Here is a 57,671-nt window from a genome sequence, read left to right as displayed (position 1 = left end):
TAAAGCTGTAGCTCGCTTTTCTCTTCCAGCAAACCCTTTAATCTTTGTTCGTCAATCGAAAGAATCTCTGGAACAATGTAAGCGAGTGCACTTCCTGCTTGAGAAGATAGATTACTTATTCGATCGTTTAACCCCTGATAGAAAGAATTTGCCGTGTCTTGGTCATATCTCATATGGGCATATGTATATAGCTTACCTAGACGCTCAAGCAGTCGGTCTTGAAATTGAAGGGCTTCATACAGTTGCTCACCACTGTCCCCTAGCTTACCTTGATACTGTTGAACACCTGGCAGTAGTTCCTTTACTTCCTGAAACTCTTGTTCCCAAGCCTCATCACTTGAAAATATATCTTCAAGTCGCCACGTTTCCTCAACTGGAACCTCGCTTCTTGCAGGAAGCTTTTTCACCTGCGTTTCGTTACTCATATAACTCAATCCTCCAATCTGTATTCATTTCAGATAGAAACCTATCCTACTTAAGTTCTCCCTCCGTAACTAAAATCCTGCCTATAACCAAGGGTATTCATAACTACAAAGCCATTTGAACTATTTAAATCTCTTTTATTCTACGCAGCTTTTATTGATTTCATTAGGCTCTTTTCTCAAACTTTGTTGGTTTGAGCTTCGTTTCAGTGTGCTATCTTGAGATATGAATATGAGAAAAGAGCTTGAAAACATATTGAAATATAAAAATTGAGATTGTCTTACGTTAAAATCAGCTTTAGGATATTAAAAAACAAACGCCTTTAAATATAAAATTATTACTAAAATTGCTTCGTGATGACATCTTGATGCTTATTATAAAACATGTTTTCACTCTGAATCTGTTGATCAACGGTAGTGGATACCGTTAGTGGTCGATTCATAGCAAAGGTATTACTTGAAATTTTAATTAGATTCGAAGTCTTTACAAGTAAATCGAGATACTCTTCCACAGCATCAAGATAATGCCCTGTAAAACCTAATGGAAATTCGCGAATAGTGTTTTGTTGACTTCTAAGCCTGAGGGTAAAAGCGGTGGATATATTAGAAGTAGAAAAAGTGTTCCCTTTTTTCAAATGTCGGAAGATATCCAGAAAAAGATAAGTCTGCCAAATCAATGGTGGTGTTTCAATAAAAGGAGCAGATGGAACAGGTAGACCAAGCTCAGGTGGTAAAGTTTGCAGGTTGAACCTTTTGGTATACAATTCGGTTAAAAAGGCTCTTTGCGGCGGCCCAGGATGGATGAAGTAACCCCTTTTAAACTTTTGTAACTCATGTATCCATATGGGAATAAATTGAAATTTAGATGCAGGTGGTTTTAACAATTCATGAAGTTGGACTTGATTACGAGGAATTAGCGACAACGCAGCCGCTACCTTTCGAGTTGAAATCGGAATGGCATGGTTTATGAAAATAAAGTTGCGAGAATCAGGACAATAGGCGGATATTCCCCACCCTGTATTCCCCTGTTGGAGGAAGAGATATTGAAAGTGATTTAATGAAAGTACGTTCGACCCTATACGGTTAATTTGATTCCCTCCAAGTAGCCAAATTGGGGAGACACCATTTTTTTTATAACCTTCTGTTCGTTTTTTAAACAGCTCTTGATTGATTGGTGAACACTGAAACTCAATGGCAAATCTTTTATGATCCCATTCAAAGCTTATATCTGCCCTCTGACCACATTCAGGTATAAACTTTTCAAGTTCAGCGTCTACCCCCAATCCTTTCAGCCATTGATAAACTTGAAGTTTGCCTAAAAGATGATAATCTGATTCCCTCTCATAACCTTGGAGACAACTTGCTTCTTTCTGATGAGCAAAATGCCAAATTCGCTTGCTTCCAAGCTTTAAAGTGACAGCTCCATCACAAATCGGGCAAAAAAAAGCTTCCTTTCGCCGGTATTCATCTAATACCTTTTTATCCCAGCGTTCGGCAAGTGAAATCTTCTCTCCATTTTTTCTTTGTGCAATGAACATTCATATAGCCTCCTTTCTTTTTATTTGATATTCTTCAGAAATAAACGATTTCCTCCCAAGAAAATAAATAAAAAAAACAGCTCCTATTTTAATTAGGAACTGGTTAAGTCTTTAATTATGAAAAGTATTTATTTATCGTTGCAAAGACATCTTCTTCGATTATCTTATTGCCATATTCCTCTAAGCGATGGATGGTAACACCTGATTCGACGCCATATTCTAGAAGAATACTTAGGTAATTGTCAATCACATCTTCATCCTCAAAATCAACCTCAGTGAAATCGACATAAAGGTAGTATCTACCCTCATTACTAAACAAGCTGGTACTTACACCTAAAGAATCTAGGTCATTCCTTTTAGATAATGATATGAGGTCCTCAAAATCATTAAACAAAAGCACATACTCTAGTTCCTCTCCAAAAACTGAATCTGAATCTTCTGTGTCTTGCTGAGATCTCGGGTTAAAATGATGATCAAGCATCTCCTCGATTCGCTCATCCACCGGTAAATCCTTTAATTTCTCATCGGAAACAGGAAGATCAAACTTTTGACCATCTTTGGTCACTTGGGTCTTCGTAACAAGAATCTCCAGGCCCTTATCAAGTGCTTGAACTTGAATCCAGAGTGGTCCTTCAATCGTGAACTCTGCTTCATGATGAACTTCATCCATCATTTCCCAGAAGAGTTCCTCGCTACGTTCGCGGTTGTACCAGATTTCTTCTCGGTCAAAACCTCTTTCTTCTATATCAATATACGAAATATAAAACTTGACCGTATTCTCATTGATGCGTTCAATTTCCATTCATTATCTCTCCCTTCCAGGCAAAGAATTGAAGGGACTAATACCCCCGCAAGACTAATCAAGTCAGATATTCAACTCAATTGGTACTTTTAAATCAGTTAATCGTTCTATGAAGTGAAGAATATAATCTTGTACTACTAGTTTATGACAAAATCTTTGGTTTGGGAAATAAAAAACTTACCCATTTTCAAAAACAGCAAACACCTAGTTTTACTCCTGAAACAACCTAGCTCAAATAAGAAAAACCAAGAGTCTGGAGCAAGATATATTCCTTTTATTCTAACAGGTTCACAGTGTAAATTCAAATAGAAAGAAAGCCTCCGGTTCCAAATGGTCGGAGGCTAAAATTTAATTAACAAGCCGCTGAGCTTCCCTCAGTTGATAAGTGCGGACTTTTCTAGGTAAGAATCTGCGAATTTCATCTTCATTGTATCCCACTTGAAGTCGTTTCTCATCAATGATGATTGGTCGGCGTAGTAATCCAGGGTTTTCCTTGATAAGACCGTACAAATCTTGAAGCGGTAAGGATTCAAGATTAACATCAAGCTTTTGAAAAGTCTTGGACCGAGTGGAGATAATTTCATCAGTCCCATCTTCTGTCATACGCAATATTTCTTTGATCTCATCAATTGATAAAGGTTCTGAGAAAATATTGCGCTCCTGATATGGGATTTCATGTTCTTCAAGCCATGCTTTTGCTTTTCTACATGAAGTACAACTTGGTGAAGTGTATAAAGTTACCACAGCGAATCACACTCCTTAATTTTATAACAACTATCTATTGTCAGGCTTTAGCTCTTCTTTAAAATTAATATAAAATTATAATCTCTACAGTTAAATTATACACCAATCCTCGGACAATGGGTATCCTTTTTTTCAAAAGTTTTATGTAGCCTAACTTCATACTTTTAATACGGATAGGTTGGCTAAAAGTTTCATTCGTTTGCTAATTAAATCTTTAAGAGCTATTACTGACACCTTTGCTGGATAACCTTGTATGATAAAAGGTTTTACCTTATGAGTATTTCCCTAGCACAAGTTACTTTACCCACTTTTCTTTTCACTCAAACCTAAATTATCAACCTTTTTCAATTCTCAATTAAACAAAGAAAATGAAAACACAATCATCTACTAAGATGATTGTGCCTATAAATCATATATCCTCTAACAAATCATCATGATTATCCCTTTTGGTCAATACCTCTTCTACTGGTTGATAGGAGCGACCGTAAAACTCCTTATCCTTATAAGTATGAATCATCATGTACGTTTTCTTCATTGCCTCGAATATCTTTTGTTCTGATTCATTTGTAGGAGACCAATAAAGGATCTCGAGCGCATTCAATTCATTTGTCGCTAATGAGCGGCGGCTATAACCAATAGAAGTTGCATGCTCGAAACCTTCCCGCTTATAGAACTTCAAACGTTTCTCCGAATCACTGTCTTCATAATCAATTGGTTCCACTTCAAGGATGATAGGCTTCCCTTTCCGTTTTAACTTATCGATGAGCTTATGGCCAAGCCCTTCACCCCTGGAGGCTTTTGAAACAAATAAATAATCGATGAAAACAAAGTCCTCAAGTTCCACATACATTAAGACATGTTTAGGTCCTTCATCCTTATGATAAATTTCTGGGTGTTCTCTCAGAAGACTTTCCATATGTTCCTTTGATTTCATCTCTTCAACTGGAAAATACTGATTCAACTTTTCATACCAGTGCATTTTTCTTACTCCTTTTTGTTTATTTTTCAACCTTGGACAACCATATTAACAAGGCTCTTTCAGTAAGCTTTGTTGCTATTGACAAGGAATGTTGATTTCCGCTCCAGGCGCTTAGCGAACAGCGGGGCGTGCGGTGAGCCTCCTCGGCGCTTTGGCACCTGTGGGGTCTCACCTGCCCCGCTGCTCCCGCAGGAGTCAAGCGCCTTCCGCTCCAATCAACCGGTTTCATACAAAGTCATTATTCACAAAAACAATGAATAAACAATCATTTAGAAAATAGCTTATTTTAATAGCTGTTTGCTGTTAATTACTCCTTTTATTACTTGTCATTTTCTTTTACAATGAAAATAGAATAAAAATGGTTACCTGTTTTACCAAAGTTGTACCTATCACGAGACTGAACAGGAGATGGAGGTTTATCATGGGTGGATACATAGTGGATTTTATGATTGTTGCTCTTCTTGTTATTGGCATTACTGCTACAAACGGTGTGTTAACTAGTGCTATCGGTTTAAAGTTTTTTGGTGGTAAAGATAAAAGTGAAATTGTTGACAAATCTGTGAGTTTGCAATCAGGGTGGAAAAGCGTCGGTGGGAAGAAGAAATAATCCGACACTTTAGAATACCCCATTTTTGTGGTTACGAAACATTGGTCTGAAATGAAGGGATTCATTTCAGACCTTTTTTTCGGCTAGTCTTGAATTAATCCCTGCTGCTCTCCCAATAATGGGTAAGCGATGTCATATTAAAGTAAAAATCATGGCAAACCTTGATTCTAGCGGAGTTGTGATTTATAATTTTCTCAATACAAGATGATAGTAGGCGTTGAAAAAGAGTAGTACACCTGCTGTAGGTTTTCAGAGAGTTTGTGGATGGTGCGAACAAACAACCAGGTAAGTGGAATGGGCTTTTGAGCCTCTGCTGTGAATTTTAGTAGCAGCAGACGTTACCAGCGTTAATGGGTCATGCGTTTTTACGCATGAGTAAGAGGCTCTTTCTAGAGTAATTAGGGTGGCACCGCGGACCATTCGTCCCTATTTTTTTTGGGGATGTATGGTCTTTTTCTATTTTCTAAATTTTTTGGAGGTTTTTTAAATGAAAACAATCTTCTCAGGTATCCAGCCGAGTGGCACGATCACTCTCGGCAACTATATCGGAGCAATGAAACAATTCGTCGATCTACAAGAGGAATATAATTGTTATTTCTGTATTGTCGACCAACATGCCATAACGGTTCCACAGGACAGGCTGACATTACGTCAAAACACTCGTAGCCTTGCTGCTTTATACATCGCTTCAGGTATTGATCCGGATAAAGCAACACTTTTCATACAGTCTGAAGTTCCTGCACACGCCCAAGCAGGTTGGATGCTCCAATGTGTTGCCTATATAGGTGAGCTTGAAAGGATGACTCAATTCAAAGATAAATCTGCCGGTAAAGAAGCTGTGTCAGCAGGATTACTAACCTACCCACCTCTTATGGCCGCAGATATTCTTTTATATAATGCAGACCTTGTACCTGTTGGTGATGATCAAAAGCAACATATTGAGCTAACAAGAGATTTAGCTGAACGATTCAATAAGAAATATAATGATATCTTTACAATTCCGGAAGCAAGAATTGCTAAAGTTGGGGCAAGAATCATGTCTTTGCAAGATCCGCTAAAGAAAATGAGTAAATCGGATGTAAACCAAAAGGGGTTCATTTCCATGCTGGATACCCCAAAACAGATTGAGAAAAAAATCAAAAGTGCTGTGACTGATTCCGAAGGCATCGTTAAATATGATAAAGAGAACAAGCCTGGGATTTCGAACCTATTATCGATTTATTCTATCCTTACAAATCGTCCTATTAATGAAATTGAACAATCATATGAGGGTAAAGGTTATGGCGATTTTAAGGCTGATGTCGCCCAAGTGGTTATTGAGGCTGTTGAACCTATCCAGGCTAGATATAATCAATTAATGGAATCCTCAGAGCTTGATGCTATTCTTGACCATGGTGCCGAAAAAGCGAATAGGGCTGCAAGTAAAATGGTTAAAAAGATGGAAAATGCAATGGGACTAGGAAGAAAACGAAAATAAGACAAATAAAAAGGAGCCATTCGGCTCCTTTTAATTTACCTTTGATCCATGTTCCATTTCCCATAACTTCTCAAAGAAAGTTTGACCCTTAATTAAATTTTCACAGAAGGCATAATGCCGTTTTGACCATCCATACTTCGTGTCATGGTATAGCTCTTCCCAAACTTCTTCGAAAGATAGCTGTTGAATTTCCTGGTATTTCTCTGGGTTCCATTCAGTTAACCAATATCTAACTTCCGCGACATTCTGTGAAGAATGCAGTTGGTCCATTGCCATAAACAAGAGCTGTTTCAACTGCCGTTCTTTTCTTGTTAGTCCCTTCATTAAGTCAGGAGATGGAGAAAGAATATGATAATCTTTCAAAGAAGAATGATCATTAAAGTTATAGCTTCGTGTATCTTGATTTTCAAGCATTTCAAATACTAATTGTTCCTGCCTTGGGATTAGCCTACTTTTTCTAATTGGAATATTGTATCCGATTGTATCTACTGCCAAAATTCCTACACCATCTGATACGACGAAACAGTAATCCAACTGCACTCGTTCATGGTTTTTCCTAAGGTATGCTTTTTGATAGATATCTTCCATCAGCTGCTGTGGCAATTCAGATAAATCATTTTCTATGTAATTAAATAGAAGAGAATCAATTTTTAGAAGTGGCACTTGGTCCAATAGCTCCACGCCATCATCTTTTCTCCATTCATGAAAATGACAAACATTGTATCCATTTTCTTCGCCTTCAAACCAATTCACCCAAACATCGTGAAGATACAACATGATCTCAACCCCTCTCATCAAGTTACTCTTAGCACTCAGTATGGGCAGACATAAGTAAAATTATTCCTTATTTGATACAGATAGAAAGGATTAATCCTTTAAACAATTTAATAATAGTAGAATTGCTCTTTTCTTACGAAAGGGGTCTTTTAATAATGCTCTTTTCTCAAACTTTGTTGCGTTTGGATATGAGATAGGATAGGTTTATGCTTGTTTCACTGCTAAATTAGCTATTTAATTTTGAGAAAAGTGCCTGCAAACCTCCTGAAATGTATAAAATTTCCTTCCCTTACGTTAAAATCGGATTTGTGATTTTAACAACAATCTTAACGAGAACAGCCTTTAAAAAGGAGGAATTCACCATACCATCCGAGAAAAATAAAAAGCACTGCATTTAATGCAGTGGCTAATTTAATCGATTTCCTTTATAAAGGTTTCTGAAGGAAGGCGAAACGAATCTTTCATAGTTAATTGTTTATTATTATGTTTATATCTTTCAACTAGCTCGTAACCGAAGGCATAACCCATTAAAGGGGCGGAAGATTTATAACCAAAGAGGATTTCATCATGTATACTGGTATTTTTACGTGCGTCTAAATTATTCTTGATATGCTGTTCCCAAATTCGGGAAAGCTGTTTACTAGAGTAATAAGTACACCACTTAGCACGATAGCTCTCCCCACACGTCTCAAAAACAGCATTTTCCGCCAAGCCTTCTAATATGATTGAATCCAAGAGTGTATACTGATCCGCCCTTTTTTTTTGCTGTTTCATCCGACAGACATGGTGATATTCATGAACAAACAAGGCCTCTTGCTCGCCCTCATCATCTAATGGAGAAAGAAAGAGAAAGATCTTATCTCTAAACGACACGCCTGACTTACGTTCACCCCTATTTGAAAATATCCCTCCAGAATTCATTGGAAATAAATAAACAGGAACATCTGGACCCTTCCACTCTTTTCTATAGTTTTCAACTACCTTAGCCAGCCTATCCCAAGTTTCACTCTTTTGCATCCATTTAAAGGTGCCAAGAGTTCGACGATTCGGTTTGTACATGCCGAAATTGACCAGATATTGATAAATATTCTCCGGAGAATCTCCATTAAATGAATCCCGCAGGTGTTGTTCACAAATTTTGACCGGACGATGAAAGTCTTGTTCTAGCCATTCATCCGTTCGAACGATTCCCAAGCCACCACTTCCTTTTAATTCTAATGGAACAGATGATCCTTCATTATTAGAGTATGAATGGAAATAGAGTTTTGTTCTGCCCTGTTACACCTATTAAATCTAGAAGGTAACAATTGTATACCTACTCACTTTCTAGGCACAAAAAAGACCTAAATCATAAGCGATTTAGATCTTTTTGTACCCATTATTCAGAGAATTTTTTAAGCGCAATTGTAGCATTATGGCCACCAAAGCCTAGCGAGTTACTAATAGCAGCTTGAATGTCCTGTCTACGCGCCTCATTTGGTACATAATCGAGGTCACATTCAGGGTCAGGTGTTTCATAATTAATTGTCGGAGGCAAAACTCCATCCTTGATAGCTAAAGCAGTAAAGATTGCTTCAATACCTCCTGCTGCCCCAAGCAAATGTCCCGTCATAGACTTGGTAGAGCTTACGGCTAGCTTGTACGCATGCTCTCCAAACACATTTTTAATCGCCATGGTTTCAAACTTATCATTATAATCGGTACTAGTACCATGAGCATTAATATATCCGATATCCTCTGGGTTTAGGCCAGCATCTTCAAGAGCCATCCTCATTGCTCGTGCGCCGCCTTCTCCTTCTGGAGCAGGGGCCGTTATATGATATGCATCTCCTGTGGCACCATAGCCGACAATTTCAGCGTAAATCTTTGCCCCTCTTGCAAGAGCATGTTCTAAGTCTTCTAGAACAACAATCCCCGCTCCCTCACCCATGACAAAGCCATCGCGGTTTTTATCGAATGGCCTACTCGCAGACGCAGGGTCAAGGTTTGTTGATAACGCAGTATTTGCACAAAAGCCAGCAAAGCTCATTTTCGTAATTGGTGCTTCAGCTCCACCGCTTACCATTACATCTGCATCGCCTCGTTGAATGACCTTGAATGCATCGCCTATTGAGTTCGTTCCTGTTGCACAGGCTGTAACTGTACAGGAATTAAACCCACGAGCACCTAAAGTAATTGAAACCTGACCGGTAGCCATATCCGGAATCATCATTGGAACGAAGAAAGGGCTCACACGACGGTAGCCACGATTTAAGAAGGTCTCATGTTGTTGTTCAAATGTTTCCATTCCACCGATTCCAGAGCCAATCCAAACACCGACCCGATCTGCATTTTGATCATTAATCTCTAAACCAGCATCCTTTACAGCCATCATTGAAGCAGCAACAGCGTAATGGGTAAAACGATCCATTTTCCTCGCTTCTTTTTTCTGGATGAAATTTTCAATATTAAATTCCTTTAACTCAGCCGCAACCTTAGCTGGAAAGTCATCAGGATTTAACCGTGTAACGGGTCCGACACCCGAAACCCCATCAATGATATTTTTCCAGCTTGTCTCAGCATCATTTCCAACAGGAGTAACTGCTCCAATACCTGTCAAGACTACTCTACGTTTATTCATTTTTTGTCATCCCCTTATCTAAAGAGTTTTTAACGGCCCCAACGCATGGCGATGGCTCCCCAAGTTAAGCCGCCCCCAAAGCCGACCATTACAATGAGATCTCCATCTTTAATTTTTCCTGCTTCTACTTCCTCAACGATTGAGATTGGAATCGATGCGGCTGAAGTATTTCCATATTTATGGACGGTCTTGGACATTTTTTCTATAGGTAGCTCAAGACGTTGCCTAGCGGCCTCCATAATTCGAATATTCGCCTGGTGGGGAATAAGGAAATCAACATCCTCTTTTCCAAGGCCTGCTTTTTCTAGTACGTTGATACTACTCTCACCCATTTGCCTCACAGCGAATTTATAGACCTCTCTACCATTCATTCTAATATGAGTGTCTTGATAAAGATACTTTCCTCCGGACCCGTCAGAACCAAGTTCAAAGGAAAGGACACCTTTGCCCTCACTAACTGGCCCCATGACTACAGCTCCGGCCCCATCACCAAACAGCACTGCCGTATTCCGGTCTTCCCAGTCCGTAACTTTTGATAACTTTTCAACACCTACGATAAGGACATTTTTATACGCCCCTGTTTCAATAAACTGTTTAGCCGTTACCATCCCATACATAAAGCCAGCGCAAGCTGCACTAAGATCCATTGCTGCTACTTTTCTTAGACCAAGCCTTTCCTGAAGCATGCAAGCTACACTTGGAAACTGCTGATCTGGTGTTACAGTAGCAACTAAAACCATGTCTATTTCCTCAGGTTGTACATTGGCATTTTCCATTGCTTTCAAGGCTGCTTGAAAACCCAACTCTGATGTATCCATGTTATCTTCAGCTATTCTTCTTTCTTCAATTCCTGTTCTCGTCCGAATCCACTCATCAGAAGTATCCATACGCTTTTCAAGGTCAAGATTTGTCACAATTTTCTCTGGAACAAATCTCCCAATCCCAATTATCCCTGCATTCATGGAGTCATCTCCTTTAATTTCTTATCTATTCAATATTTTTATCATCAAATATTATTAGCTGGTACTAATTTTATCAGAAGAAGGGGGAAGCCTGCAACAAAGAATTCACTCGTTCCGCTAATGACTATTCAGGTTAATGCCCACAATCATAGACTAAATCAGACGACAAAATAAAGGAGGGAATAAAAATGGGCTTCGATTATCAAGAAGAAGAGAGTAACGATTCAATAACAACGAATACGGAAGAAAAACATTCCTTTGGAAACAGGAAGGAGGAACATCCTTTTGACCGGATGATGTTCGGTCCTAGTAGGAGCAAACATTCGCATCCGACAGAGCCTGAACCTAGGACAGAAGATAAAAAAGATATTTTAAATCAAATCAATTTAGAAGAAATCATGGGGCATGTTGATGCACTAATGGGATCAGCTAAGGAACTTAAACCTATGTTTAACAAGATTCGTCCCCTGATTGATCAATTCTTAAAGAAGTAACTAAAATTGCTGTGTTAAAGTGCAATGTCCGATTCTTGCAAGGTTGTTTCGAGCGGAGATTTTCGGACAATAGTAAAATAAAAAACAACCCAAAAAGAAGCTACGTTACCAGCCGTAGCTTCTTTTCTTTGGCTCTATTCTTGAACTTTGTTGCCTTTGGATCGGTAAAACGACTATTCAACGTGACTAAGCGAAAATGGAAATTTACATATGAGCATGAACTTGCATACCAAACGTACAAAATTAGCTTATCTTACTTTTAAATCGATTTTAGGGGTTTTTACAATAACCCTTGCGAAAACAGTCTTGTTCCTTCACTCATTAGGCAATTTACCTGTCTCTTTATAGTTCATAATGTATTGATGAATAGTCTCCCTGAATGACTCATCTACATTTGGGCTAAATGTACCAAGGGAGATTACCCCGTCTTGCATGTCGAAGTACAAATTCCCTGATTTCAACTGATCCTCATTATACTTTGATGCAGCTAACTCATAAAGCACATCAACATGCTGAACCGTGCTTGTCAGGACAGTTGATTCTCCCAGGTCCGATTGATCTGAAACATATCCCACAACAAACAAACCTTCCTCTTTTACCCTTTCAATTACTGGTATATTATAGCCGTCCCCAGCCGGATATATTACATCCGCACCATTAGCGAATACTTTTTCAAGCATTTGCATCGCCTTTTCATCATCATCCCAATGGCCAACATAATAGATTTCTACATCTATTTCATTATTATAATGGATAGCCCCTTCATAAAAACCTTCCACTTCTGGCTGCCATTCAAACGCTGCAATCACCCCTAGCTTTTTTGATTCTGTCATGTGAGCTGCAACCATTCCACCAAAAAAGCCCATAGCATAGGCATCAAAGTTCAAGCTTGTTGTATTATCATTTTTGGCATCTCCGTTAAAGGAGATAAAATGAATATCTGGATAACTCTCTGAGAGCGTATTAAAATACACCGCATACTCATTCCCATGGCCGAAAATTAGATTAACACCTTTATCAGCAAATTCCTGGACGGCTTCTTCCACCAAATCCTTTGAATTCATTCCTTCTTTATAAAACACATCGGCGTTGAAGCGTGATTGAATTTTCAGCAGTCCCCGATACCCTTCTGTCCCCCAAACCTGGTCACTAATAGTTTCAGGGACAAGTAGTCCAACTTTTTCAATTTTCCCTGATGAGAGGGGTTGTCCGCAGCCTCCTAGTAATAGCAGGCTAATCAAAATAAGCCCAATGCGTTTCAACATTTGCTGCAGCTCCTTTATTACATTAGTGCGAAAAATTTAGTATTATTTATAATTTTACTTTTTAAGCCTTGATTTGAAAAGAGTTTTCTCCTTATATTAACATCTACTTTGCCCTAAGAAATCATAATGGTCACGTTGCTTCTTAATGCCCTTATCATTTTCCAATGGTTTTGTTATAAAAACTAGTTTATATTCAGTTTCCTCATTTACTAATTTTTCTATATATGTCTCAACTCTTTTTCTTTTGTCGATTTGTTTTTTCCAATGATCATCACTATCACATATATCTAATATAGCACTATGATTACACAGTCTTTCTAGACAGTTAGCCCAATTGTTGACTTTTGAACTTCTTACAACATACTTTCCTGGTCGTTGACTGATTAACTCGCTAATCACCAAGGTTGCATCATCAATAAAAATGGCATCACTAAGTGATTCTCTAGAGTTAAGCATTAGGGTGGAACCCTCCCCTTTACCTAGTGACATTAGCTGCTGAAAAAAATACTCAGCCGGTTGCCAAGGCCCAAAAAGCGTTGGGAGAAATATTTCTTGATAGCTAAAACCATTTTCATTCAGTAGTTGCTTTAATTCCACAACTAGACCACTAGAAGCATCTTCCTCATAAATAAATTGTTCAGGGAGCAACAACGCAACCGTAAAATTTTCTGGTGATAAGGATGACAACATGTTAAAAAGGTCTAGTTCTTCAAACAAGACCCTCTCCGCTTTTTGAATATACAAATCATAGACTGGAATAATCACAGGTATCTTCTTTTGATTGTTTCTTTTTTCATGGACCCAACTCTCATCCTCAGTTTCAATAAAATTGGCATTCCGACCAATCTCTAATCGTTTCTCTTCGATAAAAGGATCAACATCCAACCATTGTGCTGTAACCTCTACGCCTTCATCAAGTAAAGCTTTAGATAAACTATAGCCCAAAAATCCAAATGCCCCCAAAACAACTGCTTTGTCCATTTGCAATCCCCCTGACACAAATCCTCACTGTATACTATGTTTTGAATAAGTGAATATTGCATAAGGTCAAAGGATTTCTTCATGTTGATTAAAAAATTGTATCGCCATCATCGCTATTTGCCCCTTCTTTTCAGGGACCATATAACAGATGGAAACTTGCACTTGATCTTCCCTCCACTTCTGGTAATACTCTTTCAGCACTGTAGACTGTTTATATGCACGGTTTCCTGACAAAACATGAACTACTTTAACTGGAACTTGGTTAGCGAGCTGCGGAAAATCATCATCAAGATTTTCGATATAATTTAGCACTTCTTCTTGCTCCAACTGGTAGGATACACACAATTCTTTCAGCAATTTTTTATAAAAAAATTTATGTTCCTTCTCCTGTTCTAAATGCTTACTCAAAGATAGGATTGGATTCACTAGTACTAATGAACGTATACTCTTATTCCTCTTTAATAACTGTATTGCTATTAGTGCCCCCATCCCCTCGGCAAGCACATGGATCTTTTCATTCAGGATTTCACTACGACGAATATGAGCACATAAACGGTCTGCTAAATCCACCGCCTTTTGGCTGCCCCAATTCATTCCATAAAGATTTGAATAAAAGACCGTATACCCGGCTTGTTTAAAATTCTCAATAAGTCTCTGCTTTCCCTCATTCTGTGTCCAAAAGCTGTTCTTCTCATCAACAAAATGTCTTTCATCTCCAAGAATTAGGATACCGAAACCGTTTGGCCTGTGAGGGTAGTGAATCATATTCCATTCGGTATCCAGTCTGAAGTTCCGGCTCTCCATTTTCAAAACTCCTTTATACAGTTTGTTCATAATAATGTATGAGGTTTTACTCAAAATGAATGGGGAATAGCCTACAAGTATCAACGGTTCCAACAATAGCCTGGTACTTTTTTAATTTAACTCTTTTCTCAAACTTTGTTATTTTCCGGTTTCAAATAGCACTTTTAGCTATATTTTCAAAAACAATAGTATTGTTCTTTTGTGAAAGGCTTTGTTAAACAAGTGTGTTGATTTCCGCTCCAGACGCTTGCTTTCCGCGGGGCGTGCGGTGAGCCTCCTCGTCGCTTTCGCTCCTGTGGGGTCTCACCTGTCCCGCTGCTCCCGCAGGAGTCAAGCGTCCTCCGCTCCAATCAACGGTTAGAAAAATCAACATTGTTCTTTAACAGAGCTTTTTTGAAAAGAGCTTGCACAAACTAAATTTAATCGCACCAAGTAGCTTTTTCTGGGTTAAAATCGGCTTTAGAATTTTAACAACAATCTTTATGAATACTGCCGTTATTTTTATTTATTAATTTTTTCCCTTATGGTAAGATAAATGAAGAACTTATGCAGGGTAGAGGTGAAAATCATGCGTTATTTCTGGACTTTGTTCTGGACTTTCCTACTAATTCAAATGCTGACTTATGTAACCGGCTCCATGCTTGGCGTGGGCTATGATTTACAAACAGGAATTATTCTAACAGTGGTCACGACAATTTTGGTATACATCGTTCCACTTGTACTACCTGAGGGACCTGCTGACGAACATGGATCTCATTAATTAAGAAGAAAAGTCATCCTAACGAAGGATGACTTTTTATTTCGCTCTTTTCTTAACCTTGTTGCTTTTTTATATAAGATACAAAATAGCTTACGAGAACAGCCTTTTATTTTATCTCCAGTTGTAGACCTTCCCCATTAATCGTAATTTCTACAACGCTCTTGTCGTGAATCCTCCCTGCGATAATCTCCTTCGCTAGTTTGGTTTCGACATTCCTTTGAATATACCTTTTTAATGGCCTCGCTCCATAGACAGGATCAAAACCATTTATCGCGATAAACTCTTTTGCGTCTTCACTGATGGTAACTTGAATATGCTGATTACTTAATCGTTTCTGTAATTCACCTAGCATTTTAACAACGATTGATTTAATTTCATTAAGATGCAGTGGTTTGAATAGAATAATTTCATCCACCCGATTTAAAAACTCTGGGCGGAAATGATTCCGAAGTTGGCCCATAACATTTTTCCTAGCCCCTTCGGATATACCTTCTTCATTTCCTGGTTGTTCAAGGAGAAAGTGGGAACCAATATTCGATGTCATAATAATCACAGTGTTTTTAAAATCGACCAATCGCCCCTGGGAATCTGTAATTCGGCCGTCATCTAACATTTGCAATAAAATATTAAACACTTCTGGATGGGCCTTTTCAATTTCATCAAACAGAATGACAGAATAAGGTTTTCTCCTGACAGCTTCCGTCAATTGCCCTCCCTCTTCATAGCCCACATAACCTGGAGGCGCTCCGACTAATCTTGATACAGAATGTTTCTCCATATACTCCGACATATCTAGTCGAATCATTTGATCTTCACTGTCAAATAGGGCTTGTGCTAATGTTTTGACAAGCTCTGTCTTACCAACCCCTGTTGGTCCTAAAAAGATAAAAGAGCCAATCGGTCGATTCGGATCTTTTATCCCTGCTCTTGCTCTAAGTACAGCATCAGAAACAAGAGACACCGCCTCCTCTTGACCTACAACCCGTTTTTGCAGAATGCTCTCAAGTCGCAAAAGCTTTTCCCGTTCTCCTTCTACTAGCCTAGTCACCGGAATACCTGTCCACCTGGCGACAATAGAAGCAATTTCTTCCTCGGTTACCTCTTCACGAAGGAGCCTCTCTTCTCCTCCATCAATCATTAGCTGCTCGATTTCTTTTAGTTCATTCTCAAGTGCTGGAATTTTCCCATGGCGGAGTTCAGCCGCTTTGTTCAAGTCATAATCATTTTCTGCTTTTTCAAGTTCATGTCGTAATTTTTCAAGCATCTCTCGCTTTTTCCGTACACTTTGGATATCGCCCTTTTCTTTTTCCCATCTTCCCTTCATCACATTGGCATTCTCTCTTAAATTGGCTAGGTCCTTTTGCAGAGCATATAGCCGTTCCCGGCTAGCATCATCTTTCTCCTTCTGTAAGGCCGCTTCTTCAATTTCCAATTGCATAATTTTTCTAGTAACCTCATCAAGTTCAATCGGCATTGAGTCAATTTCCGTACGGATCATGGCACAAGCTTCATCGACAAGGTCGATTGCTTTATCTGGGAGAAAGCGCTCAGTTATATATCTGTCGGAAAGAGTGGCAGCAGCGACGATTGAGCGATCATGGATATTTACCCCATGATGAATTTCGAACCTTTCCTTCAATCCCCTAAGAATAGAGATAGTATCTTCCACTGTAGGCTCCTCAACTAAAACCTGCTGAAATCTACGTTCTAAGGCTGGGTCTTTTTCGATATATTTTCGGTGCTCATCAAGTGTAGTTGCTCCAATACAATGAAGCTCTCCTCTTGCAAGCATGGGCTTTAACATATTTCCCGCATCCATCGCTCCCTCAGTCTTTCCTGCACCAACAATCGTATGAAGTTCATCGATAAAAAGTAGGATTTTCCCCTCACTTTTCTTAACCTCACTTAAAACTGCCTTTAGTCTTTCTTCAAACTCCCCCCTAAACTTTGCTCCTGCAATAAGAGAACCAATATCCAGGGAGAAAATCGTCTTATCCTTTAAGCCTTCTGGAACATCACGTCTAACAATTCTTTGGGCCAAACCCTCCACAATCGCAGTTTTCCCAACTCCCGGCTCACCAATTAGGACCGGATTATTCTTTGTCTTACGTGATAAAATCCTAATTACGTTTCTGATTTCACTGTCTCGCCCAATGACCGGATCCATTTTTCCAAATCTCGCCTCTTCGACTAAATCTCGACCATATTTTTTCAAGGCATCATAGCCTGCTTCCGGATTTTGTGAGGTCACTCTTTGACTCCCCCTTAAATCTTTAATCACTGTAAGTAATTGCTCTCGAGTGATGTTGTTTTTTTTCATAAGTCTATTTGCATCCGATACATCGGATATTTGTAAAGCTAGCATAATATGTTCAGCCGAAAGAAATTCATCTTGGAATTGTTTCATTTCTTTTTCTGCATTGACAAGAAGCCTTTGCAGAGTAGAGGTGATGTACAGTTTTCCAGCTTCTGCTCCACTACCCGTTACCTGCGGTTTTTTCTGTACTGCAACTTGTAAGTCGGTTTTGTACAGATCAACGTCTTCCCCAAGCCTAGCAAGAATCGTAGATGCTAGACCATCATCTTGAGTTAGCATTGATAGAAATAAATGGACATCATCTACCTCCTGCTGGCTTTGTTCAGCAGCTAATGATTGTGCCTGAAGAACTGCTTGTTGCATCTTTTCAGTCATCGAGTTAATATCCATTGGAATTCCCCCTATTTGACCATTTTTGACCTTTACTTCATTATATCCTCGTATGAACGAAAAATAAAGCCATCCTCTTCCGGATGGCCTTATTACTTATATCTAGCTTCAACGCCCTCAAGTAGGATAGTCAAACAACAAACTGCCTCGGCCGTATATCATTTACCTTAGTTTGAGAGATCCACATAGCGCTAACAATTTTTAAGTACCTCTATGGATTTTATGATACGTCCAAAGCCGGTTATGATTAGAGTTTTCTGGAAAATGGTCCCCAGCATTTAATTTAATCTTTTGTGGATTGTTGACATTGCTTCCTGTTTCGCCGATTTCAATATACACACCATTATTTGGCGCCTTTTGTCCCGCACGAAATTGTCGGTTTTGGCCCATATACCTGCCTCCTCCCTCTCAATGTCTTTGCTATATTATTATGGCCTATATGGTTACTTCTAATGAAGGGAAATTTGCCCAAAGGCTGACTCTTTAAAGGACATCCCCGAATAAAAAAAGACGTGAATCGCTTAAACAATTCACGTAAATAATAAATATTAGGTCTTTCCTGATTCATCGCACGTACATTAGTTTTTTTCTACTTTAGGAGTTCAACTAATAATGCCTTTTGTGCATGAAGTCGATTACCAGCTTGCTGGAATACGACTGAGTTTGGTCCATCAATAACTCCCGATGATACTTCTTCCTCTCGGTGGGCTGGTAGACAGTGCATGAAAAGATAATCCGCCTTCGCATGGCTAACAAGAGCTTCATTTATTTGATATCCGTTAAAGTCTTTCAAACGTTGCTCATTTTCCTCCTCTTGGCCCATACTAGTCCAGACATCAGCGTATACTGCATCTGCATCCTTTACTGCTTGAACTGGATCTTCTGTTATCAAAATTTCACAACCGGTTTGGTCGGCAATTTGCTCGCATTTTTTAATTATTTTCTCATCAGGAAAATAGTTCTTAGGAGCAGCAATTGCAAAATTGATTCCTAATTTAGCACAAATAACCATTAAGGAGTTGGCCACATTATTTCCATCGCCAACATAAGCCATTTTCAGCCCTTTAACTTTACCCTTTTTCTCCTTTAAAGTTAAAATATCTGCTAAGGCTTGGCAAGGATGGGCTAAATCAGTTAGGCCATTTACTACAGGGACATCAGAATGCCTTGAAAGTTCCTCAATTCTGTCATGGGAATGGGTTCGAATCATAATCGCATTGACATATTGAGAGAGTACTTGAGCGGTATCAGCAATTGTCTCTCCTCGGCCCAATTGGGAATCTTGAGTATTCATAAAAATTGCGTGACCGCCAAGTTGAAGCATGCCCGCCTCAAACGACATCCGTGTCCTTGTTGAGTTTTTTTCAAAAATCATCGCAAGGATTTTCCCTGACAATGGTTTATACTCTGTTCCTTTTGATTTTAATTCTACTGCTTTATCAATTAACAGCTCAATCTCCTCATTGGAAAATTCGGAGATGGTCAGAAAATGCTTTCCCTTTAAGGAAACCTTACTTATCGTTGATTGCTGAGACTCACTCATTTCATTGCCACGCCCTTTTCTATATGTTTTAACCATTCTCCCATGGGCTTAACACTCCACTCTTTTGCTGTACTCGCTTGAAAGTATGCTTTTAAGGTTTCTTCTTGTGAGAAAACGAGTCTACGTTGTCGGATGGCCCACTGACGAAGGAAAACATCTACATCGCTATTGCCCAGGCAAAGAACTCCAACAATACCTTCAACCTTATCTAAGTCGCCCGCATATCGTTCAAGTTTTATTCCACTTTCTGCGGCTTCTACAAGAATTTCAGGATCACAACTGGTATAAAGAATTCGGTTCCCCTTCATCTTCCCGGAAAGGGAAATAAAGTATTTATTTAATGATTCTTCGATTGTTGCTCCAATACTTATCCCCTCACCGGTAGACATCATTTGAGGACCAGTTTTAAGATCGAGACCCCTCAAAGCAAAGTTAGAAAAGACCGGATATTTTACACATACATATGGACTTGGTCCATTAGAAAATACGGGCAATTCATTTTTCGACAAATCATATTTCCCGAGCAATATTTTTGTCGCTTTATTGACTAATGGCACACCTGTTACCTTGCTCACAATCGGCATCGTTCGACTTGAACGTGGATTTACTTCAAGGATGTAAACTTTTTCACCGGAAATAATATATTGGATATTCATCAAACCTACATACCCAGTCTCATTTACAATCCTAGATGCATAATCAATAATTTTCTCTTCGACCGTACTCGACAGTCCCTGAGCAGGAATCATCGATAAGCTATCTCCAGAATGTACCCCAGTTCTTTCAATATGTTCCATGATGGCTGGGACAATCATATGCTTTCCATTAGCAGCAAGATCGATTTCCGCCTCTCTGGCTGGCAAAAACTGGTCGATTAATACTGGGTATTGAATGATATTAGCCTCTAAATGAGCATGCATTTCCATTTTATTCTCAATGACGATCATATCCTGACCACCAATGACGTACGACGGACGGATTAACACTGGATAACCAATCGTCTGAACTGCGTCGATTAACTCCTGTTGATTCTCCGCTGTCATTCCCCTTACCCTTGGGATGCTTAGTTTATCAAGGAGTCTGTAAAATTTATCTCGGTCCTCAAATAAGTCAATCAGTTCAGAGCTTGTGCCAAGCAACTTAATCCCATGCTCTTCTAATCCTTTTGCTAAATTAAGTGCTGTTTGACCACCTAGTTGCACAATCACCTCTTGAATCCCCTCGACTTCAATAACATCCAAAATCTCTTCTAAGCAAAGCGGTTCAAAATAAAGACGATCTGAAAGAGCAAAATCGGTACTAACCGTTTCAGGGTTATTATTAATCATAATTGTCTCGATATTTTCCTCTTTTAATGCAAGTACACCATGGACAGAACAGTAGTCAAACTCAACCCCTTGACCGATTCGAATAGGCCCACTACCCACGATTAACACTTTTCGTTTATCTGTCTTAGGCGACTCATTTTCACCAAAATAACAGGAGTAAAAATAATTTGAAGTGGAAGCAAACTCAGCCGCACATGTATCCACCATTTTATAGCTTGGCTTGATTCCTAACTCATTTCTAAGGCTTCTTATTTCTTTTTCTGACATATTCCATGACTTAGCAAGATAATCATCACTGAAACCTTTTTCCTTATAGTGTCCTAGTTGTTTTTTAGTGACACTACTAGCGTTCACTGCAGCGATATCTGCCTCAATCTGGACAATCGATTCTAGTCTTGTTAGGAAAAACAGGTCTATTCGGGTAGTATCATGTATCATTTGTTTGCTTACTCCACGTCGTAGTAGCTCCATCACGATAAATAATCGCTCATCCGACTGCTGAGAAAGCATTGAGTTTAACTCTTCTATTGTTTTCTTTTCAAACAGCTTCTGAGATAAATCAGATATTTTCATATCTAAAGAACGTACGGTTTTCATTAAGGCTCGTTCAAAATTCCGATCAATCCCCATTGCCTCACCGGTTGCCTTCATTTGCGTCCCGAGGCGCCTTTCGATATTTGGGAATTTATCAAATGGCCATTTAGGGATCTTCACCACAACATAATCTAGTGCAGGCTCATAGCTTGCAAACGTATTTCCTGTTACTGGATTTTTTATTTCCGATAACAAATGACCCACCGCAAGTTTAGCTGCCATTCTTGCAATTGGGTAACCAGTCGCTTTTGATGCCAAGGCTGAGGATCGGCTAACCCGGGGATTCACTTCAATTAAATAGTAATTTTTACTCTCAGGGTCAAGGGCAAACTGGATATTACACCCACCAACGATTCCTAGAGCTGAGATAATTTTGACTGCTGAAGTCCGTAACATTTGGTATTCACGATCTGTCAACGTTTGTGAAGGGGCAACAACGATTGAATCTCCTGTATGGATTCCCACAGGATCGAAGTTTTCCATATTGCAAATCGCAATGCAAGTTCCATTAGCATCTCGCATCATTTCATATTCGACTTCCTTGAATCCGGCAATACTTTTCTCGATTAAACATTGATGAATTGGACTTTCGTTCAGACCGCCACTTACTAAACTAAGTAACTCTTCCTCAGTTGGAGCAATCCCTCCACCTGTACCACCGAGGGTGTATGCCGGCCTAACGATGACAGGGTATCCTGTTGTTTTTGCGAAATTTAAGGCCTCATCCACACTATGAACCACTTCACTCTCAGGCACAGGTTCGTTTAGCTCATACATTAGATTTCTAAAGGCATCACGATCTTCCCCTTGTTTAATTGATTCAATGGAAGTTCCTAATACCTTAAGTCCGTATTTTTCGATGATTCCATGTTCACTTAACTGAAAGGCCATATTTAATCCAGCTTGACCTCCTAATGTTGCAAGGAGCCCATCAGGTTTCTCTTTTTCAATGATTTTTACTACGCTTTCTACTGTCATCGGTTCAAAATATATCGCATCAGCAAATTCAGGATCCGTCATGACTGTTGCTGGATTATTATTAAGCAGGATGACTCGATATCCTTCTTCTTTTAAGGCAATACACGCCTGGGTTCCTGCGTAATCAAATTCAGCCGCCTGGCCAATGATTATCGGGCCCGAGCCAATAACTAAGATGGATTTAATACTATTGTCTTTAGGCATAATTCACTACTCTCCGCTTCGTTGTTTCAACAAGATTAATAAATTCGGCAAAAATAAATTCACTATCTGCTGGTCCTGGATGTGCCTCTGGATGAAATTGGACGGTTACAAGTGGCAAAGTTTGATGAGACAGACCTTCCACAGAGTTATCATTAGAATTAATAAAACGTGCTGACAGGCCCGCTTTCGTCAGGGTTTGTTCATCAACTACATAGCTGTGGTTCTGTGACGACATGAATACTTTTCCTGAAACATGATCGCATACAGGTTGGTTTGCCCCACGATGACCAAACAACATCTTTTTTGTATCCGCACCTAAAGCGAGTGCTGCAAGTTGATGTCCAAGACAAATACCTAGCGTTGGAAACTGTTCGATTACCTTCTTAATTTGTGGAAGGTTTCTCTTCAAGTCTTTTGGATCACCCGGTCCATTTGATAAGAGGATGCCATCGGGACAAAGGGATTGAATATAATCAAAGGTGCTATCATAAGGGACAACTGTCACCTTGCAATCTCTTTCTAGTAAACTATCTAGAATGGATTTTTTGTAACCAAAATCAAAAAGGACAATATGAGTCTTTCCTTCCCCATAAACAACTGTTTTTGGAGTTGATACCTGAGGGACTTTTAAGTCAGACTGAAGAGTAAATCCACCCTCAAAGTTTTCATGTGTGGATAGCACCGCTGGCATCGATCCATGTTCACGAATTTTCTTAACCACCGAACGGGTATCGACATGAGACAGCACTGGAATATCCCACTTTTGTAAATATTGACTCATACTCATCTCCGCTTCATAGTGGAAACAATTTCTCTCAGATTCATATACTATGACAGCTGCCGGTTGGGGCTTTTTGCTTTCTGCATCTTCTTTATTAATCCCGTAATTGCCAATAAGCGGATACGTAAAAACAATGATTTGCCCTTTATAGGATGGATCCGTTAAGACTTCCTGGTATCCAGTCATTCCAGTAAAAAACACAATCTCTCCTGCAATCTCACAATCAGGTGCTTTCCCCACCCATGAGCCTTCATAGGATACCCCTTCACTTAGATGTAAATAACCGTCCATAATTCACCTCTTATTTAATTGAATAATTATATGTTTTGGTAAATAATTATTCATTTATATTCTAAAAAATACTCGGCTATACAGTTGCCGAAGTTATATGACTCAATGTTTTTTCGAGTAAATCAACCGCCTGATCAACCTCTGCTTTAGTAATGTTGAGAGGAGGCAGTAATCGGATAACATTTTCACCGGCTGGCAAAGCAATTAATCCTTTTGACCTAAGTGTTGAAAGTACCTCTGCGATATTTGCAGATATTTCAATGCCGAGCATGAGACCCAGCCCTCTTACTTCCTTGACTCCATCTAATTCCCCAAGTTTTGTGGTGATTTGTTCAAATAGGTATTCTCCCATTGATGCTGATTCATTTAAAAAAGCTCCCTCAAAGATCAGCTCCATTGTTGCAATAGCTGCGGAAACTGCCATTGGATTTCCACCAAATGTTGAACCGTGACTACCTGGCCCGAACGCATCCTGTAAGTTTCCCTTCCCTATCACTGCACCAATCGGGAATCCACTCCCCAGACCCTTAGCTACTGTGATAATATCTGGTTTCAAATTAAAATGTTGAAACGCAAACGGTTTTCCTGTACGTCCAACTCCTGTTTGAATTTCATCAATAATGACCAATGCACCTGTTTCTTTACAGGCTTTTTGTATATTTGCTAGGAAGTCAACATCAGCTGCATGAATCCCGCCTTCTCCTTGAATAACCTCAAGTATAACTGCTGCAGTATCTTTCCCTATCTCCTGTAAAAGCGATTCTGTATCGTTAAATGGAAGGTGAGTAAATGTTTCAAGCATTGGTCCAAAGCCTTGCTTAATTTTATCCTGACCTGTTGCTGCCATCGAGCCAAACGTTCGACCATGGAAGGAATTTGTAAACGAAATAACCTTAGAACGTCCAGTCGCTTTTCTGGCAAGCTTTATGGCAGCCTCATTCGCCTCGGCCCCACTATTTGCAAAAAACACCAAATCTAATCCGGATGCCTCTACAAGTAATTTAGCTGCTTTTTCTTGAATTGATTGAGGAAATAAATTAGATACATGCCAAAACTTTTTCAGTTGCTCTACGACCGCTTGCTCAACCTCTGGGTGGCAATGACCAAGATTGCATACACCGATTCCAGAAGTGAAATCTAGATAAACTTTTCCATCGACTCCAGTAATATAGGAGCCTTTAGCATGAGCCGGCTCAACCTCCCAGCGTTTATATGTCGGAAATAAATAGCTCATTTTAAAATCCTCTCTTTATCACTGATTGCTGTACCTGCCCATTCACCGTTTTGGTAAAACGCATTTTTACCAGAAACAATCATCACCTGTTCAATCCCTTTATTCAGAACGGAAATGGCTGATTCAACCTTTGGAATCATACCGCCATAAATGTGCCCAGCCTCAATATAGTTCTGAATTTCAGTTACTGATGTTTCTTTCACTAGCTCTCCATCAACTAAAATCCCGTCGACATTTGTTACAAATAAACAACGGTCCGCATTCAATGCCTTTGCCACAGCGGCCGCAGCATAATCTGCATTAATATTCAACCTAAAACCATCCTTTGCAGATGCAATAGGAGTTATGACAGGCACGAGATTTTCATCTATCATCTTTTGTATGAGGAAACTGTTCACCATTGTTACTCGACCAACAAGTCCGAGCTGATCTTTATTAATATAATCAGCAAGCAAACATTTTCCGTCACTTCCATTTATGCCAATTGCATTCAGTCCGTTTTTTTCGAGTAAGCCTACAAGCTGGCGATTCGTTTTACCGGATAGGACCATCTCGACAACTTCCATTGTTTCTTCACTGGTAATACGTAATCCGTTATGAAACTTTGATTCAATTTTATATAAATCAAGCATGGCATTTATCGCTGGCCCACCACCATGAACAATCACTGGCTTATACCCATCGTCAATCAGGGAGTGGAGAGCCTCGAAAAAGGCTGGCGATAACTCGTCAAGAACGCTTCCTCCGCATTTTATGACAATTGTTTTCATTTCGCACCCCCTATGTCCGGTAACTTGCATTGATTTTCACGTAATCGTAGCTTAAATCACAACCCCAAGCCATCCCTGAACCTGACCCAACATTAAGGTTTACTGATATTTCAATTTTGTCTCGTTCTAAGTAGGCCTTCGCCTCTTCTTCAGAGTAGATTAGTGGGTTACTAGCCTTTAGCATTTCTATCGATCCGAGCTTAACATCTACTAAGTCCGGGTTTACATATGCGTTTGCCTGGCCTACTGCCCCAATGATTCGACCCCAGTTTGCATCGGCACCATAAATGGCTGTTTTCACAAGATTAGACCCGACAATCTGCTTAGCAACGGCTCTAGCCTCTTCATTTGAAGCAGCACCAATAACAGATACCTCTACTAATTTTGTTGCTCCTTCTCCGTCCTTAGCGATTTGTTTTGCCAGACTCTCACAAGATTCCTTAAGAAGTTGAACAAAAACAGACCACTCTGGGTGTTCAGGGGACAATGGTTCATTACCTGCTTCCCCATTCGCCAAAACAAGAACCATATCATTCGTAGATGTATCTCCATCAACGGTAATTTGATTGAAAGTTATATCTGTCACTTCTTTAAGAGCAGTATTCAAATGCTGTGGTGGTACGTTCGCATCAGTAGTTATAAACCCGAGCATTGTCGCCATATTCGGATGAATCATCCCCGAGCCTTTCGCCGTTCCCCCAACACGAACGGTTTTCCCATTAATTTCAGCAGCAAAGCAACTGCTTTTCATAACAGTATCCGTTGTAAGGATTGCAGTTTGAAAGTCTTCGGCATTCCCCTTCATTTTTCCGGGTACTAGAGACTGAATTCCCGTTTCAATTTTATCCATCGGAAGAAACTCACCAATTACCCCTGTTGAAGCAACAGCAATATAATGCTCTGCAACATTGAACGCCTGAGAGGTCAGTGATCTCATTTTATAAGCATCATCAAGACCCCGTTGCCCCGTACAAGCATTAGCACAAGCACTATTAACGATTACTGCTTGAATCTTTCCTTCTTTCGTGATGCTATCCTTTGTCACCTTTATAGGTGCTGCCTGGAAATGACTGGTCGTATAAACTGCTGCACAGCTAGCAGGTGAATCGCTTAAGATGACGCCAATATCTAGCTTGCTGTACCTTAGCCCCGCATGAATCCCCCCAGCTTTAAAGCCTTTTGGGGTTAAAATTCCACCAGAATCTATCTTTCTAACAATCTCCTTTTCCGTTAATGCCTGTTTCATCGCGTCCTCCTTAAGGATAGATCGGGATAAAGTTTAGTCCTGCTTTTTCATCTATCCCATTCATTAAATTGGCATTCTGCACCGCTTGCCCTGCAGCACCTTTCATTAAGTTATCAATCACAGAAACTATCGTTAGCCTCCCCGTCCGTTTATCTACTTGAAGGCCTATGTCACAGTAATTCGAACCTGCCACCTCTTTTATAGACGGGAATCTCCCTTCTTTTCTCACCCTTACAAAGGGATGGTTTACATATGTTTCCTGATAAAGTTCAATAATCTGAGATGTATCAAGGTCTTCCTTCAATTCAACGTACATTGTCGCCATGATTCCTCTTGTAATCGGAAGAAGATGAGTACTGAACGTAATAGGTGAAATCGAATCATCCCAGAATCTAAGTTGCTGTTCAATTTCAGGTATATGTTGATGTTGATTTACTTTGTATATTCTAAAATTATCATTCATTTCCGCAAACGCATTAGCCTTAGAAAGTGTTTTTCCTGCTCCTGAAACACCTGACTTCGCATCGATAATAATCCCTGTTGATTCTGATAGGTTCCCCTTAACAACCGGGGCGAGCCCGAGCAATACTGCGGTCGGATAACAACCTGGATTGGCAATAATGTTTGCCTTCTTTATTTCTTCACGATTCCATTCACTAAGACCGTATACTGCGCTTGTTAAGATTTCAGTATTTACAGGATCATGTTTATACCAGTATTGGTACTCTTCTTGATTTTTTATTCTTAGATCACCGGACAGATCGACAACCTGAATATCCTTATCATAAAATGCCTCAGCCAACTTGCCTGAAACACCAGAAGGCGTTGCAAGAAAGACAACATCAGCCTCCTCTGCAATAACCTTTGGATCTACTTTCTTTAAGGAATCCTCAAAAATATCTTCTAGGTGAGGAAATTCCTCTGTAATTGGCATTTCATCCCTTGTTGAATGGATGGAGTGAATTTGGAAGATAGGATGATTATGTAATATCCTAATCAACTCGCCCCCACCATATCCTGTGGTACCGATTACTGCAACCTTCACTCTAATCCTCCTTCCAATGACCACTGCATAAATAATCATTAATCTTTATAAATATAAGTTTAAGTTCTTTTTATTATAAGAACTCCTACTTAGAAACGCAACCGATTTTGAAAAATTCAGCAATTTTTTTCTAAAATAGTCATTCTCTAAGTAGCTTCATCAAATCTTTTTATAATAACTAGCTTCAAAGAGTGAGAAAAAAGAGCCTAAATGAAAGGCTGTGTTTCTAAGCAGTTTAGGCTGGGTCTCTCAGACTCCTCAATCCATTAAATCAATAGCTTTTAAAAGAATATTCACCCTTAACACAAAAAAATACGACCCAGAAGGGCCGTATGAGGATTATATAATAGCAACTAAAATAATAATGAAAAACAATCCAGCATTTACGATTTCATATATGCCTAACTTCATCATTCCAAGTGGGTTCCCATAGAATATAATTGCACGAACTAAGCTAGGAATAAACGCGATTGCCAAGATCCATTCTCCATAAAAGAACCATAAAACAGGTAGTAGAGCATGATAACCCCATGATAAATATTTAAATCTAAGATTATTCTTTTCACGAACCATTGTTTTCACATAGAAGGTACTACCGATGAAGAAAAGAGTTACTGCAACAAACACCAACCATGCTTCTACATTTAGTGAAGCTGTTGGAAGAAAGCTACTTGCAAGTCCCGCAATGCTAAAACAAAGGATAGCACTTATATCATTCATAAGGGCACGTTCATCCTTTTTGCTTGAATAATAAGCGTTAACAGCAAAGAAAGGAAGCATGGCTAGACCAAAAAAGACGATAGTTGGAGTAGTAAACAGCGGAACCATTAAGAAAGCTAGGGCTGGTAGAAGGTAGATCAACGTCCATTTCCGATAAAAAGCAACTTTTTTCTTTTTAAATAAGAAAAGCATTGGGTATGTGGCTAAATATAATAAAATCCATCCAATAAAAAACGGAATGTGCTGCCAAATAAACTCTGTAGCTGCAGCACCAAGCCAAAATGGGATAATAAGCATCGCCCAAGCTCCATGCTGCTTCGGTAAGAACAACTTCACTTTTCATCACTCCCTACTGATTCTATTCTTACTATAATGGAGATACATATATTATTTAAGTGAAACTTATCACATTCTTAGGCTTTTCACTTGATGTGACACGAAATCGTCAAAAAGGACCAATTAGGCTGGTTCTATAAGATTATTATTTTTAATATTTTGGGCCTTCCGGGTATTTGATGTTGGTTAAAACTAGGAGGTAATCAGATCTGAACCCTCACCACAAGGATAATGAAGATGAATTCGAGGTGGAAACTGGCCTGAAACCATCTTCATTAGACCTGTCTGCAGGGTATCCCCCTATACAGGAGGTCAATGCTGTCCCAATACCCCCCCCTTAGAATAATCACCATTATCATTTACCAGAGTAAATATTTATTCAAATACAAAATAAAAAGACTGTAGGCTAACTCGATTCCATCGAGTTGCTTACAGTCTAAAGACATTAAAGGTGTCTTTTAACTAAGGGTAATTTTGTGTAAAGATTTCTTATATATAAATGCGGCTTCAGAACATAGTTGATTTTATTCGAGAAAGCAAGGGCGAGTAGGAACAAAAATACAATAACTAAATGGATTTGTGAAAGTATGGATATGTTCTTTATCAATCCCATATCCGGCTGTAATTGAATTAAACTTAAAAACCATAGAGCGACTTGGGAAAACTCTTTATAGATATGGATGATGACTAGTCCTGTTACCGTGCATAAAATTAGCAACCACTTTAAAGATCCTGTCAAGAATCGTTCTGAAACTGAGCTAGCACTTACGCCACTTGGGATATCCAACTGCCATATGAGCCCCATACCGACAATAGCGACAACTGTATAAGGAAACACAATCCACAACAAAATTTGATACATTTCCATCTTTTTCACCTCTACAACCTATTAAAACAGGTTTATCTAGGTATCATTTTACCTAGTTAATCGCAGGGGCACAGTGAGAAAAGTCGCTAGTTTGTCTAATTATTGAATTTTAATTTACTCTTTTATGTCTAGCTTGATGATTTAGTTGCTAGGACATAGTCTTCGATCCAATTATATAATTCCACTCTACTACTAACAACGGGATACGCTAATTGCTCAGGTAGTTTATAAGCTAGATCTTCAAGAAAACAATACACCACTTTAATATTGTCTAATTCATCAAGAAGGTGAAAGTCAGATTCGTCTCGTAGAAGTACTGCCTTTGGATACCCTTCATGCTTGTGCCCCTCGATTAGAACGATGTCTGGTGAAAGAGCCAACAATAAATGTATTTGCTCTTTTAAAGTCCATTCAGACTGTTCGGCATGCAGTAGAACTCTACCTTCACCTTCTATCAATGATGCGAGGGCTCCTCCTTCGACGTGGCGAGCTGAATCCTTCCCTTCAGCAATATCAGGCTTACCTCCATGTCCATGATGTTTAATCGTTACTACCTTTTGTCCCTTTAATGAGAGCCTTTGAATGACTTCGTACATTGCCGTCGTTTTGCCACTGTTTTGGTAACCAACTATTTGCAAAATAACTGGAAGATCTACCATGGCCATTCACTACCTGATTGGTCCTCAAGCATAAGAACCTCCACATTGTCTCCACACTCAAAGCCTCTCGTTCCCCCAGGGAGAATCATAAGAGAATTAGCACCAGCGAGACTCATAATGATATTCGACTTATCTAGACCACTCGGTGTTACCACTAACTTGCCGTCTTCTATTGATAATGCACTTCTAACAAACCTTGTGAATGGATTTGCTTTAGGAAAATCCGCATTCAAAACGGCCTTTTCTTTTCGAAGATGTGGCCATTCAGCACAGAGCATTATCCTAATGATTGGTCGAGCAAATAATTCAAATCCTACATAACAGGCTGAAGGATTACCAGAAAGGCCAAATAGCAGTTTCCCATCAAGCTGAGCTACTGTAGTGACACTACCAGGACGCATCGCAACTTTATTAAACAGCACTTCAGCCCCAAGCTTTTCGTATATTTGAGGGAGATAGTCAAAGTCTCCAACGGATACACCACCAGTTGTTATAAAGATATCCACCTCACCAATGGCATTTGAGACTGCTTCAAAACATGTATCAAAATCATCTGGCAATTGACCGAAATAACGTACTTCAGCCCCAGCTCTCTGAATTTGAGCCGAAATCATATAGGAATTGCTATTTCGAATCTTACCAGGGACAAGTGGTTCATTGACTTCAAGCAACTCTGTACCTGTTGCATAAAGACCTACCACTGGCTTTTTCGCCACAGGTACTTTGTCATAGCCAAAAGTAGCTAGCATAGCCTGTATCCCAGGATTGATAAAAGTTCCCTTGTTTACAAGAACCTCACCTTCTTTAGCATCTTCCCCACGATAAGAAACATTTTCGCCTTGCTTATGTATTTTTTTTACACTCATGTAATTGATGCCATCGATTGCTGACTCTTTTGCCAGTTCAAACATGACCACAGAATCTGCCCCTACCGGCATCTGTGCTCCAGTCATAATTCGAACAGCCTGAAACGGACCTAACTCCTTATCTGAGACCATGCCGGCACCAATATGATCGACCACTTCGAAAGTAACCGGGGTCGTTTGGGTTGCTTCGCTAGTATCTTTCGAACGAATAGCATATCCATCGTATGGTGCCCGGTCGAAGTGCGGAACATCGCTCGTGGCCTTTAAATCCTCAGATAGAAATCTCCCATAACTTTCATTAATAGAAACCCATTCAGTTGTCCCACTTTTTTTGTGCATCATTACTCTATTAACTGCTTCCCCAATATGAATGGGTAATCTTTTCTCTAACATATATTCAGCTCCTAATGTCTAGGCATTAATTTGAAGTACTCTCATTTCTTCATTATAAGGTTAAATGAAAACCTCTTACATGACAAATATCACAAAACACAAAACGTTACCATTTTCTACTACCTACTTTTTTTATAGACGTGTGATGCAAATCACCTATTATTTAATCCATTTCCTTTATGATAAATATGTAAACAACATTTATATATCTTTTAAGGAGGAATTATTTTATGCAACTTCCATTTAATGAAAATACACTAGTAAGAGACATTGTGAATGTATTCCCTAAATCAAGCGATATCTTTAAAAAGAACCGAATCGACTTCTGCTGTGGCGGGAATATTCCATTAGAACAAGCTGCTGCTGAAAAGTCTGTAAATGTAGAAGGCTTAATAACAGAGCTTGGTGAACTATTTGCTAAAAATGCTAACTCTGCTGAGGACATGGAATTTTGGACTCAAACTGAGTCAGCAGTTCTCGTTAAACACATTCAAGATCAATATCACCGTACGCTCGAGGAGGAGCTTAAGTTATTGAGCCCATATGTAACAAAGGTAGCAAGAGTACATGGCGGTAACCACCCTGAGCTAGTTAAAATGCATGACCTCTTCTATGAGCTTAAGAAAGAGTTACTTGAACACACTGCAAAGGAAGATGCTACCGTTTTCCCAGGACTTCTAACATTAGATGATCCGAACTTAGCCAACCGTGAAGAAGTACTTGATGAAATTCGTGAACTTGAAAAGGAACATGACCATGCTGGGTCAATCATTAAGGAACTACGTGACGTAACAGGTGACTTTGTTCCACCAATGGATGCATGCGGAACATATAGACTGGTATACAAGCGTCTTGAAATGCTAGAAGAACACACTTTTATGCATATCCATTTGGAAAATAACATCCTTTTCCCTCGTTATTTCGAAGGGGCAACAGCTTAACTTTACCTTTCACATTTAAAATCCGGAAATTTTCCGGATTTTTTTATTCTGATAAAATAAAAAGTCCCAAAAAAAGGTCAACCCTCACACGGTTAAGTGTTAAGGGGTTGACCTTTTTGCTTATTAACCACCAATATAGGACATTTCAATTTTTTTACGATTAGCAATCGTCTCGGCTGTTCTTTCGTCAGAATAACGGTCTGTACGGTCATTCCATATCCCTACAACACGTTTTCTAATTTCCTCATCACTTGCTCCCGCTCGCATAAAATCACGAATGTCATGGCCATTTCCATTGAATAGACATGTAAAAATTTGGCCATTTGCTGATAACCTCGACCTTGTGCAACTTGAACAAAAAGATTCAGAAACAGAAGAAATAAACCCAACATGAACATTCGTACCTTTATAACGATATCTCTTTGCTACCTCACCGAAGTAAGCTGCACCTGTATGTTCAAGTTCGTAATTCTCTTTTAACAGTTCATATATTTCTTTTTTGGTTATCACATCGTCCATCTTCCAGCCGTTCGTGCTTCCAACGTCCATGTATTCAATAAATCGGAGCTCTAAGCCTTCATTCTTACAGAACTCCGCCATTGGAAGAATCTCATTTTCATTTAATCCTTTTTTGACAACCATATTAATCTTTACACCGAGTCCAGCCTCTTGCGCTGCCTTAATACCTGTTAATACAGGCCGTGTTTTGACTCCACGACCATTTATTTCTCCAAACAAATCATCGTTTAAAGTGTCTAAGCTTATATTTACTCGGTTTAAACCAGCCATCTTTAATGGCTCTGCTAGTTTTGGTAGCATGACACCATTCGTCGTTAGTGCTATATCGGACAACCCATCAATTGCCGAAAGTTTCTCAACTAATATGGGAAGGTCTTTACGCATTAGCGGCTCTCCACCAGTCAGCCTAATTTTCTCTACTCCAAGCCCAATGAAAATTCTCGCAACGCGTTCAATTTCCTCATAAGACAAGAGTTCGCTTTTGGGTAGGAAAGCAAAGTCGGGACCGAATATATCTGCTGGCATACAGTACGTACAACGAAAATTACACCGATCAATAACAGAAATACGTAAATCACGAAGTGGTCTATTTATTTGGTCTTTAATTTGTTGTTTCATTATATATCAACTCCATTAATGAAGTTTGCTATCTAACCCTGGGTACGGGAATAACAATCTACGCAATTTAATTTTACTAACCACTGAAGACTATTAAAGTTTCAAGCTGCAATGTCATGATCGTATCATAAAAACTACAATCATAGTGCAAATACGCTAAAATGTCATGATGTTGTCATAAGTTAAAGGGAATCTGTTCCTACCTAATCAATTCTTTACAAAACTGTGAACAACGTCACTGAAAAACGTGACAATATTTTAACAAGTGCCCTACAACACGGATTTTACACTATATCGATGTTATTATTAGTCACAAGAACGATAAATGGACTAAAAGGGTGATGATTATGCCTCAAGTGAACAAGGTAACACATTCCATTGAAATAAAAGAATTACTTAATTTTGCTGATAGAACAATTTATGCGAAAAAAGGAACTTACCTATTTCAAGAAGGGATGGAAGCAGAAGAGTTATATCTGATTCTTTCCGGTAAAGTCCAAATTAGCAAAGTAACCAAGGATGGTCGTGAACTAGCACTCCGTATCTGTGGCCAAAATGATATTTGTGGTGAACTAACCTTGTTTACCGAGTCACCGAGGTACCTACTAAGCGCTTTACTCCTTGAAGATGCCGAAATAGTTGCAATCAAGAAGGAAATTATTGAAAAAGAAATATTTCAAAACCCGTCGCTCGCCTTTGAATTCATGAAGTGGATGAGCGATCACTTCCGTAAGACCCAGACAAAATTCCGAGACCTTGTCTTGAATGGAAAAAAGGGAGCTCTGTTCTCTACTCTAATCCGAATGACAAACAGTTATGGAGTAAAGCAATCAGACGGAATTTTAATTGACTTACCTTTAACAAATCAAGAGCTCGCAAATTTTTGTGGAACATCACGCGAAAGTACGAACCGCATTCTTAACGACCTTAAAAGAGAAGAAGTTATCTCGACTAAAAAAGGCAAAATTATTATACATGATTTAGACTTTCTAAAAACAGAAATCGGATGTGAAAATTGCCCAGCTGTTTTTTGTAGTATTGAATAAATTAGAGCCATAAGACGGGCTCTTTTTTTTTTGGAGAAAAAAGAAGAGAACAAGCTGATTTGCCGTTCTCGCTAATTTTAATTAGTTTTTAGTGCTGAGATTAGTGCGATTAAAACCAGTTTCTAGCTCTTTCCTCATAAAACTAAAGGCTACTTTTTAAATGTAATCATAGTTATAAGTTCCTTTTAGGCTACGTAGTATGAGAGAAGAGCCTTTAATTACGCCTGTTGCTCTTTTTTCTTTCTCATTGATTTAGGAATATATACGCAGTATGGCTCACTTTCAAGATAATCCCCAGTCATAGCATACGCTCTTGAGCGAGATCCACCACAAACATACCTGAACTCACACTGACCGCATTTTCCTTTATACTCATCTGGATTCCTTAATGATTTGAAAATAGGGGACTCTCTGTAAATTTCAGCAAGGGGCTGCTCACGAACATTCCCAGCCTTTACAGGAAGCAAGCCACTTGGGTACACATCGCCAACATGCGAGATGAAAACAAATCCATTGCCATCATTAACTCCTTTAGGGGCACGTCCTAAGCCATCAATTGAGCCTGTTAATCCTTGTTGTGTTAGGGCATCTAGGTACTGGATGTCTTCTTGCTGTTCCTTCGCTTCACGCATCTTATTCTGAATGACAACACGGCGATAATGCTGACCGGCTGTTGTCTTTATATCAAACTTTACACGTTTACTTAGTTCATGCAACCAAATGAAAACCTTCTCGTGTTCAGCAGGTGAAATCATATCCTTTTGCTGACCTCTGCCTGTTGGGACAAGGAAAAACACACTCCATAATACACAATCTAGGTCTTCAATTAACTTTGCCATTTCGTCTAAGTAGTCATAGTTATAGCGAGAAATGACCGTGTTAATTTGGATTGGAATCTCAAGCTCATGTAAATACTTGATTCTTTCCATTGTTAGTTCAAATGATCCTGCTGTTCCGCGGAAATGATCATGAATCTCAGCTGTTGGACCATCTAAGCTAAAGGCCCATCTAGATAGACCTACGTCCTTTGCTTTCTCAATCGCTTCCTTCGTTACATTTGGCGTAGCACTTGGTGTCATTGATACGCGAACGCCTTTTTCGACTGCGTACGCAGCAATATCAAACACATCTTCCCTCATAAGTGGGTCCCCGCCAGTAAAAACTAGCATTGGGTTATTCATTTCATATATTTGATCAATTAAATTTTTTCCTTCTTCAAAACTTAATTCTCTAGGATCTCTTCTATATTGAGCCTCTGCACGGCAATGTAAACACGCAAGCTGGCAGGCCCTTGTTAATTCCCAAATCACAATGAAAGGGTCTTTATCGAAGTCTCTTGAAAACATGATTAATGGCCTCCTAAATTCAATTTCTATATTAAGTATAAGTAACTTCTCACAGGGAATAAGTGAGATTCCTCACAGAACAAACAAGCCCTTTGACAGATTTGTGAAGTGACTTCACATACTCATGAAAAAGGCCAGGAACTCGTTATTTCGTTCCCGGCTTGATCCATTTTACTATTTAATCTTAACCTCAGCATTTTTGCGCTGATAATAGAACCAGTTTAGCAGTATGGAGAAAATATATATTGCAACGAAAATGTACAAGGCATTAATTGGTGTTCCGTAATTCTCCGTAGACCAACCGAATAACTTCGGAATTAAGAAAGATCCATAGGCAGCGAATGCCGCTGTTATTCCAAGTACCGGTGCAGATTCTTTCGCAGAGAAAATGTTTGGAATCATCTGGAATGTGGATCCAGAACCCATACCTGCTGCGATAAACAATACAAGGAAGGCTGTAAGGAATCCAGCAAAATTAGCCGCGTTTGTGAAATAGATAACAACTAATGCACCAAGGGACATTACTGATAAGGTAATCGCTGTGACAAGCACGCCACCAAACTTATCAGATAGCCAGCCGCCTATTGGACGCGCTGCTGCTGCAAGAAATGCCCCAACCCATGCCAAACTAATATACTCTGGAAAAAGGTTTTTCAAAACTAAAGGAAAAGCTGCAGAGTATCCAATAAATGATCCAAAGGTCGCAACATATAAAATCGTCATAATCCATGTGTGTTTTCTTTTTAAAACAACAAATTGTTCAGCCGCAGATTGTTTCGCATTAGGTAAATTATCCATCCCGAAATATGCAGCAACTGTCAAAATTACAATTGGAATAACCCAAACAAAAGCAGCGTTCTGTAACCATACTTGTGTTCCATCTGCTAAAACCTGGCCTTCAGTATTTCCACCAATAAAAGCAAATGTGCTAGTAGCAATAACTAACGGTGTTACAAACTGAACAACAGACACACCCATGTTCCCTAAACCACCGTTAATTCCTAATGCTGTACCTTTTGCAGCTTTCGGGAAAAACATAGAAATATTAGAAGTCGATGATGAGAAGTTCCCTCCACCTAGACCACATAATGCTGCAAGAAGCGCCATTACCCAGAATGGTGTTTCAGGATTCTGGACAGCAAACCCAATTCCTAGAGCCGGCAATATCAGAATACCAGTAGCAAAAACCGTCCAATTTCGACCACCGAAGATTCCATTTCCAAATGTATAAACAAAACGAAGTGTAGCCCCAACCAAACCAGGAAGTGCAGCAAGTGTAAATAATTGCTCTTGTGAAAATGCAAAACCAATGTCATTAAGTCTAATCGAAACGACAGACCAAATCTGCCAAATGATAAAAGCCATCATTAAAGATGGGACGGATATCCAAAGATTTCTCTGGGCATGTTGTTTGCCCTCAGATTCCCAAAAAGCCTTGTCCTCTGGATTCCAAGTATTAATTCTAGCCATTTTAATTCCCCCTGTAAGGTATACGTTTATTAAAGAAGTTGTTGATGGGATTATATTAGCATAAGCCACGTATATATAGGTTTAACGCAGTAAACAGTACACAAATCTGTAACAAGTGTTGACAAAAATTATTCACAATTATCTTCTGTTATATTTCCAAAAATATTAAAAAAAGCACAACTGCCTTGATCAACCCGAGCATAAACTGCGGGGCTAGAACCTGTATACAGAGAGAAAACACAATGACCCGAGGGGCTAGGCGCTGGAGCGTGATGCAAAGAACGAACAAAATTATCCACACCCTTAATTTTTATAATTTCCTCAACAATAAAAAAACGCCTGAACTATGTTCAGACGTACTTTTTACTCCTATTAATCCCTTACACCGAGGGCTATCTTTGCATAACGTGACATCATATCTTTTGACCATGGTGGATTGAAAACAATGTTTACTTCTGTTTCTTTTACTTCTGGAAGATCAGACATTGCATGCTTTACTGAATCAACAATCGTTCCTGCTAACGGACATCCCATTGAAGTTAATGTCATCGTCACTGTTAGTAGACCTTCATCATTCAATTCCACATCGTAGACTAACCCTAAATTTACTATATCTACACCAAGCTCAGGGTCAACGACCATTTCTAGTGCACCCATGATGCTATCTTTTAATTCTTGGTCCAAAACGTCCACTCCTTTTTTATCATTATCTCGTATTCATCTTAACAGTTTTTTCACACTTTTACAGCCATTTAAACTTTACTAGCTTTATTTATCTTATTACCTGGTTGCTAAGAGCATACAAGCACTTTCTCATTATCTTTACCGAAATGGTTTCTATTGATTATATTAGATAAAAGATTCAAGCTGTGAGAATGATTTTTCTCCAAACAATAGGTAAAATGGTTACAATAGTGTGTAAGTAAAAAATGTCCATCTTGATGGACATTTGCTTCGGACTTACAATTCTCGTTCGCTTCTATACAAAATATTTAAAAATGTAACTAAAAGGAGTATTTATGACTGAAAAACACTTAATTGCCCTAGACTTGGATGGAACTCTTTTAACGGATGATAAAAAGATATCCAATCGAAATAAGCTAATTCTTAATAAAGCTCGTGAGGAAGGTCATATTGTCATGATTGCAACAGGCAGACCTTTCCGTTCTAGCGAAATGTATTATCATGAACTGGGGCTTAACACGCCAATTGTTAATTTTAATGGAGCATTTATCCACCACCCGTTAGACCATAGCTGGGGGATTCACCACAATCCTCTCTCAATCAATGTTGCAAAGGAAATTGTAGGCGCGCTAGAATCGTTTGAATTCCATAATATAATCGCAGAAGTCATTGATGATGTTTACTTTCATTACCATGATGAAAAGTTAATTGACATCTTTGGTCTTGGAGAACCGACTATTACGACTGGGGATTTACGTAAGTTTTTAAAAAAGGCACCAACTAGCATGTTAATTCATACTGAAGAAGAGCAATTAAGTAAAATTCGCAATCATCTTTCTGAGGTTCATGCTGAAGTAATTGACCACCGAAGCTGGGCAGCTCCTTTTCATGTAATTGAAATCGTCAAATCTGGTTTGAACAAGGCAGTTGGATTGAAAAAGGCTGCAGATTATTTTAATATTCCTTCTGAACGAATCATTGCCTTTGGTGATGAGGATAATGATTTAGATATGCTTGAATATGCTGGTCATGGAATTGCAATGGGAAATGGCATTGAAGTCGTTAAGAATATTGCCAATGAAGTGACTTTATCTAACGAAGAAGACGGTGTTGGTGTATACCTTAACGACTTCTTGAACTTAAAAACACTTTAATAACAAACAAGCATATATAGGTAATTAAAATTTGTACTTTTCTATGGGTAACTGGCACATACTAAAAGAGAAACAGGGCTATTTCCTGCTCTGTCTCGTATCTTGCTCAGATATTGAATGGAGGGGTAATAATGGGAAGATCAAGTAAATCCAAACGATTTGTCAAGCAAGGAGTAGATGTTGTCTCTAAGCATGACGAGAGAATCCCGTACCACACCACTTATGCTGAAGCTGAGGCAAGAAAGATGTCAAATGAACATGATACTCCAGTAGGAGGGATTTAGATGGGAAATCGTCTATTTCGTGAGGCGAAAAAAGCTGTAGCAATGGCCAATAACGCAGGATCTAACAATCAGGATGCGATTGAACGAGCCGAAAACTCACTATCTTCTGCATTTGCCAATTCGACACTTGCCGAGAAGCAACAGCTACACCAATATCAAGATGAGCTAGATAATTTAAAAGGAAATTAACGATAGAAAGCTGACACAATTGTGTCAGCTTTCTATCTTTTTCAATGCTTGTTTTAAAATAGGGGAATATAAATTGCTCCATAAATTGCGCTTCGAACACTAATAATGTTTAAAAACAACAAAGTATGCGGAAATAGCCTTTTCAATAAAATATTTCCAATATACTAGGATAATTATGAATGATATTCCCCTCTTGATCTCGTTCATAAAGATTTAGAATTAAAGATCCATTTTGTGGCAGCTCATTAACAGGAACTGATACTTGGAGAACAAAGGATTTGCACTCAGAAGGTCCATTCTGCAACCTTAGTTTCGTTTCTCCTATTTGCTGGTTATGCCCGTCTTCTACAGTATAGAATGTATTTTCATTAGTTGTACAAGCCTTGCCTTCGACTTGGTAGGAACCCTTTTCTCCCCTTACTTGAACATTCTTAAAGACTGGATGATCCGGAGGAATTTGAATCCTCTTTTTATCGGTTATGGCACCAGCTTCATGAGTATTAATTCTTTTGGCCTTTAATTCAGCATAAACCTCATATTCTCCCTCGGGTAGCCCGTGGGATTCTAACGTTTCCTCCCAACGAATTGCTTTTCCAAGGTCAAGCTGAACATGTTTCAACACCTGTGCATAACTCTTTTCTTCAGAGAGATGAAAGACTTCTTTTCCATCCTTATCCTTAAGAACAATATCGTAAATCTGCGAAGTTGGAAATTCAATGTTTAGTAAAGCATCGCTCTCATTCCTAAGTACAATTTCGAAAGTGATCTTCTTAGGAGTTGCGTTGGCATCGATAAAAAAACTCACTTTATCTGCTACCGTGTTTTCCTTTCCATAAATGGGGGCTATTTGGGTACTTATGAATAAAAATATCAGTAAAAAGGTTAGGTAAATTTTGCGCATATTTCACCTCTTCTATCTTTTATCAGACTCTATCTCAAACTTTACGCATTACTCTCTACGAAAGAATCCAAAAATCCCTGTCGTTTCCACAATGTTGGTAAAAGCTTGTGGGTCCACGTCCTTAATTACCCTTTGTAAATCAAATAACTCATAACGGGTAATGACGATGAACATCATATCCCTGTCTTCATTTGTAAATCCGCCCTTTGCGGGGACCGTCGTTATTCCTCTTGATAACCGGCTGTGAATGGCCTTTTTAAGGTCATTGGCTTTTTGAGTAACAATCATTGCTGTTAATTTCTCATGCCTTGTATGGATTGCATCAATGACCCGTGTGGAAACATATAGTTGAACAAGTGTATATAATGCCTTTTCCCAACCATAGAGAAAACCTGCTGTAACGATAATAATGCTATTTAAAGTAAAGAAGTATGTACCTACAGGTCGATCCTGCATCCTCGATAAGACCATTGCGACAATATCCATTCCACCAGTAGAAGCACCCCATTTTAATGTAAGACCGACACCAATTGCAGCGATTACTCCGCCAAAAACTGCATTAAGAAGGATATCACTTGATACCTGAATAATCGGAATCATTTCCATAAAAAAAGACATGAGTAACACAGAAATGAAGCTGTAAATGGTGAACGACCTTCCAACCTTTTTCCATCCAAGAATGATAACAGGTACATTCAAAAGAAAGAGCAGGATTCCTGTGGAAAGTTGAAATGGAGCAAACTCACCAAGAATACTTGATATTAATTGAGCAAATCCCGTGAAACCACTAGCATAGACGTTTGCAGGAATTAAAAAGAAGTTCATTGCGATAGCATTTAAGATTGCCCCAAACAGAACGATGATAAAAATCTTTGTATTTAACCAAATCATTTCTTTCCTCCTAACCTTCTTTTGTATGTTTTTCCCTAAATTGCCTAATATCAATACTTATAATTGTTTTTTTCAAATTTAACCGCTAAACTAAGAGCATAAAAACAGTTAGAAAGAAGGTGAATAGGTTTATGGCAGTGAAAATTTTAGCTGATAGCGCCTGTGATTTACCGATTGAGTTCTTTGAACAACACAATGTGACTATGATCCCCTTAAAAGTACTTATAGATGAGAATGAGTTTGAAGACCTTGAAACAATTCAACCTATAGAAGTCTATGATAGTATCCGTGCAGGTAATCATCCTAAAACATCTCAACCTTCACAATTAAGATTTAAAGAGGCTTTTGTTGACTTAGCTAAAAATAACCAACAAGGCATCTACATATCCTTCACATCGGAATTATCAGGTACCTACCAAACCGCAGTCATGGTTGCCGACCAGGTCAGAGAGGAATACCCTGAACTTGACTTAACGATTATTGACACGAAGGGTGCTTCCCTTGGTGTCGGCCTCATCGTCATGGAAGCTGCACGTTTAGCTTCTAATGAAACGTCAAAAGAAGAGATAATTAACGATATTAATTTTAGAAAAGACCATATGGAGGCCTTATTTACTGTCGAGGATTTAGATTACCTTGCAAAAGGAGGCCGTCTTTCGAAGTCTTCGGCTTTCCTTGGCGGACTATTGAATATTAAACCTCTTCTTAATATGGAGGATGGGAAGCTCGTTCCAATTGAAAAAATTCGCGGGAAGAAAAAATTATTAAATCGAATCATTGAATTGATGAAACAAAGAGGGGCCAATCTTGAAAACCAGATGATTGGGATTAGCCATGCAGATGATTTGGAAACGGCAAACGAAATGAAGAAAAAAATCGTAAATGAATTTAATCCTAAAGATGTCAAAATCACCTCTGTAGGAGCTACAATCGGATCACATACAGGTCCTGGTACAATTGCAATTTTCTTTTTAAATTAACTCTGTTAAGGGATTTGTTGATTTTGCTTACCGTTGATCGGAACGAAAGGCGCTTGACTGAAAACAACACCCTAAGTGAAAGGTTTACAAAGGCTCACGTGTTAGCGTGGGCCTTTTGCATACTTCTTTTCCTAAACAGGAAAGCTAAACTGAAAACAGTTAGAAGGGAGAATGACAATGCCGCGTACTTCTGATAATGATAAAAAGGCACAAGACAACAATGCTTTCCGACACGAAAAAAATATGTTAGCGGAAAAAAACCGTAAAGCAGGGAAAAACCAGTATTCAAAGAAAACGGATCATCTATAAACCTTTACTGCTAAAAAATAAAAGCGGCCGTTTGGCCGCTTTTATTTTTTATAAGTCCAACCTTCTTCTTGATAAACTCTTCCTTCTTTCATAAGCTTACCAAGCGCTCTTTTAAATGAAGACTTGCTTAAACCAAAACGATCATTAATATCCTCTGCCATACTTTTATCACTATATGGCATTGCCCCGTTACGAGATTCTAGGTACTCGAGAATTTTTTCAGCATCTTTATCCAACGCTTCCTGTTTTCTCGGCAATAACGAAATATTAACGGTACCATCTTCTTTTATATCGATGATACGTCCTTCTACTTTTTCACCAACTCTTGGCTCGACTATTCGTTGTGATTCGTGAATGAAGCCTTTAAAGCCTTCGGCAGTAATCATCCAACTTCCCACTCTCGCTGTACGATAAATATACCCATGAACATTCTTATTAAAATCTTGTCTTGTTGCAGGGCTTGAGATGTCCTGAATCACCTGGTCACTAGCCATACGAGCATAAATAAGATTATTCCTGTTTACTCTTAGCGTGATATAAACCATGTCTCCCTTTTGGGGCCACACGGATTCCAAAACAGGTAAATCATCTTTTCCGAGTAGGATGTCCTTACTAATCCCTATACCTAAAAATACTCCGGTATCCGGCATTACATCTACGACAGGAACCCAAGCATACTCCCCAACAGTAACGGTGGGCATGGTTGTTGTTGCTGTTTGTCTTCCTCTAGAGTCAACGTAGAGAAATACTTTTACCTTCTCTCCCTCCTCCAACTCAAGATTGGTTTCATTGCGATGAAGAAGCACATCTTCTTGTCCGTCCGTTAAAAAATACCCGAATTCTGATATCCGTGCGACTGTTAATTCCACTGTACGACCTGTATACTCTTGTAGAGTCATGATCATCCTCCTGTATATGAATGGTATTATCTCCAAAAAGTTGTTTGAACTGATATATTTTACTATAATAAAGCCAGGATGAAAAATGTTTTCGGAGGTTGAGTATGTCAAAAGAGAGTTCATTTGATATTGTATCCAAAGTTGATCTATCTGAAGTAACAAATGCGATTAATATTGCAATGAAGGAAATCGGTACTCGCTATGACTTTAAAGGGAGCAAAAGTGACATCAGTCTTGATAAGGAAGAGTTAGTCCTTATTTCTGATGATGAGTACAAGCTAGAGCAATTAAAGGATGTCTTGCTAGGAAAACTCATTAAGCGTGGTGTTCCTGTAAAAAACCTTGATTATGGAAAAGTCGAAGGCGCATCAGGTGGAACTGTTCGTCAACGTGCGAAACTTATCTCTGGTATTGACAAGGAAAACGCGAAAAAAATAACAGCTCTTATCAAAAACAGCGGTCTAAAAGTAAAAAGTCAAGTGCAGGATGATCAGGTTCGTGTGACTGGTAAAAATAGAGATGACCTTCAACAGATTATTTCTGCAGTCAAAGAGGCTGACTTAACTGTTGATGTACAATTTATGAATTACCGCTAAACTGAAAAGAAAAAGCGAGAAACAGTTCCTCTTTGGGACTGTTTTTTTGTATTGGCTGTTTCCCTAAAGATTGTTGCTAAAATCCTAAAGCCGATTTTAAGCGTAAGAATAGCTAGTAATTATGGGTCAATTCGTTTATAAGCCCTTTTCTCATTAGTGATTGCTTTATATAGCTCAGAATGAGCTCAATTAATAGTTTTTACTCTTTAAAAGCAAAACAAGTTTGTGAAAAGAGCCTTTGTATTTATTCCCATGTGTTTTTTTCTCGCTTAGACAGAAATATAAAAAATGGACTAATGGATAGGAGTGAGCCACATGACCGAAAATCAAAAACAAACATTTCCACCTCAACATCAAACCCACCAGCCTGGGACAGAGGACGAGATGCGTCCAGAGCCAATTTCAGTAGACCCTAATTATACAGGTTCCGGTAAATTAAAAAACAAGGTCGCACTTATTACTGGTGGGGATAGTGGCATTGGGAAGTCAGTAGCCATCTATTTTGCCAAAGAAGGTGCGGATGTTTCGATTGTTTACCTCGAAGAAAACAAAGACGCACAAGAAACAAAAGCCCTTATAGAGGCTGAAGGTCAAAAATGCCTACTGATTGCAGGGGATATCGGCGATGAATCTTTTTGTAAGGAGACAATTGCGCAAACCATTGAAAAGTTTGGAAAACTTGATATCCTAGTCAACAACGCTGCAGAACAGCATCCACAAAAAAGTATCATCGATATCTCAGCAGATCAACTTGAGAAAACATTTCGAACAAATATCTTCTCAATGTTTTACCTAACTAAAGCCGCCCTACCCCATTTAAAGAAAGGTAGTGCGATTATCAATACCTCCTCCATAACCGCCTATAAAGGGCATGAACAATTGATTGACTATTCTTCTACGAAAGGTGCCATTGTCTCTTTCACACGTTCGCTGGCAATGTCTCTAGCTAAAGACGAAGTCCGAGTAAATAGTGTTGCTCCTGGTCCCATTTGGACTCCGCTAATCCCTTCCACTTTTTCTGAAGATCAAGTGGCGAGCTTCGGGTCTAACACACCGTTAGGCAGGGCTGGACAGCCGCATGAACTTGCCCCGGCATATGTTTACCTTGCTAGTGAGGATTCTTCCTACGTAAGCGGACAGACCATTCATGTCAATGGTGGGACGATTATTAACGGCTAGACATATTGGTGGATACAAGTAAAATAATGTGGCGTGAATCCTAGGATTCACGCCACGAAATAACTGCTATTCTTTATCTTACTTTACTAGTTAGACCCGTTTCTCGCTCTTCTTTTAAGAAGAGTAATAAATACGATAAACAACAGGACAACAACCACCATTGCTATTAAATAGGCAACGTTTATCCCAGTTCTTTCAGACAAAACATAGACCTCGGCCTCTTCCCGGTCAAGTACAATTTTATAGTTGCCCTCGTTACTTCGTACTAAATCACCGTTAAGCATTCCTCGCAGCTCCATGTCCTCTTTAAGGTTCTGGGCAGAAATATCAACACTTTGGGTTCCAGAAGTATTATTAATCGCTATTACAGAGATTTCGCCTTCATATTCACGTTTATATACTGCTAAGCCATCTTTTTCGTGCAGTAGCTCAAAGGAACCTCTAGATAATGAAGGAAGTTCCCCACGTATTTCCCCCAATTGGGTAATATAATCCACTAGCTCCTTGTCCGTCATGAAATTCATTTGTTGAAAATTGTCCGGTGCCTCTCCACCGGAAAGTGCAATCTCGCTTCCATAAAACACCATTGGAATACCAGGTGTAGTATATAAGTAAGTTAGAGCCATTTTCCACCTAGCACCAGGATGCTCATTTAGGTTCGCTGCATCTGTTGTGAATCTTGACGTATGATGATTATCCAAAAATTTCACAACAAGGGATGGATCTTTATACAGCTGTTCCTTTTCCGTAATCGCTGAAATCAACTCGGTCATCGGTTGATCAGGTTGAGCAAATGCAGCCCTCAGCGGTTGATTAAAAGTATAATCAGAAAACCCATTTATTCCACTTTTTTCATGGTCCATGATCGAGCTACTATCCTCTGGTGCCACTTCACCTAATAAGTAAATGTCTGAATTTACCTCTTTAACAGCTCTGGAGAAATCACTCCAAAAATCACCGGGAACTTGATTAACAGATTCTAGTCGATATCCATCAATTCCGGTTTCCTTAACCCACCATGTTGCAGCATCAACCAAATACTCTTGTACTTCAGGATTGGCTAAATTCAATTCATGCAAGCCCTCAAGCCAAGGAAAGGCAAGTTGATTCTGATGCGTCATTTCCTCAGTTTGAAGAAACCAATCCTTTTTACCCGGGTCCTTCGTCCATACATGATCTGATCCTACATAATTAACCACGAAATCAATGACAACTTTCATATCCCTTTCATGAGCCTCGTTCACAAGTGTCTTAAAGCTCTCCATACTTCCAAAGTGCTCGTCTGGCATATAGAAGTCATTTACTGCGTAGCCATGGTACCCACTTTCGTTATTATCAAAAATGGGAGATAGAAGAATCGTAGTAAATCCCATATCTTTTATGTAATCTAATTGCATGATAACCCCTTCGAAATCACCGCCATGATAAGCAAGTGGATTTCTCGTATCAACTTCAAAATCATTGCTATTATCTCCGTTGTTAAAACGGTCGATCATAATTGAGTAGATCGTTTCATCTTGCCAGTTACGTTCCGCCTTTTCCTGTGAAGCCACAGGGAGGGCAAATAAAAAAAGCAATGGTAATGTGATGATAGCATATAGCGCTTTATTCATCCCCGTTTCCTCCTCAAAATCCATTAAAGTCAATCAAATTACACCTTCCTTTTATAGATTATCCTTTGTCCTTTAAGACGTCAAACTTGGTTGGACCAAATACATGTTATTGAAACCTTTAGTATGTCAATTGAACAAAGAAAAACCCCGTTTTTTTTAAACGGGGGATCGCACTCTAATCTACAATGTTCACATTATAGTCCCTGAACCAAATATGAATTTGAGCAATATGAGCAAGAAGCTGAGGCCCTGTCATTAATTGTCCGAACCATGGCGCCTTAAAACTGTCACCATTTGTTTCAATCATTTCTACTAGCTGTTTCCGATCAAAAAACTCATGAAGTGCACTATTCGAATCTTCAAGATACCCAGACAACATACTTTTAACTGCTGACGTATACTTAGGGTTATGTGTCTTCGGATAAGGGCTTTTCTTTCGATAAAGGACTTCATTCGGTAAGACGCCCTCTAATGCTTTCCTAAGAATTCCTTTTTCCTGATCCCCATGCATCTTCATCTCCCACGGAATATTCCATACATATTCTACTAAACGGTGGTCAGCAAAGGGAACACGGACCTCCAGGCTCGCTCCCATACTCATCCGGTCCTTCCGGTCAAGCAGAGTAGTCATGAACCAGACCATATTTAAATAAAAGAGTTCTCTCCTGCGCGCTTCCTGAATACTTTCACCCTCGAGCGCTGGTACTTCAGCAACCGTTTCATTATATCTGTCCATCATATACTCTCTTAAGTTTAGCTTTTCTCTCCAGTGACTTCTAAGAAGGCCCTGTCTAGCTTCGACTGAACGCATCCAAGGAAAACCAGGGCGGTTTAAGTCCTCTTCACGGCGAAACCATGGGTATCCACCAAAAATTTCATCCGCACATTCCCCAGACAACCCCACTGTAAAGTCCTTTTTAATTTCTTCACAGAACCACAAAAGAGATGAGTCAATATCGGCCATTCCAGGTAAGTCCCGATAATGCACGGCCTTTTCAAGATAGTCAGCCAAATTTTGCTGTGAAATGACACAATTATGATGTACAGTGTCAAAAGCCTCAGACATCTTTTTTATAAAAGCCCCATCTGAATTAGGCTGAAATTCATTTGCCTTAAAAAACTGGTCATTTCCCTCGTAATCAACCGAATACGTATGCAACTTTCCTTTTCCTTCTTGGGCAAACTTGTTTGCAGCTATTGCTGTGATGGCACTAGAATCTAAACCACCTGATAAAAATGTGGTAAGAGGAACATCAGATACAAGTTGGCGTTCTACCGCATCAGTAAATAGGTAGCGGACCTTTTCGGTCGTTTCTTCAAGATTATCCTTATGAACCTCACTTTTTACATTCCAATATCTCCAAATTTTCATCCCATCTTTTGAAAAGCTAAGCGAATGGGCCGGTCTTAATTCTTTAATCCCTTTAAAAACCCCACTTCCAGGTGTTCGTGAAGGTCCAAGCCCAAACAATTCACTTAATCCTTCTCTGTTAACCTCTGACTTAACGTCAGGGTGAGCAAGGATAGCCTTGAGTTCTGAACCAAATAAAAGACCAGAAGAAGTTTCTGCATAGAATAAAGGCTTTACACCCAAACGATCTCTGCCTATAAATAATTTTCCTTCGGTTTCATCCCAAACCGCAAAAGCAAAAATCCCATTTAAGTACTCCACACAATTTTCTTTCCATTCTATATAAGCTGTTAGTAAAACTTCAGTATCAGAATGACCCTTAAAGGAATATCCTTTTAATGAAAGCGTTTTTCGAAGATCTTCTGTATTATAAAGTTCGCCGTTATAACAAATGGTATAGCGGTGTTCACCTTTGCTCTTGGTCATAGGCTGCTTACCACCTTCTGGATCAACAACTACGAGCCGTTTATGCCCTAGTGCAGCATGAGTATCAAGCCAGATATTTGTATCATCTGGTCCTCTTTGAGATAAAGTTTCCGCCATCTTAACAATCGTTTTTTGCTCATTACCTAAGTTTTTTCGATAGTCAATCCAGCCTGTAATTCCACACATCTAGCATCCATCCTTTCATAGCGGAACGTCAAAAATTTGGGCTATGGTTAATCTTATGCAAGATGAAACTAGATGGTTAATATACATTCATAAAGAACATCTTTTACGATTGCAAACGAATAATCGATGATTATTCTTTCACAAAGGTTATAATTTTTAATAAAACTGTCTAGAAAGGATGGTGAATAGCTAAATACGGAGGATAATGATGAATCAACAACAAAGACTGAAGCTAATAGAAGATCAGCAGCGGGCATACGACAGCGGAACAATTGAATTTATCAACCAACAGTGGGTATTTTTCGATGAAGAAACTGAAGAAGCTGCTTTATTGGAGACTTTTCTTCATCAGGAAATTGATATCCTTCGAGGTAAGTCCTGGAACAAGGGTTTGCTGATTGAGGGCGGTAGAGTTCAATGTGGAACCGAGACCTTTGATCTCAAAGACCGTGAAACGATAAGGATTAGAAAACATTTGATTTATTCTTTGGAGCGACTCCTAGATGAATTAAACGATGAAGCCTTTCTTTACTTTTTAAACACATTAAACTCACTCCAGTTTTCTATCCATGATTGTATATACTGCTATAACCACCTTAATTTTCTTAATCCAAATGATTCAGCTGGGGGAGTCAACTTTCTCATATTCGATAACTCAGAACAAATTTGTAGCATTCAGCACCATTTCGACTATGGAGCATCCCGGAATGATCGTTTTGAATTCACCCTTAACAGTGGAAAGCGGACTGTTATAGAAAAGATTTCATAATTTAAAGAATGAAATGAAAAGCCCTCCTTCACATACTAGCAGGAGGGTTTTCTTTCCTATTAACTCATGATTAACTGCTGAGCGAACACTTCGAACTCATCAGCTATAAGTGGTTTTTTAATATAGTAACCTTGTGCGTATTGACAATTTAACTCACGAAGTAGGTCGGCCTGTACTTTAGTCTCCACACCCTCTGCAACAATATCGACTGAAAGAACCTCACCCATTGTAATGATTGCCTTTACGATAGCAGTATCAATAGGGGTGGCTTGCAAGCTGTTTACAAACGCTTGGTCAATTTTCAATGAATTTATTGGCAGGTATTTTAAGTAACTTAATGAAGAGTAGCCCGTACCAAAATCATCAATAGAGACATTGATCCCCGTATTTCGGAGAGCCTTCATAATGTCAATGCTCTCATCTAAATTCTGAAACATTGTGCTCTCCGTCAGTTCTAATGTTAGATATTGTGCTTCTAATCCGGAAACCTTAAGCGCTAACTTTACCTCATCTAAGAAGCTCGGATTGAGAAATTGTTTAGCAGAGACATTCACACAGACTCCTAATTGATGCATCCCTTTTAACTGCCATGCTTTAGTCTGTTTGCAAGCTGAATTCAATACCCATGCGCCAATTTCTTGAATAAATCCCATTTCTTCTGCAACTGGGATAAACCTTGCTGGAGATATCGGTCCCAGCTTAGGATGCTCCCATCGAAGAAGTGCCTCACTGCTTATCATTTCCCCTGTCCGTAAACAAACTAGAGGTTGGTAACATAAAAACAGTTCTTTTCTTTCCAAGGCCTTTTGAAGATGGTTGCTTAACTCAAACCGCAACACACTTTCATAATCATAATAAGCAAGCTTTATATTCTTTTCCTCTATTGTGGTAAAAGAAAGGAAGACCTTCCCTTTTCTAACCTTCCTTGTAGGAGTCATTTCTGTTGGCGAAAAACCCATAATGGTGGCGGAAGGAAACCTCTGTTTCATTTGTTCGTGCAATGAAACTAAATACCCCTCTTCTTTCGAAAAAATTTGGATTAGAAGATTAGAAACATCCAATAATCCGTTCTCTTTCACAAAGCAGTCCAATTGTGCATCATTGTCATAAATGCAAGAAAATGACTTTGTCATGTTATTCTCCATTTACTTGTATTTCCCCAATATCCCCATATTAAAGTTACCATAAATCAATCAATAAATTTTTGACAAAAAAAAGAAACGCTGAGGGAAAAGTCACAGCGTCCTAATAAATTAGAATATATACGTTCCTAGCGGTAATGCAAATCCTAGGTAAAGAACTAGAATCAATGCAATCACAAATTGAATCCACAATACCTTCGTGTTTTCCCCTTTAGCTGTACGTCCTAAGATAATCTCAACCAACGCAATTACCCAAAGGCCCACTACAACCTTCACAATATAAAGAAAACTAATATTAGCAAGGCTAAAAATTAATCCAAGGCCTGTTGCAAGAATTAAAATGTACAAGACTCTCAAAATCATCTTTAACACTTTAAATCCTTTTTGTTTTCCGCTCTTATGCAATCCTAATGCAACAAAAAATAAAATAATAGCCAAAAACCATGCGGTCATATGTGCATGTACCATTGTTAGTTGCCTCCTATACGCAAATTCTACAATATCATATCACATATAGTGGGAAAAACCTAAGAATATAGGGCTAATTATTTAATGTTCTCTTATCTATTCTTCTATCATCCCAAACAATTTACAAGATAAGAAAGCCTTCTGAAAGTAAGAAGGCTTGTCCTTAATTGAATAACTAACGAAAGTAAAATAAGAGGAGATTTTCCCGTTAAATGCAAATTAGCGCTCGTTTTCGGGGAAATAAGGGGAGGTTTTCCCCTTATACCGATAAAAGTCTCCCGGGTTTCACGTTTTTTGAGGTAATAGAGGGAATCTCTCCCCTTATTTTTGCAATTTTTAATGTTTTTTGCTAATTAGGCGGAATTTTTCCCTCTATTATTGTTAAGTATTAAAGGAGGCAGTCGAATAAGAAGAAAGCAGGGCCCCACATAGAGTTGCCCTGCTTTTTTGTTTTGTACAACAAACGGTTATTTAGTTTACAAATCTACCTGATTTCCCCACAGCTTCCCAATATTCATTCCGCAACTGCACCTTTTGAATTTTACCAGATGCCGTTTTAGGTAGCTCTGTAACAAAGGTTACACCGGTAATTGCCTTAAAGTGAGCCAAATTTTCTCTAGAGAATCGGATAAGTTCTTCTTCCGTGACTTGTTCGCCTTCTCTTAATACAACATAAGCATGAGGAGTTTCCCCCCACTTTTCATGTGGTACAGCAATAACCGCTGCCTCTAATACGGATGGATGCTCATATAAAACACCTTCGACTTCAATAGAAGAAATGTTTTCCCCTCCAGAGATAATTACATCTTTTTTCCGATCAACAATTTCAATATTCCCATACTCATCGACATTCGCCATGTCTCCAGTATGGAGCCATCCATTGCGAATTGTCTCCATAGTAGCCTCATCATTTTTCCAGTAACCCTTCATGACCCCATTGCCTCTGACGACCACTTCGCCTATTTCTTTACCATTACATGCAACGGCAACCCCTAAATCATTCACAACCTTTACTTCAGAACCAATCATCTGAACACCAGCTTTAGCCTTCATACGATATTGTTCATTTTGAGGCAGCCCTTTAAGATGCGATCTTACCACTGAAATCGTACTTAATGGCGAAGATTCCGTCATTCCATAAACTTGAATGAATTCCCAACCTAACTCTTTCTCTACTCTCGTCACAAAGGCTGGAGGAGGTGCAGACCCTGCGATGACGACCCGAATATTCTCGTGTAAATCCGGAACATTTTTCTCGTAATACTGAAGAAGTGAGTTTAGAACAGTAGGAGCCATATGCATTACGGTTACCTTATGTTTATTTATTGCATCAAAAATAAACTCTGGTGCAGCCTTTCTCAAGCAAATTTGTGTGGCACCGTTCGCCGTGTAATAGAACGGAGAACCCCAACCATTGACGTGAAACATAGGTAAAACATGTACCAAAACGTCCTCATCACTAACTCGCAGGTGATGCATTGAACTTAGTGCATGAAGATAATTATTACGATGGGTGAGCATAACTCCTTTTGGATTACCAGTTGTCCCACTGGTGTAGAGGAGACTGGAAATGTCCTGTTCATCAAGTGGCTCACGGTCAAATGGTTCTGATGATTGCTCTCTAAGCCACTCATCATAGTTGATTTCTCCACTAACGCCATCATGATAATGGATAATGATTTTTTCAATTGTATCCAGTTTATCCTTTATTGGCTGAATTAGATGGTATAATTCCTGATCCACAAATAAGACTTTAGATTCACTATGATTAAGGATAAAAAGATAATCATCCGGCCTCAGTCGAATATTTAAAGGAACCATTACCGCACCCAATTGGAAAACACCATAGAACCCTTCGAGCATTTCAACGGTGTTAGGGGCTAGGTAAGCTACCCGGTCTCCTTTTTTAACCCCTAACTTTCTCAAACCATCAGAGAGACCATTGACACGGTCGTTTAATTCTTTATATGTAAACACCCGTTCATCACATATAATCGCTTTTTTGTCTCCGTATAGCGAAACGGCCCGATCTAAAAACTGCGTTAATACTAAAGGTACATCCATATTTTTTACCTCCTCTAAAAATGGTATATTTATATCACTGAATATTCTAATAATATTTTACCATATTAATCCATGCGTAAGATAATATTTTTCCATGTATTTATTGATTTTTTCACTAGGCATTTTAATCACATCAGAGGATCCCCTACATACGATATAAAGAAATATTCTTATAAGGGTGTTGACATATGCCAGCAATGGTTGGAGCAGTCCAAGTAATCTCCATCGGAAGTAGTGGTGTTTTTAATATCGGTGATGTCTATAAGATTATGCCTGTTTCTACAGCTAAGACTTTTTCAGGAGCAGGTTCATTTAATACTGGGGATGCGATTACCCTGTATAACAATCGAAGTTCTACAAATACATTTGATCAAGACAGCGTTGATCAAGGAAATTACTTTAATGCATGATAGCAGGTGAAAAGCGTGGCTAATTTTTATATACAGCAATCCATAAACATAAATCTGCTTAGGGTTGATGCAGTAAGCAATTCCTCCGTTCTCCAAATCGGTAGTTCTGGAATCATTAAGCCAGCTTCCTATCTATATAACACTGGGGGCTATACAGCACCAGCACCAGAACCGGGGGAACCTAACGGCGGTGATGACCCACCTATTGCCCCGGTTGTTCCGCTTCAATCTCCTACAGCTAGTTGAAGGAGCACAGGCATGTTCAAATTTCTCCAAAGAGGTGAGTTCTTATGGATACAAAACTCTATCAATATATGAAAGAACTTCACACCTTTATTGAATATCAAGCAGAGAAGTTAAAAAGTCTAGAAAAGAACGTTTATGAACTACAACAAGAAATGACTCGCATAAAGGAACGGCCCCCACTACAAGTTGGTAACATTGAATACAAATTCGACCAATTAAAAGTGGAAACGCTTGAAGGTACACTTAATATTGGTTTAAACCCTTCTGACTTGGATGGGGTATCAGATTTCACAGTAGACAATCAAAATATCCAAGCGCCTTTTTCACCTAAGGCTCTTTTTAGGCGAAGTATGGATATTGAAACTGATCTAAGAGAGTATTTAGAGAGCGAACTACCCAATATTTATCAATCTACAAAAGAAAAGTTGAATTTACAGCTTGATGATTCTTATTTTCAGTTTATAAAAGATGATATTCAAAAACAGCTTCCTACACGTATCCAGAACCATCTAAACAGCCTGCCAGAAAAAGACAGGGAAAACGATGAAGTCGTTCACTCTCAAGTCATTGAAAAAACAAAAACTGAAATTCAACATGGTGTTTACTTATTTTTAGAACAGGTGCAAAAGCAGATCAGGGAGGAAAAAGAATGAATTTCAATGTCTATAACAGGGATATCTGTGTAGGAGACATCAAAATAAGTGCCGTCGCAAGTTCTGCGCTTTTTTTAATCGGAGATGCTGATACAATTCAACTTGCCTCTACCTTTGACACACCACCTGAGTCTCTTATCATCGGCCCTTTTGTACCTCTTGGACCGGAGACTCGATAACGGATGCTACAAAGAACAACATCAGTTAAGGATATTGAAATAGATAGTCTCGCAATTTCGTCCGTCTTACAAATTGGTGACTCCGAATATATTCATGGGTTTTCCCGAGCAATTGCCGTACAAAGGCAGGTAGAACTGTTCTTTGGAAATGAAGGAAATTTCGCTGATTACCCAATATTCTCTGAACCTATCACACTTCCACCTGTTTCTGAAAAAATCCATTTAACACGGCAAAACATTAACCCGTTTTTAAAGGTGGGAAAGATTGATATTATTGGGGTGTCTTCCTCTGCCGTTGTACATTTGGGAAACACCAAGCACGTTTCATTAGAAACAAGAATTAAGCATATCCGTCAGCTACTACCCAAGAGTTAACAACCTGAACTATTAATGCATAATGTACAGTATGAAAAAAGAGCCTAAAGAAGAAAAGGATGTTTTAAATGCCAGCAATCATTGGTCCTGTACAAATTGTTAATGTTGGAGGAGGGACCGTCCAGTTCGGTGACTCCCTTTTCATATCACCTAAAAGTAATTCAAAATCGACTTCAGGCCAGGGTGCCGGCAACACCGGCGGATTTATCGTTTCAAATAATGGCCTAAACGCAAGCAATGTAGTGGATTCTAACCTAGTGGACCAACCAAATATCGGGAATAACTAAAGAAAGCCGATACAGCACCGGTCGCTGTATCGGCTTTCTGATTTATTTAACGTTCTAGTTTTAAAAGATGACCACCATCAAAAAAGTATAGATAACGCTCATCAATCGGCCTCTTCCAAATTTCCTCGAGAGCTTTCCCATAAAGGCTAATCTGGAGTTTGTACCGTTCTTCAAGGTCAACTTTAGCTTGGTCAAAGCCATTTTTATAACGCGAATGGATTGCATCCGTTTTAAAATCCAGTAGGATGGTCCCCTGTGCATCCTCAAATACACAGTCAATGACCCCTTGGACAAAAATAGACTCTTCTGGTCCTTCCCAATTAGGATATACTTGTTTTGCTGGGAGAGAAAGATAAAAAGGTACTTCCCTCGACACCTTGTCTGCATGGACAAGGCGTTTACCAATATCCGTTTCAAAGAAGGCAAGAATCCATTGAATCTCAATCGCATCCCTTTGTTCTGGATATAACAGTTCAGATTCAACCATATGGTCTAACAGTTTCCTGATGGAGGCTTCTGTTACTTGGTTATTCAGATCAATATGTTGCATAACCATGTGCATGGCTGTCCCTTTTTCCGCTGGGGTCAGTTTTTTCTCCTGCATAAATCTTGGGCGATTCAAAATTGGCTTTGAAAAGCTTCGTGTGAGATCTGTTCCGCTTTCATCACTACGAACTTCATGATTACGTTTCAACTCGGACACCGACTGCTTTGAACGATGGGTAGTCGCTTCAATTAAGTTGTATCTCCACATTAGCTGACCACGAACAGTTTCCGCATATTGAGAGTTAATCTGGACACAATCGCCTGCTTGGACTTTCCCTAAGTGGGTCTCCTGCTCAAGTTTCTCTTCTTCAAGTAAGGCCGCAACCTCATTCGCTTTATGGATATGAATATGCCAACGAGAAGAATGCGCTGCTAATTCATCAGGAACAAACATATTCATTGAATGATTGAAAGACTCCTCAATAATACTGGTTGAATCCTTATGTCGTATTAGCGCGGGGCCAATCCAATCAAGATAACTGTTTGCAGAGGCCCGCAAATATTCTTCTAGGAGCCAATCTGGGTGATTAGCTGCCTCTGTCCATTTATCAATTGCTTTTTCGGAGTCCTTAACGGATGCTACCAAATACAACTTTTCCTTTGCTCTTGTTAAGGCAACGTATAAAACACGCATTTCTTCAGCAAGCATCTCCATCTTCTTTTTGCGTTTGAAGGCAAGCTGAGGCAAGGATGGATAGGTGAGCCTTTTTTCAGTATTTACATATTTGGAGGCAAAGCCGTATTCTTTATCGAGCATATATTGCTTTTTTAAGTCCATTGTATTAAACTGTCGAGCAAGACCAGCAACAAATACAAATGGAAACTCCAATCCTTTACTGCTGTGAATAGTCATGACACGGACTACATCTTCCTGCTCACCGATGGCCCCTGCTGCACCTAGATCATCACCACGATCTCGCATACGCTCAATAAAACGTAAGAAGCGGAACAAGCCACGGAAAGATGTAGCTTCATATTGTCTTGCCCGATCATAAAGTGCTCTTAGGTTGGCCTGACGTTGCTTTCCTCCTGCCATTCCCCCAACAAAATCAAAAAACCTCGTATCTCGAAACAACTGCCAAATCAATTCGGAAA

Annotated in this window: 58 protein-coding genes and 1 other annotated feature (2 of these 59 cut by a window edge); of the genes, 20 read left to right on the top strand and 38 right to left on the bottom strand. The window is 39.1% G+C overall.

The window, feature by feature from the left end:
• The 5 genes from pepF to BMX30_RS13945 all read right to left on the bottom strand — a co-directional run.
• A protein-coding gene (gene pepF / locus BMX30_RS13965) for an oligoendopeptidase F (RefSeq protein WP_090746754.1) crosses the window boundary here: on the bottom strand, positions 1-425 show its 5' portion. The gene continues 1,393 nt to the left of window position 1, outside the view; the window shows 425 of its 1,818 coding nt (coding positions 1-425); the start codon lies at positions 423-425; its stop codon lies beyond the left edge, outside the window.
• A 338-nt stretch (positions 426-763) separates the two neighbouring features.
• Positions 764-1,960 (bottom strand): competence protein CoiA, encoded by a 1,197-nt coding sequence (locus BMX30_RS13960; RefSeq protein ID WP_090746751.1) that lies wholly within the window; start codon positions 1,958-1,960, stop codon positions 764-766.
• Positions 1,961-2,075: 115 nt separating this feature from the next.
• Positions 2,076-2,762, bottom strand: coding sequence for an adaptor protein MecA (gene mecA / locus BMX30_RS13955; protein WP_090746748.1), 687 nt, complete (start codon positions 2,760-2,762; stop codon positions 2,076-2,078).
• Between the two features lie 348 nt (positions 2,763-3,110).
• Entirely contained in the window at positions 3,111-3,506 is a 396-nt protein-coding gene (gene spxA, locus BMX30_RS13950; protein WP_090746743.1) for a transcriptional regulator SpxA, read from the bottom strand.
• A 409-nt stretch (positions 3,507-3,915) separates the two neighbouring features.
• Positions 3,916-4,485 (bottom strand): GNAT family N-acetyltransferase, encoded by a 570-nt coding sequence (locus BMX30_RS13945; RefSeq protein ID WP_090746740.1) that lies wholly within the window; start codon positions 4,483-4,485, stop codon positions 3,916-3,918.
• 421 nt (positions 4,486-4,906) lie between these two features.
• Here BMX30_RS13945 and BMX30_RS13935 point away from each other — a divergent pair, with 421 nt between their 5' ends.
• Together BMX30_RS13935 and trpS are read left to right on the top strand one after the other, a co-directional pair.
• Positions 4,907-5,092 (top strand): hypothetical protein, encoded by a 186-nt coding sequence (locus tag BMX30_RS13935; RefSeq protein WP_090746736.1) that lies wholly within the window; start codon positions 4,907-4,909, stop codon positions 5,090-5,092.
• Positions 5,093-5,300: 208 nt separating this feature from the next.
• Positions 5,301-5,523 (top strand) — a binding site (T-box leader).
• Positions 5,524-5,579: 56 nt separating this feature from the next.
• The gene (gene trpS, locus BMX30_RS13930) at positions 5,580-6,569 is read left to right on the top strand and encodes a tryptophan--tRNA ligase (RefSeq protein WP_090746733.1); all 990 of its coding nucleotides are present in this window, start codon (positions 5,580-5,582) and stop codon (positions 6,567-6,569) included.
• A gap of 30 nt (positions 6,570-6,599) precedes the next feature.
• Here the strand turns inward: trpS and BMX30_RS13925 are convergent, their stop codons facing one another.
• The 4 genes from BMX30_RS13925 to BMX30_RS13910 all read right to left on the bottom strand — a co-directional run bounded on the left by BMX30_RS13925 (position 6,600) and on the right by BMX30_RS13910 (position 10,928).
• On the bottom strand, positions 6,600-7,346 hold the full coding sequence (locus BMX30_RS13925; RefSeq protein WP_090746730.1) for a YjbA family protein: 747 nt from the start codon (positions 7,344-7,346) through the stop codon (positions 6,600-6,602).
• Between the two features lie 411 nt (positions 7,347-7,757).
• Positions 7,758-8,540, bottom strand: coding sequence for a DUF2268 domain-containing putative Zn-dependent protease (locus BMX30_RS13920; protein ID WP_090746728.1), 783 nt, complete (start codon positions 8,538-8,540; stop codon positions 7,758-7,760).
• 184 nt (positions 8,541-8,724) lie between these two features.
• Complete coding sequence (gene fabF, locus BMX30_RS13915) at positions 8,725-9,966, bottom strand: beta-ketoacyl-ACP synthase II (protein ID WP_090746725.1); 1,242 nt, start codon at positions 9,964-9,966, stop codon at positions 8,725-8,727.
• Between the two features lie 29 nt (positions 9,967-9,995).
• Positions 9,996-10,928 (bottom strand): beta-ketoacyl-ACP synthase III, encoded by a 933-nt coding sequence (locus BMX30_RS13910; protein ID WP_090746722.1) that lies wholly within the window; start codon positions 10,926-10,928, stop codon positions 9,996-9,998.
• A gap of 188 nt (positions 10,929-11,116) precedes the next feature.
• Between BMX30_RS13910 and BMX30_RS13905 the strand changes: the two genes are divergently transcribed.
• Entirely contained in the window at positions 11,117-11,422 is a 306-nt protein-coding gene (locus tag BMX30_RS13905) for a hypothetical protein (RefSeq protein WP_090746719.1), read from the top strand.
• Positions 11,423-11,736: 314 nt separating this feature from the next.
• Here BMX30_RS13905 and BMX30_RS13900 read toward each other — a convergent pair whose 3' ends face one another.
• The 3 genes from BMX30_RS13900 to BMX30_RS13890 all read right to left on the bottom strand — a co-directional run bounded on the left by BMX30_RS13900 (position 11,737) and on the right by BMX30_RS13890 (position 14,472).
• Positions 11,737-12,687: a BMP family ABC transporter substrate-binding protein gene (locus BMX30_RS13900; protein ID WP_090746716.1), complete on the bottom strand. Its 951-nt coding sequence runs from the start codon at positions 12,685-12,687 to the stop codon at positions 11,737-11,739.
• A gap of 96 nt (positions 12,688-12,783) precedes the next feature.
• On the bottom strand, positions 12,784-13,668 hold the full coding sequence (locus BMX30_RS13895) for a hypothetical protein (protein WP_090746712.1): 885 nt from the start codon (positions 13,666-13,668) through the stop codon (positions 12,784-12,786).
• 66 nt (positions 13,669-13,734) lie between these two features.
• Positions 13,735-14,472, bottom strand: a complete 738-nt coding sequence (locus tag BMX30_RS13890; protein ID WP_090746709.1) for an alpha/beta hydrolase family protein — start codon at positions 14,470-14,472, stop codon at positions 13,735-13,737.
• 568 nt (positions 14,473-15,040) lie between these two features.
• On the opposite strand from BMX30_RS13890, the gene BMX30_RS13885 reads away from it, so the two are divergent.
• Entirely contained in the window at positions 15,041-15,232 is a 192-nt protein-coding gene (locus BMX30_RS13885; RefSeq protein WP_090746707.1) for a YjzD family protein, read from the top strand.
• A gap of 106 nt (positions 15,233-15,338) precedes the next feature.
• Here BMX30_RS13885 and clpB read toward each other — a convergent pair whose 3' ends face one another.
• The 13 genes from clpB to BMX30_RS13820 all read right to left on the bottom strand — a co-directional run bounded on the left by clpB (position 15,339) and on the right by BMX30_RS13820 (position 31,795).
• A complete protein-coding gene (gene clpB, locus BMX30_RS13880; RefSeq protein WP_090746704.1) occupies positions 15,339-17,939 on the bottom strand; it encodes an ATP-dependent chaperone ClpB in 2,601 nt (866 codons plus the stop codon).
• Between the two features lie 201 nt (positions 17,940-18,140).
• The gene (locus BMX30_RS13875; RefSeq protein ID WP_090746702.1) at positions 18,141-18,329 is read right to left on the bottom strand and encodes a YjzC family protein; all 189 of its coding nucleotides are present in this window, start codon (positions 18,327-18,329) and stop codon (positions 18,141-18,143) included.
• Between the two features lie 199 nt (positions 18,330-18,528).
• On the bottom strand, positions 18,529-19,482 hold the full coding sequence (gene argF / locus BMX30_RS13870; protein ID WP_090746885.1) for an ornithine carbamoyltransferase: 954 nt from the start codon (positions 19,480-19,482) through the stop codon (positions 18,529-18,531).
• Positions 19,479-22,586 (bottom strand): carbamoyl-phosphate synthase (glutamine-hydrolyzing) large subunit, encoded by a 3,108-nt coding sequence (locus BMX30_RS13865; RefSeq protein ID WP_090746699.1) that lies wholly within the window; start codon positions 22,584-22,586, stop codon positions 19,479-19,481. Before BMX30_RS13865 ends, argF begins: the two co-directional genes overlap by 4 nt.
• The gene (locus tag BMX30_RS13860) at positions 22,579-23,658 is read right to left on the bottom strand and encodes a carbamoyl phosphate synthase small subunit (RefSeq protein WP_090746696.1); all 1,080 of its coding nucleotides are present in this window, start codon (positions 23,656-23,658) and stop codon (positions 22,579-22,581) included. The genes BMX30_RS13865 and BMX30_RS13860 overlap by 8 nt, the downstream gene beginning before the upstream one ends.
• Before the next feature lie 76 nt (positions 23,659-23,734).
• On the bottom strand, positions 23,735-24,892 hold the full coding sequence (locus BMX30_RS13855; protein WP_090746693.1) for an acetylornithine transaminase: 1,158 nt from the start codon (positions 24,890-24,892) through the stop codon (positions 23,735-23,737).
• Positions 24,889-25,662 carry an acetylglutamate kinase gene (argB, locus tag BMX30_RS13850; RefSeq protein ID WP_090746690.1) on the bottom strand — a complete coding sequence of 258 codons (774 nt, stop codon included), beginning with the start codon at positions 25,660-25,662 and terminating at the stop codon, positions 24,889-24,891. The genes BMX30_RS13855 and argB overlap by 4 nt, the downstream gene beginning before the upstream one ends.
• 10 nt (positions 25,663-25,672) lie before the next feature.
• A complete protein-coding gene (gene argJ, locus BMX30_RS13845) occupies positions 25,673-26,908 on the bottom strand; it encodes a bifunctional ornithine acetyltransferase/N-acetylglutamate synthase (protein ID WP_090746687.1) in 1,236 nt (411 codons plus the stop codon).
• 10 nt (positions 26,909-26,918) lie between these two features.
• On the bottom strand, positions 26,919-27,953 hold the full coding sequence (gene argC / locus BMX30_RS13840) for an N-acetyl-gamma-glutamyl-phosphate reductase (protein ID WP_090746683.1): 1,035 nt from the start codon (positions 27,951-27,953) through the stop codon (positions 26,919-26,921).
• A 339-nt stretch (positions 27,954-28,292) separates the two neighbouring features.
• Entirely contained in the window at positions 28,293-29,009 is a 717-nt protein-coding gene (locus BMX30_RS13835) for a YwiC-like family protein (RefSeq protein ID WP_090746680.1), read from the bottom strand.
• A gap of 445 nt (positions 29,010-29,454) precedes the next feature.
• Positions 29,455-29,877, bottom strand: coding sequence for a respiratory nitrate reductase subunit gamma (locus BMX30_RS13830; protein WP_090746677.1), 423 nt, complete (start codon positions 29,875-29,877; stop codon positions 29,455-29,457).
• A gap of 128 nt (positions 29,878-30,005) precedes the next feature.
• On the bottom strand, positions 30,006-30,536 hold the full coding sequence (gene mobB / locus BMX30_RS13825; RefSeq protein ID WP_170843889.1) for a molybdopterin-guanine dinucleotide biosynthesis protein B: 531 nt from the start codon (positions 30,534-30,536) through the stop codon (positions 30,006-30,008).
• Positions 30,530-31,795, bottom strand: a complete 1,266-nt coding sequence (locus tag BMX30_RS13820) for a molybdopterin molybdotransferase MoeA (protein ID WP_090746670.1) — start codon at positions 31,793-31,795, stop codon at positions 30,530-30,532. Before BMX30_RS13820 ends, mobB begins: the two co-directional genes overlap by 7 nt.
• Positions 31,796-32,025: 230 nt before the next feature.
• Here BMX30_RS13820 and ric point away from each other — a divergent pair, with 230 nt between their 5' ends.
• On the top strand, positions 32,026-32,736 hold the full coding sequence (gene ric / locus BMX30_RS13815; RefSeq protein WP_090746668.1) for an iron-sulfur cluster repair di-iron protein: 711 nt from the start codon (positions 32,026-32,028) through the stop codon (positions 32,734-32,736).
• A gap of 123 nt (positions 32,737-32,859) precedes the next feature.
• Here ric and moaA read toward each other — a convergent pair whose 3' ends face one another.
• Complete coding sequence (gene moaA / locus BMX30_RS13810) at positions 32,860-33,873, bottom strand: GTP 3',8-cyclase MoaA (protein ID WP_170843888.1); 1,014 nt, start codon at positions 33,871-33,873, stop codon at positions 32,860-32,862.
• Positions 33,874-34,220: 347 nt separating this feature from the next.
• Here moaA and BMX30_RS13805 point away from each other — a divergent pair, with 347 nt between their 5' ends.
• Entirely contained in the window at positions 34,221-34,919 is a 699-nt protein-coding gene (locus tag BMX30_RS13805) for a Crp/Fnr family transcriptional regulator (protein ID WP_090746661.1), read from the top strand.
• Positions 34,920-35,137: 218 nt separating this feature from the next.
• On the opposite strand, the gene BMX30_RS13800 is transcribed toward BMX30_RS13805, so the two are convergent.
• The 3 genes from BMX30_RS13800 to BMX30_RS13790 all read right to left on the bottom strand — a co-directional run bounded on the left by BMX30_RS13800 (position 35,138) and on the right by BMX30_RS13790 (position 38,419).
• The gene (locus BMX30_RS13800) at positions 35,138-36,265 is read right to left on the bottom strand and encodes a TIGR04053 family radical SAM/SPASM domain-containing protein (protein WP_170843887.1); all 1,128 of its coding nucleotides are present in this window, start codon (positions 36,263-36,265) and stop codon (positions 35,138-35,140) included.
• Positions 36,266-36,439: 174 nt separating this feature from the next.
• Complete coding sequence (locus BMX30_RS13795) at positions 36,440-37,735, bottom strand: MFS transporter (RefSeq protein ID WP_090746655.1); 1,296 nt, start codon at positions 37,733-37,735, stop codon at positions 36,440-36,442.
• Between the two features lie 372 nt (positions 37,736-38,107).
• The gene (locus tag BMX30_RS13790; protein ID WP_090746652.1) at positions 38,108-38,419 is read right to left on the bottom strand and encodes a metal-sulfur cluster assembly factor; all 312 of its coding nucleotides are present in this window, start codon (positions 38,417-38,419) and stop codon (positions 38,108-38,110) included.
• Positions 38,420-38,754: 335 nt separating this feature from the next.
• Here BMX30_RS13790 and BMX30_RS13785 point away from each other — a divergent pair, with 335 nt between their 5' ends.
• The 3 genes from BMX30_RS13785 to BMX30_RS13780 all read left to right on the top strand — a co-directional run bounded on the left by BMX30_RS13785 (position 38,755) and on the right by BMX30_RS13780 (position 40,046).
• Positions 38,755-39,573 carry a Cof-type HAD-IIB family hydrolase gene (locus tag BMX30_RS13785; RefSeq protein ID WP_090746649.1) on the top strand — a complete coding sequence of 273 codons (819 nt, stop codon included), beginning with the start codon at positions 38,755-38,757 and terminating at the stop codon, positions 39,571-39,573.
• Positions 39,574-39,704: 131 nt separating this feature from the next.
• A complete protein-coding gene (locus BMX30_RS23570) occupies positions 39,705-39,857 on the top strand; it encodes a hypothetical protein (protein ID WP_170843886.1) in 153 nt (50 codons plus the stop codon).
• Positions 39,858-40,046 (top strand): DUF3813 domain-containing protein, encoded by a 189-nt coding sequence (locus BMX30_RS13780; RefSeq protein WP_090746646.1) that lies wholly within the window; start codon positions 39,858-39,860, stop codon positions 40,044-40,046.
• Positions 40,047-40,188: 142 nt separating this feature from the next.
• Here the strand turns inward: BMX30_RS13780 and BMX30_RS13775 are convergent, their stop codons facing one another.
• Together BMX30_RS13775 and BMX30_RS13770 are read right to left on the bottom strand one after the other, a co-directional pair.
• Positions 40,189-40,947, bottom strand: a complete 759-nt coding sequence (locus tag BMX30_RS13775) for a BsuPI-related putative proteinase inhibitor (protein ID WP_090746643.1) — start codon at positions 40,945-40,947, stop codon at positions 40,189-40,191.
• A 48-nt stretch (positions 40,948-40,995) separates the two neighbouring features.
• Entirely contained in the window at positions 40,996-41,838 is an 843-nt protein-coding gene (locus BMX30_RS13770) for a YitT family protein (RefSeq protein ID WP_090746642.1), read from the bottom strand.
• Positions 41,839-41,969: 131 nt separating this feature from the next.
• On the opposite strand from BMX30_RS13770, the gene BMX30_RS13765 reads away from it, so the two are divergent.
• Both BMX30_RS13765 and BMX30_RS13760 read left to right on the top strand, forming a co-directional pair.
• Positions 41,970-42,818: a DegV family protein gene (locus BMX30_RS13765; protein ID WP_090746638.1), complete on the top strand. Its 849-nt coding sequence runs from the start codon at positions 41,970-41,972 to the stop codon at positions 42,816-42,818.
• Between the two features lie 177 nt (positions 42,819-42,995).
• The gene (locus BMX30_RS13760) at positions 42,996-43,127 is read left to right on the top strand and encodes a DUF3941 domain-containing protein (protein ID WP_090746635.1); all 132 of its coding nucleotides are present in this window, start codon (positions 42,996-42,998) and stop codon (positions 43,125-43,127) included.
• Between the two features lie 41 nt (positions 43,128-43,168).
• On the opposite strand, the gene BMX30_RS13755 is transcribed toward BMX30_RS13760, so the two are convergent.
• A complete protein-coding gene (locus BMX30_RS13755; protein WP_090746632.1) occupies positions 43,169-44,026 on the bottom strand; it encodes a CvfB family protein in 858 nt (285 codons plus the stop codon).
• 104 nt (positions 44,027-44,130) lie between these two features.
• Here BMX30_RS13755 and BMX30_RS13750 point away from each other — a divergent pair, with 104 nt between their 5' ends.
• Positions 44,131-44,622, top strand: coding sequence for a YajQ family cyclic di-GMP-binding protein (locus BMX30_RS13750; protein ID WP_090746629.1), 492 nt, complete (start codon positions 44,131-44,133; stop codon positions 44,620-44,622).
• Positions 44,623-44,937: 315 nt separating this feature from the next.
• Positions 44,938-45,801 (top strand): SDR family oxidoreductase, encoded by an 864-nt coding sequence (locus BMX30_RS13745; protein ID WP_090746626.1) that lies wholly within the window; start codon positions 44,938-44,940, stop codon positions 45,799-45,801.
• 86 nt (positions 45,802-45,887) lie between these two features.
• Here BMX30_RS13745 and BMX30_RS13740 read toward each other — a convergent pair whose 3' ends face one another.
• Entirely contained in the window at positions 45,888-47,414 is a 1,527-nt protein-coding gene (locus tag BMX30_RS13740) for an alpha-amylase family glycosyl hydrolase (protein WP_090746882.1), read from the bottom strand.
• A gap of 175 nt (positions 47,415-47,589) precedes the next feature.
• The gene (gene asnB, locus BMX30_RS13735; protein ID WP_090746623.1) at positions 47,590-49,437 is read right to left on the bottom strand and encodes an asparagine synthase (glutamine-hydrolyzing); all 1,848 of its coding nucleotides are present in this window, start codon (positions 49,435-49,437) and stop codon (positions 47,590-47,592) included.
• A 208-nt stretch (positions 49,438-49,645) separates the two neighbouring features.
• Here asnB and BMX30_RS13730 point away from each other — a divergent pair, with 208 nt between their 5' ends.
• The gene (locus BMX30_RS13730) at positions 49,646-50,206 is read left to right on the top strand and encodes a DUF2777 domain-containing protein (protein WP_090746620.1); all 561 of its coding nucleotides are present in this window, start codon (positions 49,646-49,648) and stop codon (positions 50,204-50,206) included.
• A 59-nt stretch (positions 50,207-50,265) separates the two neighbouring features.
• Here the strand turns inward: BMX30_RS13730 and BMX30_RS13725 are convergent, their stop codons facing one another.
• From BMX30_RS13725 to BMX30_RS13715, 3 genes are all read right to left on the bottom strand, one after another.
• Complete coding sequence (locus BMX30_RS13725; RefSeq protein WP_244532600.1) at positions 50,266-51,339, bottom strand: putative bifunctional diguanylate cyclase/phosphodiesterase; 1,074 nt, start codon at positions 51,337-51,339, stop codon at positions 50,266-50,268.
• Positions 51,340-51,459: 120 nt separating this feature from the next.
• Positions 51,460-51,816, bottom strand: coding sequence for a YisL family protein (locus BMX30_RS13720; protein ID WP_090746614.1), 357 nt, complete (start codon positions 51,814-51,816; stop codon positions 51,460-51,462).
• A 471-nt stretch (positions 51,817-52,287) separates the two neighbouring features.
• On the bottom strand, positions 52,288-53,880 hold the full coding sequence (locus BMX30_RS13715; protein ID WP_090746612.1) for a long-chain-fatty-acid--CoA ligase: 1,593 nt from the start codon (positions 53,878-53,880) through the stop codon (positions 52,288-52,290).
• Positions 53,881-54,068: 188 nt separating this feature from the next.
• On the opposite strand from BMX30_RS13715, the gene BMX30_RS13710 reads away from it, so the two are divergent.
• The 6 genes from BMX30_RS13710 (at position 54,069) to BMX30_RS13685 (ending at position 56,030) form a co-directional block, all read left to right on the top strand.
• Positions 54,069-54,290, top strand: coding sequence for a spore germination protein (locus tag BMX30_RS13710; RefSeq protein ID WP_090746609.1), 222 nt, complete (start codon positions 54,069-54,071; stop codon positions 54,288-54,290).
• Positions 54,291-54,305: 15 nt separating this feature from the next.
• Positions 54,306-54,536, top strand: coding sequence for a spore germination protein GerPB (locus BMX30_RS13705; RefSeq protein WP_090746606.1), 231 nt, complete (start codon positions 54,306-54,308; stop codon positions 54,534-54,536).
• 44 nt (positions 54,537-54,580) lie between these two features.
• A complete protein-coding gene (gerPC, locus tag BMX30_RS13700; RefSeq protein ID WP_090746603.1) occupies positions 54,581-55,189 on the top strand; it encodes a spore germination protein GerPC in 609 nt (202 codons plus the stop codon).
• On the top strand, positions 55,186-55,368 hold the full coding sequence (locus tag BMX30_RS13695) for a spore gernimation protein GerPD (protein ID WP_090746599.1): 183 nt from the start codon (positions 55,186-55,188) through the stop codon (positions 55,366-55,368). The genes gerPC and BMX30_RS13695 overlap by 4 nt, the downstream gene beginning before the upstream one ends.
• Positions 55,369-55,371: 3 nt before the next feature.
• Positions 55,372-55,743 (top strand): spore germination protein GerPE, encoded by a 372-nt coding sequence (locus BMX30_RS13690; protein ID WP_090746596.1) that lies wholly within the window; start codon positions 55,372-55,374, stop codon positions 55,741-55,743.
• Between the two features lie 68 nt (positions 55,744-55,811).
• A complete protein-coding gene (locus BMX30_RS13685; RefSeq protein WP_090746593.1) occupies positions 55,812-56,030 on the top strand; it encodes a spore germination protein in 219 nt (72 codons plus the stop codon).
• 46 nt (positions 56,031-56,076) lie between these two features.
• Here the strand turns inward: BMX30_RS13685 and addA are convergent, their stop codons facing one another.
• Positions 56,077-57,671: the 3' end of a helicase-exonuclease AddAB subunit AddA gene (addA, locus tag BMX30_RS13680; protein WP_090746588.1), read on the bottom strand. 2,185 nt of this gene lie beyond the right edge of the window; 1,595 of the gene's 3,780 nt are visible here — the last part of the coding sequence; its start codon lies beyond the right edge, outside the window; its stop codon occupies positions 56,077-56,079.

Origin of the sequence: Mesobacillus persicus (genome assembly GCF_900109925.1) — a bacterium.
Lineage (GTDB): Bacteria > Bacillota > Bacilli > Bacillales > Cytobacillaceae > Mesobacillus_B > Mesobacillus_B persicus.
The sequence above is the reverse complement of the archived record's forward strand: the minus strand, read 5'-3'. Positions and strand labels throughout refer to the sequence as shown.

Excerpts from the sequence above, each read along its gene's own strand:
- BMX30_RS13960 (WP_090746751.1), bottom strand. The coding sequence starts at position 1,960 with ATGTTCATTGCACAAAGAAAAAATGGAGAGAAGATTTCACTTGCCGAA.
- mecA (WP_090746748.1), bottom strand. The coding sequence starts at position 2,762 with ATGGAAATTGAACGCATCAATGAGAATACGGTCAAGTTTTATATTTCG.
- BMX30_RS13945 (WP_090746740.1), bottom strand. The coding sequence starts at position 4,485 with ATGCACTGGTATGAAAAGTTGAATCAGTATTTTCCAGTTGAAGAGATG.
- BMX30_RS13935 (WP_090746736.1), top strand. The coding sequence starts at position 4,907 with ATGGGTGGATACATAGTGGATTTTATGATTGTTGCTCTTCTTGTTATT.
- trpS (WP_090746733.1), top strand. The coding sequence starts at position 5,580 with ATGAAAACAATCTTCTCAGGTATCCAGCCGAGTGGCACGATCACTCTC.
- BMX30_RS13925 (WP_090746730.1), bottom strand. The coding sequence starts at position 7,346 with ATGTTGTATCTTCACGATGTTTGGGTGAATTGGTTTGAAGGCGAAGAA.
- fabF (WP_090746725.1), bottom strand. The coding sequence starts at position 9,966 with ATGAATAAACGTAGAGTAGTCTTGACAGGTATTGGAGCAGTTACTCCT.
- BMX30_RS13910 (WP_090746722.1), bottom strand. The coding sequence starts at position 10,928 with ATGAATGCAGGGATAATTGGGATTGGGAGATTTGTTCCAGAGAAAATT.
- BMX30_RS13905 (WP_090746719.1), top strand. The coding sequence starts at position 11,117 with ATGGGCTTCGATTATCAAGAAGAAGAGAGTAACGATTCAATAACAACG.
- BMX30_RS13900 (WP_090746716.1), bottom strand. The coding sequence starts at position 12,687 with ATGTTGAAACGCATTGGGCTTATTTTGATTAGCCTGCTATTACTAGGA.
- BMX30_RS13895 (WP_090746712.1), bottom strand. The coding sequence starts at position 13,668 with ATGGACAAAGCAGTTGTTTTGGGGGCATTTGGATTTTTGGGCTATAGT.
- BMX30_RS13890 (WP_090746709.1), bottom strand. The coding sequence starts at position 14,472 with ATGGAGAGCCGGAACTTCAGACTGGATACCGAATGGAATATGATTCAC.
- BMX30_RS13885 (WP_090746707.1), top strand. The coding sequence starts at position 15,041 with ATGCGTTATTTCTGGACTTTGTTCTGGACTTTCCTACTAATTCAAATG.
- clpB (WP_090746704.1), bottom strand. The coding sequence starts at position 17,939 with ATGGATATTAACTCGATGACTGAAAAGATGCAACAAGCAGTTCTTCAG.
- BMX30_RS13875 (WP_090746702.1), bottom strand. The coding sequence starts at position 18,329 with ATGGGCCAAAACCGACAATTTCGTGCGGGACAAAAGGCGCCAAATAAT.
- argF (WP_090746885.1), bottom strand. The coding sequence starts at position 19,482 with ATGAGTGAGTCTCAGCAATCAACGATAAGTAAGGTTTCCTTAAAGGGA.
- BMX30_RS13865 (WP_090746699.1), bottom strand. The coding sequence starts at position 22,586 with ATGCCTAAAGACAATAGTATTAAATCCATCTTAGTTATTGGCTCGGGC.
- BMX30_RS13860 (WP_090746696.1), bottom strand. The coding sequence starts at position 23,658 with ATGGACGGTTATTTACATCTAAGTGAAGGGGTATCCTATGAAGGCTCA.
- BMX30_RS13855 (WP_090746693.1), bottom strand. The coding sequence starts at position 24,892 with ATGAGCTATTTATTTCCGACATATAAACGCTGGGAGGTTGAGCCGGCT.
- argB (WP_090746690.1), bottom strand. The coding sequence starts at position 25,662 with ATGAAAACAATTGTCATAAAATGCGGAGGAAGCGTTCTTGACGAGTTA.
- argJ (WP_090746687.1), bottom strand. The coding sequence starts at position 26,908 with ATGAAACAGGCATTAACGGAAAAGGAGATTGTTAGAAAGATAGATTCT.
- BMX30_RS13830 (WP_090746677.1), bottom strand. The coding sequence starts at position 29,877 with ATGGAAATGTATCAAATTTTGTTGTGGATTGTGTTTCCTTATACAGTT.
- mobB (WP_170843889.1), bottom strand. The coding sequence starts at position 30,536 with ATGGTAGATCTTCCAGTTATTTTGCAAATAGTTGGTTACCAAAACAGT.
- BMX30_RS13820 (WP_090746670.1), bottom strand. The coding sequence starts at position 31,795 with ATGTTAGAGAAAAGATTACCCATTCATATTGGGGAAGCAGTTAATAGA.
- ric (WP_090746668.1), top strand. The coding sequence starts at position 32,026 with ATGCAACTTCCATTTAATGAAAATACACTAGTAAGAGACATTGTGAAT.
- moaA (WP_170843888.1), bottom strand. The coding sequence starts at position 33,873 with ATGAAACAACAAATTAAAGACCAAATAAATAGACCACTTCGTGATTTA.
- BMX30_RS13805 (WP_090746661.1), top strand. The coding sequence starts at position 34,221 with ATGCCTCAAGTGAACAAGGTAACACATTCCATTGAAATAAAAGAATTA.
- BMX30_RS13800 (WP_170843887.1), bottom strand. The coding sequence starts at position 36,265 with ATGTTTTCAAGAGACTTCGATAAAGACCCTTTCATTGTGATTTGGGAA.
- BMX30_RS13795 (WP_090746655.1), bottom strand. The coding sequence starts at position 37,735 with ATGGCTAGAATTAATACTTGGAATCCAGAGGACAAGGCTTTTTGGGAA.
- BMX30_RS13785 (WP_090746649.1), top strand. The coding sequence starts at position 38,755 with ATGACTGAAAAACACTTAATTGCCCTAGACTTGGATGGAACTCTTTTA.
- BMX30_RS23570 (WP_170843886.1), top strand. The coding sequence starts at position 39,705 with ATGGGAAGATCAAGTAAATCCAAACGATTTGTCAAGCAAGGAGTAGAT.
- BMX30_RS13780 (WP_090746646.1), top strand. The coding sequence starts at position 39,858 with ATGGGAAATCGTCTATTTCGTGAGGCGAAAAAAGCTGTAGCAATGGCC.
- BMX30_RS13775 (WP_090746643.1), bottom strand. The coding sequence starts at position 40,947 with ATGCGCAAAATTTACCTAACCTTTTTACTGATATTTTTATTCATAAGT.
- BMX30_RS13770 (WP_090746642.1), bottom strand. The coding sequence starts at position 41,838 with ATGATTTGGTTAAATACAAAGATTTTTATCATCGTTCTGTTTGGGGCA.
- BMX30_RS13765 (WP_090746638.1), top strand. The coding sequence starts at position 41,970 with ATGGCAGTGAAAATTTTAGCTGATAGCGCCTGTGATTTACCGATTGAG.
- BMX30_RS13760 (WP_090746635.1), top strand. The coding sequence starts at position 42,996 with ATGCCGCGTACTTCTGATAATGATAAAAAGGCACAAGACAACAATGCT.
- BMX30_RS13755 (WP_090746632.1), bottom strand. The coding sequence starts at position 44,026 with ATGACTCTACAAGAGTATACAGGTCGTACAGTGGAATTAACAGTCGCA.
- BMX30_RS13750 (WP_090746629.1), top strand. The coding sequence starts at position 44,131 with ATGTCAAAAGAGAGTTCATTTGATATTGTATCCAAAGTTGATCTATCT.
- BMX30_RS13745 (WP_090746626.1), top strand. The coding sequence starts at position 44,938 with ATGACCGAAAATCAAAAACAAACATTTCCACCTCAACATCAAACCCAC.
- BMX30_RS13740 (WP_090746882.1), bottom strand. The coding sequence starts at position 47,414 with ATGAATAAAGCGCTATATGCTATCATCACATTACCATTGCTTTTTTTA.
- asnB (WP_090746623.1), bottom strand. The coding sequence starts at position 49,437 with ATGTGTGGAATTACAGGCTGGATTGACTATCGAAAAAACTTAGGTAAT.
- BMX30_RS13730 (WP_090746620.1), top strand. The coding sequence starts at position 49,646 with ATGAATCAACAACAAAGACTGAAGCTAATAGAAGATCAGCAGCGGGCA.
- BMX30_RS13725 (WP_244532600.1), bottom strand. The coding sequence starts at position 51,339 with ATGACAAAGTCATTTTCTTGCATTTATGACAATGATGCACAATTGGAC.
- BMX30_RS13720 (WP_090746614.1), bottom strand. The coding sequence starts at position 51,816 with ATGGTACATGCACATATGACCGCATGGTTTTTGGCTATTATTTTATTT.
- BMX30_RS13715 (WP_090746612.1), bottom strand. The coding sequence starts at position 53,880 with ATGGATGTACCTTTAGTATTAACGCAGTTTTTAGATCGGGCCGTTTCG.
- BMX30_RS13710 (WP_090746609.1), top strand. The coding sequence starts at position 54,069 with ATGCCAGCAATGGTTGGAGCAGTCCAAGTAATCTCCATCGGAAGTAGT.
- gerPC (WP_090746603.1), top strand. The coding sequence starts at position 54,581 with ATGGATACAAAACTCTATCAATATATGAAAGAACTTCACACCTTTATT.
- BMX30_RS13695 (WP_090746599.1), top strand. The coding sequence starts at position 55,186 with ATGAATTTCAATGTCTATAACAGGGATATCTGTGTAGGAGACATCAAA.
- BMX30_RS13690 (WP_090746596.1), top strand. The coding sequence starts at position 55,372 with ATGCTACAAAGAACAACATCAGTTAAGGATATTGAAATAGATAGTCTC.
- BMX30_RS13685 (WP_090746593.1), top strand. The coding sequence starts at position 55,812 with ATGCCAGCAATCATTGGTCCTGTACAAATTGTTAATGTTGGAGGAGGG.